This is a genomic window from Brevundimonas sp. GW821-FHT10E09 (assembly GCF_058809375.1).
In genome coordinates, this window is record NZ_JBXASO010000020.1 from 1 (window position 1) to 47,350 (window position 47,350).

Consider the following 47,350-nt stretch of genomic DNA (forward strand, 5'->3'; position numbering starts at 1 on the left):
AGACCTCAGGAATGAGGGGTCCTTATTCGACGCCGATCACACCGCTAACGGGGTCCCTTTTCCACGCCGATCCACAGAAAAACGCGTAGAAGCGTCGGCGACCAACGTCTACAGACCACCTGAAACCACACAAAATGTCGATAAATCAATCACGTCGGCTGTCCGTGGCCCCGATGATGGACTGGACCGACCGTCATTGCCGGGCCTTCCATCGCGTCCTGACGGCGCGCGCCCTGCTCTATACAGAAATGGTCACTGCGCCGGCCGTCCTGCATGGCGATCGGGATTATCTGCTGGGCTTCGATGCGGTCGAGCATCCGGTCGCCCTGCAACTGGGCGGTTCGAACCCGACGGAACTGGCCGAGGCGGCCAAGGTGGGCGAGGCCTATGGGTATGACGAGATCAATCTGAATGTCGGCTGTCCGTCGGATCGGGTCCAGTCCGGCAAGTTCGGCGCCTGCCTGATGCGCGAGCCGGAGCTGGTGGCCGACTGTATGGCGGCGATCCGATCGGCGGTGTCTATCCCGGCCACGGTCAAATGCCGGATCGGCGTCGATGATCAGGAGCCGGAGGTCAGCCTGTTCGCCACGGTGGACGCCTGCGCCGCCGTGGGGATCGAGGTCTTCATCGTCCATGCGCGCAAGGCCTGGCTGCAGGGTCTGTCGCCCAAGGAAAACCGGGACGTGCCGCCGCTGGATTATGATCTGGTGCGCCGGCTCAAGCGCGAACGGCCGCATCTGAACATCTCCATCAACGGCGGGATCGCCAATCTGGACGAGGCCGAGGCCCATCTGGCCGAGACGGACGGGGTGCGGCTGGACGGCGTCATGATGGGTCGCGCGGCCTATCACGAGCCGGCCATCCTGGGTCAGGCCGACCGCCGACTGTATGGCGCCGACACGGCGGATGTGGACGCCTTCGCGGCCCTCGACCGCTACCGGCCCTATATCGCCGCCCGGCTTGAGGAGGGAGTGCGCCTGCCCGCCATCACCCGGCATATGCTGGGCCTGATGCACGGCCGTCCCGGCGCGCGAGCCTTCCGCCGCATCCTGACGGTCGAGTCGATCCGGGCGGACGCGGGGCTTGAGGTGCTGGACAGGGCCGCAGAGGCGGTGCGCGAGGCCGAGGCGCGTCGCGAAGAGGCCGCCTGAAGGTCGATAAAAGGCGTCGTGTTTTCCTGTAGTTGGAGACTCGGCGGCGCGCTGGGGCGACCGCATGGAGCGCCGCGCCCCTTTCTAGCCACAAGTTAACGCGACAAACCCGGCGCCGGCGGCGTTGGGAGCCGGCGCTTCAATGAGCAAACCGGATGATCGGCGCTTCCGCTGCCTTCGCCATGATGTGGGCCGCCATGTCCTCGCTTTCGAGCGGACCGGTCCCTTACAATGTCGCTGTCGCGGCGGATGCAGCCAGGGTCGAAACCCCGGCGCCCGAGATCGGTTCCACCGACGCCTCGCCCGAAATCGCCTCTGATCTGGACGCTGCCCAGGCCGAGCTGATGGCCGGCGATCCGGACTGGCGCGCTTCGGCCCGCCTCTATCACGCAGGCGGCGGCGGGGCGACGGGCAATGACTCCCTGGGTTGCCGCCCCATCGCCATGCGCACCGTCGCGGTCGATCCCCGCGTCATTCCCCGCCGCACCAAGCTGTTCATCCGCGAGACGGTCGGCCTGCGTCTGGCCGATGGTTCGATCCATGACGGCTATTGGTACGCCTCCGACACCGGCGGCGCGATCAAGGGCCAGAAGATCGACCTCTACACCGGTCATGGCCGGGGCTCGATGGCCCAGGCCCGTCGCCTGAACATGCAGACCCTGACCATCGCCGACGCGGGCCGTTTCGACGGCTGCCCCCCGGCCTGGGAAAACGCCTCCAACTAAATCGCAGCCGCGATGAAAAACGCCGGCGCGCCTCGCGGCCGCCGGCGTCTTCGTGTCTGCGGTTCGGGCTGACCCTATTGCAGTTCGCTGACCTTCAGCGTCGACTGCACCATGTCGTCGCCATAGGTCCCGACCCAGACGTCGTAGCGTCCGGCCTGGGGATTGGTGATCAGGACCTTGGGGTTCACGCCGCCGCCGCTGTCGTCATCGCAATACCAGCGCCCGTTCGGCGTATTGATCAGAAGCGTGGTGTCCTCGGACGCCTCGACCAGGAAGGTCAGGTCCAGATCGCCGGGCTCGAAGAAGACCTGATAGTCCGCCGCCGCGCTGACCTTGCCCTCGCACCCCGACTTGGCCGCAGAGGCCGGGATCGACCCGCCCGCCAGGATCGCCTTCTCATGGGGATCGGGCGTAAAGCCCGAACGCAGCCTCACCGAGCCGAAATTGGGCTCCAGGTCCGCATCCGGCGCCCCTGCGGCGCTCGTCTCCGATCCGCCCAGTTCGCTGATCTCCAGCGTCGACTGGACCATCCCGTCGTTATAGGTGCCCAGCCAGATGTCGTACCGCCCGCTTTGCGGGTTCGAGATCAGCACCTTCGGATTCAGGTCGCCGCCGCTGTCGTCATCACACAGCCACTGTCCGCTGGGCGTATTGACCAGAAGCGTCGTGTCCTCGGACGCGACCGCGCGGACGGTCAGATCCAGATCGCCGGCCTCGAAGTTCAGTTGCAGATCCGGCGCGGCGCTGACCGACCCCTCGCATCCCGACTGGGCGGCCGAGGCGGGCACGGAGCCGCCGGCCAGAATGGACTTGGTCCAGGGATCCGGCGTGAAGCCGGTCTCCAGCGTGACCTCGCCGTAGTTCGGATCGAGGGTGAAGTCCGGCTTGGCGCCGCTCTTCTGTGCGAGGCTGACGCCGGGCGCGAACGCGAGCGCGGCGCCGGCGACGATGGCGATGATCTTCATGGGGTCGATGTCCCTGCCCTGCGGCCTCCCGCCGCGGAGCGAACATATCCGCTTCCCGGCCACGGCACAGCTTCAAATCTCAGGGATCGCTAGAAACGACGCCTGCCCGTGACCGTCTCGAAGAACAGGCGGAAGTCGCCCATCAGGCTCCACAGCGGATACTGGAAGGTCGCGGGGCGGTTCTTCTCGAAGAAGAAATGCCCGACCCAGGCGAAGCCGTAGCCGATCAGCGGCATGGCCAGCAGCCACCAGGGATTCAGCGTCAGCAGGAAGCCGACGAAGGCCAAGACCACCAGACCGGTGCCGACCACATGGATCCGCCGGCAGGTCCGGTTGGAATGTTCGTGGATGTAATAGGGATAGAAGGCCTCGAACGAGGCGTATCGACCCTGGGGTTCGGGCGGCGCGTTCATGGGCGGAGGGTGCGCCTCCGCCCATGATCAGGCAAGCCCTAGGCCTTGGGCTTGAATCCGGCCTTCTTGAAGCCCGGCTTGGCCTTGAACGGCTTCTTGGCGAACGGCTTGTCGCCGGCCGCGTTCGAGCGCGGGTTCTCGCCGCCGGCGTCGGCCTTGGGCGCCCAGGGTTTCTTCTTGAACGGCGGCCTGGCGTCGCCCTCGCCGCCGTCGGCGCGCTTGTAAGGCGTCTTCTTGAACGGGCGGTCGCCGTCTTCACGACGCGGCTTGCCGGCGCCGGCGAACTTGCCCGCCTTCATCGAGCCCGGGGTCGGGGCTTCCGAGGACGTGATCTTGACCTCGTCGTTCGAGGCGGCGACGGCCTCGCGGAAGGCCTTCTCGTGGGTCTTGGCGATCTCGAACCGCGTCTCTTCCGGGAAGGTGCGGATGGCGCCGATCTGGGGCTTGGAGATGCCGCCGATACGGCAGATCAGCGGGATCAGCCATTTGGGGTCGGCGTTCTTGTTTCGGCCCACGTCCAGGCGGAACCAGACCACGTCGTCCGCGCCCAAGCGGTCGCCCGGCCAGGGCTGGGCGGCCGTGCCGTCTTCGTTGCGCACGGTGCGCTCGCGCTTGACGGGGCTGCGATCCGAGCCCGGATCAGACAGTTCTTCCGGCGCAGGCTGCTCCTTGCGCAGCAGACGCACCAGGGCGGCGGCGATCTCGTCGGGCGTGCGTTCGGCGATCATCCGCTTGGCGACGATCATGTCCTCATCGGACACGTCGGCCTCAAAGAACTCGGGCGACAGCAGACGGCCTTCATCGGCCTTGCGGATCTCGTCGAAGGTCGGGGCGCCGGACCAGACGGCGTCAATGCCAGCCTCGTCCATCAGACGCTCGGCCTTGCGGCGGCGCGAGTGCGGCACCAGCATGACGGAGACGCCCTTCTTGCCGGCCCGGCCCGTCCGGCCCGAACGGTGCAGCAGGCCGGCGCGGTTCATCGGCAACTCGGCGTGGATGACCAGGCCGAGGTCGGGCAGGTCCAGACCGCGCGCGGCCACGTCGGTGGCGACGCAGACACGAGCCCGCCCGTCACGCAGCGCCTGAAGCGCGTCGGTGCGTTCGCGCTGGCCCATCTCGCCCGACAGGCTGACGGTCGAGAAGCCGCGCTCCAGCAGAGAGGCCTGGAGGTGGCGCACGGAATCCCGCGTCGAGCAGAACACCATGGCGCGCGGCGCCTCGTACCAGCGCAGGGTGTTGACCACTGCGTGTTCGATCTCGTTCGGGGCGATGCGATAGGCGCGGTATTCGATGTCGGCGTGCTGACGCGACTTGTCCGTCGCGTCGATGCGCACCGCGTCCTTCTGGTAGCGCTTGGCTAGGGTGACGATCTCGCGCGCGATGGTGGCCGAGAACAACAGGGTGCGGCGTTCGGCCGGCGCATGGTCCAGGATGAACTCCAGGTCCTCGCGGAAGCCCATGTCCAGCATCTCGTCGGCCTCGTCGAGGACGGCGACCTTCAGCTCGGACAGGTCCAGATTGCCCCGGTCGATATGGTCCTTCAGACGGCCCGGCGTGCCGACGACGATATGGACGCCGAAGCCCAGGGCGCGCGCTTCACGCCGCGCATCCATGCCGCCGACGCAGGTGGCGATCTTGGCGCCGGAGTCGGCGTACAGCCATTGCAGCTCGGCTGCGACCTGCATGGCCAGTTCCCGCGTCGGGGCGATGGCCAGGCACAGGGGGGCGCCGCCCGGACCGAAGATCGGCTTGTCGCCCAGCAGGGTCGGGGCCGCGGCCAGACCAAAGGCGACCGTCTTGCCCGAACCGGTCTGGGCCGAGACCAGCAGGTCGCGTTCGGCGTATTCGCCTTCCAGGACAGCGGCCTGAACCGGGGTCGGCTCGGCATAGCCCTTGTTGACGAGAGCGCGGTCGAGCGCGGGATGGACGGCGGGAAAGGGCATCGGCTACCTGGGACAACGGACAAGGCGGTCATCGAAACGACCGCGCCCGGCCGAGGACAGTCCTCAGGCCGGGCGAGTAATGCCGCTCTATACACGGATAAAGGCGCGAGCGGGGCGAAAAACGCCGTTCACCACGACGCCCCGCTCAAGAACGACCCCGGATCAGACCTTGAACGACAGGAAACCGTCGTCCACCGCCACCGTCGAGCCATTGATGGCCGAGGCCGCGTCGCTGAACAGGAAGGCCACCACGCTGGCGACCTTTTCGGGCTGAATCAGTCGATTGTGCATATGCTGGGCGGCCAGGGGGGCCTTGGCCGCCGGGTCGTCGCCCAGGATCGGGGTGTCGATGAAGCCCGGCGCCACGCCGACGACCCGGATGCCGTATTCGGCCAGTTCCAGCGCGCCTGATCGGCTCATCGACACCACGGCGGCCTTGGCGGCGTTATAGTTGAAGCTGCCGCGCGCGGCGATGGAGCCGTAGATCGAGGCCGTGTTCACGAAGGCGCCCTTGGCGCCTAGCGCGACCATCTTCCTGGCCCCGTAATACAGACCATAATAGACGCTGTGCTGATCGACCTCGATCACCTTCAGATAAGAGGCGGGGTCCATCTCAAGGAAAGGCTTCACCAGGCCGATGCCCGCATTGTTGAACATGCCGTTCAGCGTGCCCAGTTTCTCGACCGCGAACTCGACCAGGGCTTCGACCTCCTCCGCCTTGGAGACATCGACCTTGTAGGCGAAGGCCTTGCCGCCGCGGTCCTGTGTCAGGGCCCCGACCTCTTTCGCCACGGCCTCGGCGCCGTCCAGGTTGAAGTCGGCGACGATCAGGTTCGCCCCCTTCTCGGCCAGGGCCAGACAGGCCGCTCGCCCGATTCCGCTGGCTCCGCCCGTGACGATCAGGGCTTGATCCTTCAGTTCCATGGCGAGGGTCTCCTTCAATAGACAGGACACCGGATATGGAGGCGCCGGGCCGGGATGAAACCCGATCCGCGAGATTTCGTCGTTCACCCTGTTTGTTTCCCGGGCGTTGACGGAGAGCCTTCAGACTGCAGGGCTGAAGGAGACCGTGATGCAGGTTATGCCCATCGCCGCCGGCGGAATGATGAACGCCCAGTCCCGCTTCGTAGCCAGTGCGCGTCGCACCGCGACCGCGCCTCTCGACAACCTCGCCGTCGAGGCGGTCGAGCGTATTCAGGCCAAGACCGCCTTTGCCGCCAACGCCGCCGTGATCCGCACCGCCGACGATATGAGCGGAACCCTGCTGGACATGCTGGCCTAACGGTCGCCGGCGGCGGTCCCCCGGTCTAGAATTCTTCCCAGCCGTCCGCTGACGGCGCCGCCTGCGCCTTGGGCGCCGCGCCGCCGCGCCCAAGGGTCTTCAACGCCGCCGCCATATGGGGCGCCCGCGCTGGCGCTGAGGCCTGAGCCTGAGGCGGCGTCGATGCGCGCGCCGCCGGCGCGCCGACCTGGAATTGCGCCACCGACGCCTGCAGCGCCTCGGCGTCCTGGGCCAGAGACTGGCTGGCGGCGGTCGATTGCTCGACCATCGCCGCGTTCTGCTGGGTGACCTGGTCCATCTGGTTCACGGCCGTGTTGACCTCGGCCAGACCCAGGGCCTGCTCCTGAGCCGAGGCCGAGATTTCCGTGACCAGGGCGTCGATTTCGGCCACCCGATCCACGATCCGTTGCAGGGCCTCGCCGGTCTGACCGACCAGTCTGACGCCCGAGCCGACCTGATTGGTCGAGGTCGAGATCAGGGTCTTGATCTCCTTGGCTGCGTCGGCCGAACGCTGGGCCAGGGCCCGCACTTCGGAGGCCACGACGGCGAAGCCGCGACCGGCCTCGCCCGCGCGGGCCGCCTCGACCCCGGCGTTCAGGGCCAGCAGATTGGTCTGGAAGGCGATTTCGTCGATGACGCCGATGATCTGGCTGATCTGCTCGGAGGAGCCTTCGATCGCCTGCATGGCCGAAACCGCGTCGCGAACGATAACGCCCGAGGTTTCCGCATCGCCCTTGGCGGCCTGAACCACGTCCGAGGCCTGGCGGGCGCCCGAAGCCGTCTTCTTCACCGTGGCGGTGATCTCATCGAGGGCGGCGGCGGTTTCCTCCAGGCTGGCGGCTTGCTGTTCGGTGCGGCGCGACAGGTCGTCGGCGGCCTGCGAAATCTCGCCGGCGCCCGAGCGGATGCTGGCCACATTGCCGACCACGACCGACACGGCCTGCTGCAGCTGGGCGATGGCGGCGTTGAAATCCGACTTCAGCTGTTCGGCGCGCGGGGCGACCTCTGCGGTGAACCGGTGGGTCAGGTCGCCGTTGGACATGGCCGCAAGCCCCTGGCCCAGAGCCGTCAGGGCGACACGATCCTCTTCGGCGATGCGCGCCTTCTCGGCTTCGTTGGCGCGATGTTCGGCCTCGTTGATGGAACGCTGAGACTGGGTCTCGGCCTCCAGCCGAATCTTCTCGGCCGCATTGTCGCGGAAGGTGCCGACCGAGGCGGCCATGCGGCCGATCTCGTCGCCACGCCCCTGGGCGGGAATGACGACCTTCAGGTCGCCGGCGGCCAGTTGATCCATGGCGCGTGTCATGGCCACGATGGGCTGGCTGAGCGCCCGCACGAGCCACAGGGTCATGGCCGCCGCCACCAGCAGGGCCAGCACCCCGCCGATCACCAGGGCGGCGTAGCCGCTGTTGAAGGCCGTGCGCTTCTCGGCGTTCTTGCGGGTCAGCACGCCCTGCGTCTGATCGTCGATCGACTTCACGGCAGCGCGGACATCGGTCAGGCGGGCTGTTGTGGTCAGTTGCGACACCGCCTGCGACCGCTGGGCCGGATCGCGGGCCAGGTCCATCAGGGCCTGCGACTGCTGGTTGAAGGCGGCGGCCGCCGCCGTCATCGCATTGAACAGACCGGCGTCGACGCCGTCGGCGTCGCTTGTCTTCAGAGACTGGACAGCCTGATCGAAGGCCGTCTTCGATTCAGCGTATTTCGTCAGGGATTCCGCCTCGCCCGTCGCCACATAGGAGCGCATGGCGTTCTGCTGTTCCACGGCGGCGGCCAGGGTCCGGTCGGCGGCCCGGCTGATCTGGGTGGCCGATCGTTCGGCGTCGTCAGATCGCTGCAGGGAGACCAGGCTGAACAGGACCACCAGGGTGGCCACACCGCAGGCGCTCATCATGGCGCCCAGGGCGATCATGAGTTTGATGGAAATAGACAAGGACTTGAGCACGTCCGCCTCCAAAGCAACCTGAGAAGGCTGTGCTAAGGCTCAGGTGTTACCAAACCTTGCTAAGGCCACGCTTTCCGTCGCTTTTTCCGGGAGGTGGAAGAAGTCGATGAACCGCTCGAACACCCCCTGGTCTCCGTCAATCGTCATGTCCGCCGCCAGGGTCGAGAGCGGAGCCTTGCCGTAGACGGCGGCGGCGAGCAGCGGCGGCCGGGTCGTCACCGTCACGTCCGCGCCCGCGATCTGGCCGCGCTGCGCCTGAAGACGACCTTCGGACACCGTCACCTGGAAGCTCTCGTCGCCGAAGATGAAGCCGAGCGCCATGGCGGCCTTCCCGGCCCGGCCGGCGTCGAACATCGTCTTGAACGACAGCATGATCGAGACGGCGCTGATCGGCAGCGTCGGATCATGCGCCGGCGACCGTGCGGCCCAGCGGCCCAGAACCAAAAAGACCGGTTCGATCTCATACCCCCAGTCCGTCAGCTCATAGACCTGCACCGAGGCCGGCGGCGGCAGCTTGCGGCGACGCACCACGCCCGCCGCCTCCAGTCCCTCCAGCCGTTGCGTCAGCACATTGGCGGACAGGCCGCAGAGATCCTTTCTCAGATCACCGAACCGACGCGGACCCATCATCAGTTCACGCACCACCAGAAGCGCCCAACGCTCGCCCACCAGATCCAGCCCGTGCGCGGCGCCGCAGGCGTCGTGATACCGCCGACCCGACTTGGTAGTTACTTTTTCTAACTTCATGGTTGACTGTTCTAATCTCACACGGCACGGTTAGCAAACATAGGGAGAGGAGAGACGTATGACCCAGCTGATTTTCATCAATCTGCCCGTCGCCGACCTGAACCGGTCCATCGCCTTCTATGAAGCCGTCGGCGCCACGAAGAACCCGATGTTCAGCGACGATACCGCAGCCTGCATGGTCCTGTCGGACGTGATCCACGTCATGCTGCTGACCCACGACAAATGGCGCACTTTCACCGATCGGGCGATCCCCGACGCCCACGCCTCGGCCCAGATGCTGCTGTGCCTGTCGCGCGACAGCCGCGACGCGGTCGATGCGGTGGTGGCCCAGGCCGGGGCGGCCGGCGGAACGGCGGACCCCAACAAACCTCAGGACTATGGCTTCATGTATGGCCGCAGCTATGCGGACCCGGACGGCCACATCTGGGAGACCATGTGGATGGATCCCGCCGCCGTCGCCGCCGGCCCCGAAGCCTTCGCCGCCCATGAACTGACGCCCGTCTGACCGGAAGGCCGATATGTCCGACCGTTTCGAACTCAGCGTCACCCGCCTGATCCAGGCCTCGCCCGAAGCCGTGTGGAAGATCTATGTCGAGCGGACCGGGGAATGGTTCTGCCCCCGGCCCTGGACTACGCCCGTCGTTGATTGGGACCTTCGCCCCGGCGGCCGCGCCAATGTGGAGATGCGGTCGCCCGCGGGCGAGCGCCACGCCTATTCCGGCGTCTTCCTGGAGGTGGTCCCCGGCCGTCGGCTGGTCTCGACCGGCGCGCTGACCGAGGGCTGGCTTCCGCAGGCGGGCGAGATGAACTTCGTCCGGATCGACACCTTCGAACCCGAGGGCGAAGGCACACGCTATGCCGCCGTCGCCCGGCACTGGGATGAAAAGGCGATGCAGGCCCACCGCGCCATGGGCTTCGAACAGGGCTGGGGCGCCGTCGCCGACCAACTGGCCGAACTGGCCGAGAACAACAGCTGAGGAGGACGACCATGACCTATGTGACCGGCTTCGTGACCCCGGTGAAGACGGCGGACAAGGACGCCTATCTGAGGTGCGCCCAGGCCGCCGCGCCCATCTTCAAGGAGTTCGGCGCCCTGGCTGTCGTCGAGAACTGGGGCGCCGATATTCGCGACGGCAAGCACACCGACTTCAAGATGGCGGTGAAGCTTGAGCCCGACGAAACCGTGGTCCTGTCCTGGATCATCTGGCCGGACAAGGCGACCGGCGACGCCGCCGAGAAGAAGATGATGGAGGATCCGCGCTTCCACGAGATGGAGATGCCCTTCGACGGCAAGCGGATGGTCGTCGGCGGCTTCGAGACGATCTTCGAAGCCTGAGGTCGGTCGCCCTCCGCGACCGTCCGTTCACCCCGTTGCAATATCTTCGCGGCAGACTTGGTCTTCCACGGGGAAGCTGCCCATGCCGAGCGGTCAGACGACGGACATCGCCACATTCGATGTGGCGCAGTTCTGTCAGGCGGTCGAACATTCGCCCATCGGCACGGCCGTATTCGGGCTGGACGGCGTCTGGCTGAACGGCAACGCCGCCCTGCGTCGCTTCCTGGGGTACAGCAGCGACGAACTCAGGACGGTCAATTTCCGGGACGTGACCCATCCCGACGATCTGGACGCCGATCTCGTCCTGTTCGAACAACTGACCTCCGGCCGCATCCCGTCCTACGAGATCGAGAAACGCTATATCCGCAAGGATGGCGGCGTCGCCTGGGCGGCTCGCACCGTCTCCCTGGTTCGCAGCGCGGCGGGCGAGCCCCTGTTCTATATCTCTCACGTTCAGGACATCGCCGGCCGCAAGGCGGCGGAAGCCGAGCGGCTCAAGCTGGCCGACCGCGCCACCCTGGCCGCTCGCGCCGCCCATATCGGAATCTGGGAACTGGACCTGAACACCAACGCCCTGTCGTGGTCGCCGGAGATGTTCGACCTCTTCCTCACCCCGGCGCCGGACGTCCTGGACCTGGCATTCTTCACCAGTTTCGTTCTGGAGGATGATCGCGAAACGCTCCAAAGAGACACCGCCGCCGCCCTGAACGGCCTTCTGCTGGACACCGAGTTCCGCATACGCCGGACGGACGGAGAGATCCGGCACATCAAGGGATTCGGCAGCCTGGAGCGCGGCGTCGGCGGCGCGCCGGACAGGCTGGTCGGCGCCAACTGGGACGTCACGGAAATGCGGCGGCTCGCCGAACGGGCCGAGGCGGCCAGTCGCGCCAAGTCCCAGTTCCTCGCGGTGATGAGCCACGAAATCCGAACGCCCATGAACGGCATACTCGGCATGACCCAGGCCATGCAGGCCGATCCCCTGCCGGCCCTGCAACGCGAACGCCTGGACATCGTCGCCGAGTCCGGCGCCGCCTTGCTGACCATCCTCAACGACATCCTTGACCTGTCCAAGGTCGAGGCCGGCAAGATGGAGCTGGAAAGCGTGGCCTTCGATCTGGGGATACTGCTGGGCAATCTCCGCTCGACCTATGCGTCCACCGCCGACGATCAGGGCCTGATCCTGGCGCTGGATCTCGGCGACGCCGCCGGCCTTTATCGCGGGGATCCGACCCGCCTGCGGCAGATCCTGTCGAACCTGATCTCCAACAGCCTCAAGTTCACGGCTCGGGGCCGCATCGACATCGCGGCGCGCCGCGACGGCCAGACCCTGGTCCTGACCGTCGCCGACACAGGCGTGGGCATGACGACCGAGGTCATCGCGCGCATCTTCAATCCGTTCGCCCAGGCCGACGCCTCGACCACGCGCCAGTTCGGCGGCACGGGACTGGGCCTGTCGATCGTGCACGAATTGACCCGGCTGATGCAGGGCCGGATCGACGTCGACAGCCGGCCGGGCGAGGGGTCCCGTTTCACCGTCGTCCTCCCCCTGCCCTGGCTCGGCCCAGCGGTCGGAACGCCCGCCCCGTCCGCCTCCGACGTCAGACAGGGCGACGCCGGTCTGCGGGTTCTGGCCGCCGAGGACAACGCCATCAACCGCCTGGTCCTGCAAACCCTGCTGGGTCAATTCGGCATCGAGCCGACGATCGTCGAAAACGGCGCCCAGGCGGTCGAGGCCTGGCTGGGCGGCGATTGGGACATGGTCCTCATGGACGTGCAGATGCCGGTCCTGGACGGTTTCGGCGCCGCCCGCGCCATCCGCGAACGCGAGGCCGCCCAGGGTCTGCCCCGTACTCCGATCATCGCCCTGACCGCCAACGCCATGCCGCATCAGCGCGACGAGTGCCTGGCCCATGGCATGGACGCCGTCGTCGCCAAACCCATCGACGTCCGCGCCCTGATCTCGGCCCTGGAGACGGTGGGCCAAAAGGGCGCGCATCTGACGGAAAGCGGCCGCGCCACCGCCTGATCAGCCCCGGGCCGCCTTGAGGTTCCGGGTCAGCGTCTTGCGGCGCGCGCCATAGGCCTGTTCCAGATCCGCCCGCTTCGCCTTCAGTGCTTCAAGCTGATCGTCGAGGGACGACGAGGCGGCCTGATGGTCGGCGTCCAGCCGGTCCAGCTCGGCTTGCAGTCTTTCGAGCTTCGCACGCCGGGCTTTCGACGGTCCCGCAGCCTTCGGCCTGGTCGCCTTTCCGATCTTGCCGACATCGATCGCCAGGCCGCGCTCGATCACCTCGCCCGGCGCCGCCAGGGCGGCGTCATGGTCGGGGCCGCCGCTCAGTTGGCTGGCCAGGCCCGTGGCGAACAGGTCCTGCTTCGCCCCCCAGGCCTCCAGCGCCTTGGGGCGCGAGCTGGCGGCGACGGTGAAGGCGTGAAATCCGTCCGACCAGGTGAAGACCTTCAACCTCGGCGCCATACGACTGTCCCTCTGGCGACCGGATCGGCGCCTTAGCGGCAGAAACGCGTGTCGGTCGCTTCCAGATGCAGGTGGTCATAGTGGACTGCGTTGTAGTCGGGGCTCAGCACCGTGCCGAAGATGCGGCAGGCGTCGTCGCGGATACGGCGCAGGAACCTGGCCTCAGGCGCGTCGCCATTCCAGTCGGCGGTGACGCTAATCCGCCGCCCGTCCCTCAGCCGCACCCCTGCGAAATCCAGGGCCGCCGCCTGGGCGTGGGCGCTGACCCGGCTGGACCCCACACCGTTGTTCACATTGCGACAGGCGTAGGCCCCCATATGGTCGATCTGGACCACGTCCGACCCCAGAATCTGGCGCGCCGCCGGCTCCAGCGACTGCCGCCGCCAGATACTCAGGGCCAGGGCCGTCTGGCAGGTCATCTGCACATCCCCCGGCGCCATCCGCGCCACCGTGCCCATGTCGGGCCCCAACGCCCCGCCCTGTCTCAGGCCGCAGACGGCGCTGTTCTGACGGTCCTGCGCGGGGCTGAACGTCACGCGCGCGGCGCTCAGTTCGGCCAGGCATCGCCCCAGGTCCGCGCCCACGCGCACCACCGCCCCCTGGGTTCCCCCATCGACGGGCCGGTCGATCAGCCCCCCGACCAGGGGCGCAGGCGTCCGTCCCGGATAGGGCGACGGCCGCAGCGGCTCGGGCGCGCGCCGCACGCAGCCGCTCAGGATCAGCAGGACCGCCAGACCGACCGACACACGCATCATCAGGACATTGGAAGCCATCGCCCGAATCCTATCCGATTCCCGATGGCGCGTCGGTCACGAGGCGGAGAGCCGTCTATCGCCGTTCCGGGGCGGCTCCGGCGGCCCGACACCGATCCGAACAGAACCGCACCTGATCCCAGTCGCGCGCCCACTTCCTGCGCCACGCGAACGACAGGCCGCAGGCGACGCAGCGCTTTTGCGGCAGGTCGGCCTTGCCGGGCGCGCAGCCCAGATTGACGTGTTTTCGACCCATCAGACCCCAGACCAGCAATTCAGGACGACGGCAAGTCCGACCTATTCCTGCGCCCCTGGTGGCCGTTCCAGAGAAAGGTCGGGCCTGTTGCGACCACCCCGCAAACTGATATATGCGCCCCGTCGCCCAGGCGATCGTAAGCGTCTCACGTCAGGCAACGCATCCATCCCGGTTTTCGGCCGGGGCCGGACTTTCCGGCGGATGCCCATTGCCGAAGACCAAATTGAGAGACGCACACATGCACCCTCACCCTGCGATCATCCGCTTCCGCCGACTGCCCGCGCGCTATGCGCCGGTCATCATGCCCCTGATCCTGTCACTGTTCATGACTTTCGTGGTCTCGGCCATCGCCACGACGCGCAATCTGGGCTTCGTTCCGGCCTTCCCCTCCGCCTGGATGCAGGCTTGGGGCCTGTCTTGGCTGATCGCCTTCCCAGTGCTGCTGCTGATCCTGCCGCTGGTTCGGCGCATCGTCGGCTTGGTCGTCGAAACGCCCAGCTGACGGCAAAAGGGGCGGCCCTTTCGGCGCCGCCCCTGCTCGTCTTCAGCTGTCCAGGAAGGACCGCAGCTTCCGCGACCGGCTGGGGTGTTTCAGCTTGCGCAGCGCCTTGGCCTCGATCTGACGGATCCGCTCGCGCGTCACCGAGAACTGCTGGCCGACTTCCTCCAGCGTGTGGTCGGTGTTCATGCCGATGCCGAAGCGCATCCGCAGCACCCGTTCCTCGCGCGGCGTCAGGGACGCCAGCACGCGGGTTGTGGTCTCGCGCAGGTTCGACTGGATGGCGGCGTCGATGGGCAGGACGGCGTTCTTGTCCTCGATGAAGTCGCCCAGATGGCTGTCTTCCTCGTCCCCGATCGGGGTTTCCAGCGAGATCGGCTCCTTGGCGATCTTCAGGACCTTGCGCACCTTCTCCAGCGGCATGGCCAGCTTCTCGGCCAGCTCTTCCGGGGTCGGCTCGCGGCCGATCTCGTGCAGCATCTGGCGGCTGGTGCGGACGATCTTGTTGATCGTCTCGATCATGTGCACCGGGATGCGGATGGTCCGCGCCTGGTCGGCGATGGACCGAGTGATGGCCTGACGGATCCACCAGGTGGCGTAGGTCGAGAACTTGTAGCCGCGGCGGTACTCGAACTTGTCGACCGCCTTCATCAGACCGATGTTGCCCTCCTGGATCAGGTCCAGGAACTGCAGGCCGCGGTTGGTGTATTTCTTGGCGATGGAGATCACGAGGCGCAGGTTGGCCTCGACCATTTCCTTCTTGGCCTGACGGGCTTCGCGCTCGCCCTTCTGCACCGTCTGGACGATGCGGCGATAGTCGTCGATCGGCAGGCCGGCTTCCAGGGCCACAGCGGCGACGTCGGCGCGGATGGTGGCGATCTGGCTGGCTTCGTTGTCGCTGAACTTGGTCCAGCGCACGCCCTGTTCCTTGATCCGCTCGGTCCAGGTCGGGTCCAGTTCGGCGCCGAAATAGGCCTTCAGGAATTCGGGACGCGAGATGCCGTAGCTGTCGGCCAGGCGCAGCAGGCGCCCTTCCAGACCGATCAGGCGTTTGTTGATCGCATAAAGCTGCTCGACCAGGGCCTCGATACGGTTGTTGTTCAGCTTCATCGTCTTCAGACGATCCGAGATGGATTTCGTCAGCGTCTGATAGGCCTTGGAGTCCTTGGCGCTCAGCACCTCGCCCTTCAGGCGGGTCTGGACCAGCTTGTCCTGCAGCCCCCGGAACTCGCTGAAGTCGGCGGCGATGAGGTTCAGCACCTCCATCACCCCGTCGCGCAGCTCGGCTTCCAGCGCCGACACGGACATGCCGCCGCCGTCGTCGAAATCATCGTCATCGTCGTCGTCTGACTCGGGCTTTTCTTCAGCGGCCGGCTTTTCTTCAGCCTCTTCTTCCTCTTCCGCCTCGGGCTGGACGGCGCCGGGCAGGGACGAGGGGTTCAGCACGCCATAGGTGGCGTCCAGGTCGATGACTTCACGCAGAAGAATACGGTTGTTCTCAAGCTCGTCGCGCCACACCATGATGGCCTCGAAGGTCAGGGCGCTTTCGCACAGACCCGAGATCATGGCGTCGCGACCGGCCTCGATCCGCTTGGCGATGGCGATTTCGCCCTCGCGGCTCAGCAGTTCGACCGAGCCCATTTCGCGCAGATACATCCGCACCGGGTCGTCGGTGCGGTCATAGGCGGCCTTGGCGGGCGCCTCGGCGACGGCGGTTCCGGCGGCGGCGGCGACGTCGGTGGACTGCTGCTCCTGCGCGTCCTCCTCGGCCTCGACGACGTTGACGCCCATTTCGGACAGCATGGCCAGGGTGTCTTCAATGGCGTCCGGCGTGACTTCCTCGGACGGCAGGACCTTGTTCAGCTCCTCCATCGTCACATAGCCGCGCGCCTTGGCCTGTTTGATGAATTTCTTGACGCCGGCGTCAGTCAGATCGAGCAGGGGGCCGTCGGTCGTAACCTCGGCGTCCTGCGTCTCGGTCTGTGCGTTCATAGTCAGTTCGTCTCCGGCCGGAGGGGGTGATCAATCCACCCCGGCGAAAAATACAATGCCTGGCGAGGCGTAAGGTTACGCGCCCACTCTGTCTTCCCAAGTCGTTCCGGCTTTGATCGCATGGCGAAGCATGTTCCGCGCGGCCTTCCGCCGACGAAACGCTCCATCCTCGCCCGGGGCGCATCACGCGCCTGGGCTGAGGCGCCCGCCAACCCATCCAAACCAGGAGGTTGGAACGTCGAACGCCTGCGACCATCGGACCCTTGCCTCGGCGAGGGGCGCATTTGCGGCCAGGAATGGCGCGTCGGGCTTTGCCGCCGCCTTCTCGACCTCGCGCACTAAGGCATCATGATCCGATTGCGCCAGATGGCGTCGCGCGCCCGCAGAGTCAAGGCCGCCTAACCAGGACGCAGCCAGTTCTCAACCCGCAGTCCGGGCACACGCGAGAATTCACGTTCATTGTCGGTGACGAGGATACAGTCCAGCGCCAGGGCGTGAGCGGCGATCAGCAGATCGTTGGCGCCTATGAGTCGGCCTCGCCTCTGCAGGTCGGCGCGGATGTCGCCGTAGATGTAGTCGGCGGGCGCTTCCCACGCCCTGATGGACAGACCCGAAAGCACGGTCTCGAGTTGCGCGGCGATCCGGAGAGAACCGGACTTGGCGACGCCAAACCGCAACTCCGCAACGACGATCAGACTGATACAGACATCGCCCGTAGCGACCATCGCCATGCGCTGTCCGACCGGGCCGAGCGGATCGTACATCAGATCCGACACCGCATTGGTGTCCAGCATATAGCCGCTCAAAGATCGACCGGTTCTGGAGGGGGGTCATCGAAGGGAGCGAGCCGTTCGTCGATAGGCTCCATGGTCGCCAGAACAGCCAGAAGTTTTTCGACAGACCCCATCCGCGGCCCCGCCCGTTCGATGATCAGCCGCTCACCCTCCTGACGCACCACGGCGTCCGCCGGAACGGCGATGCCGCTCGGCAGGTGGACGACCTGATGATCGCCCTCGCGCGTGATCCTGACAGGCTGGGAACCATCCATGGCGCGAGACTACTCCAGATCGTGAAGCCCGCCAATCGGCGCGGATCAGATCAGGGTGGTCCAGAAGTCCGGCGCCGCGAACGAACGGGTGATGGCGTCGCGTTCGGCCTTCAGCCGCACCAGGGCGTCGATGCCCGTGCCCTGGCCCATGTCCTGTTTGGCGGTCTCGATGGCGCGCGACAGGGCGGCCAGATGGGTCATCAGGCCGAACACCTTCAACCAGTGAGCCCGCGATTCCGCCACGGTCAGATCCGACGACAGGAAGGAGGCGCCCGACTTGGACGCCGCCTTCTCGATTTCCTTCAGCAGAGGCTCGAAGCCGGAATCGCGCAGTCGACGCCGCACCACGGCCGCGTCCGACGGCTGTCCCGACAGCCGCAACCGCACCAGTTCCTGGGCCAGCCCCTCCAGCGCGGCGTCGCCGAAGCCCTGGACGCTGACCTCTTCCAGATGGTCGTCCAGCCGCTCGATATCGTCGATGGCGGCATAGGCCAGGGCGGCGGCCACCGGGCTGACGGCGCGGAACAGGGACTGCATCGCCTGCGCCCCCTCGACCGTCTGACCCAGTTTCGGCGGCGGCCCGAACCGACCCCGCCCCTGCCCCGGCGTCCAGGGCGCACGCTGGGGGGCGCGCGGAAACAGGGCGTCGAACCGGTCGAACAGATCGCGGCGGTACTGTTCGGCCAGGTCCTTATCCTGAATGGCCGAGGCGGCGGTCCGCAGCCGCGCCTTGAAGCCGGCCTTGCGCTCCGGCGTATCCAGCGGCTCGACGTCCTGCTCGCGGCGGAACAGCACCTCGGCGAAGCCGTGGGTGTCGGCCAAGGCCTGACGCAGGGCGGGCGCCCCCTTGTCGCGCAGGATGTCGTCGGGATCCTGTCCCCCGCTCAGCAGCGAGAAGCGGAACGACCGCCCCGCCTTCAGCAGCGGCAGCGACCGTTCGATGGCGCGATAGGCCGCCCGCAGCCCCGCCGCATCGCCGTCGAAACACAGCACCGGCTCATGGCTGACCCGCCACAGCCGCTCCATCTGCTCTTCCGTCAGGGCCGTGCCCATCGGCGCCACGGCCGGCAGGCCCGCGCGCTGGCAGGCGATGACGTCCATATAGCCTTCGACCACGATGATGGCCTGGTCGTTCCGGCTCTCCGCCCCCAGGATACGCCGCGCTTCGGGCAGGCCGTACAGCGTCGCCCCCTTGTGAAACAGCGGGCTCTCGGGACCGTTCAGATATTTGGCCCGGTCGTCGGGGTTCATGGCCCGGCCGCCGAAGCTGACGATCCGGCCGCGCGCGTCCAGGATGGGGAACATCAGCCGGTCGCGGAACCGGTCATAGGGCTGCCCTCCGCTTTCCGGCGAGATCAGCAAGCCGGCCTCGACCAGCTCGGCCGGTCGCGCCCCGCGCTGGACCAGGGCCTGTTTCAGCCCCTCGCGGTCATTGGGCGCATAGCCCAGGCCGAACCGCTCCCACTGATCCTCGGGCAGGCCGCGCTTCTCCAGATAGTCGCGCGCCGCCTTGCCCGGCGTGCGCCGCAGATTGGCGGCGAACCATTTCTGGGCCAGGTCCATCCAGTCCGACAGGCCCTGGCGCTTCTGCTCGCGCTCGGCCTCCTTGGGATCCTCGGCCGGCAGTTGCATGCCCGCCTCGCCGGCCAGCCGCTGCACCGCCTCGACGAAGCTGAGCCGCTCGGTCTCCTGCAGGAAGGAGATGATGTCGCCGTGTTTGCCGGACGAGAAGTCGTGGAAGAAGCCCTTGTCGTCATTGACGAAGAAGGACGGCGACTTCTCCTTCGAAAAGGGCGACAGGCCGACATATTCCCGCCCCTGCCGCTTGAGCTTCACCGTCCGTCCGATCACGTCGGACGGCCGAAGGCGGGCCTTCAGTTCATCGATGAATCTTTCGTCGAAACGCACCGGGCGATCCATAAGCCTTGCGGCGCTTCACGTCGATGATCGGGCACGTCGATGATCGGAGAACGATCAGGCGGTTCGTCCGGGCATCCCCCGAAGTCCGAACGAACCGCCGCATCGCAGAAGGCGTAAACCGCAGCGTCCCCCAACGCCTTGGCTTAACGAAGTCCTAACGCCTCGCGGACCTGCATCTGACGTGCAGACGCAGGACGTGTCGAGAGGGCGTCAGGCGCGGGCCGGCAGATCAAGGCGAGACTGTGTCTTTTGCGTCTCGGGCGGTTCGCCTCAGCCGCGACCGAAGGGCGCTACCTTGTTGGCGTCGTCGTGCCCGATATCGGCCGGCCCCAGGAATTCTATGCCGGATCTCAGGCACCAGTATCGAACAATCTCCTCCGGAGTCTGTCCGAAATCGGGATCGTTTGGCGTGACATCGGAAACACGTCCCAGGCGAATTCCGGCAACACGTCGGATCGACTCCTGCCCCGTCAAGTGAAACATCATCCGGTCGATCCGATAGGCGGCCTCCGACACCTCCTCCAGCATCAGGACGTGACCCGACAGGTCGGGCTCCAGCGCCGTGCCGACCAGCTGGTCCAGGATGGTCAGGTTGAAGGCGACGGCGGGGCGCGGATCGATCGCCAGCGAGGGTTCGATCCAGTCGGTGCGTCCGGTCGTCAGCCAGGCCAGGGCGCCGCGCGCCGCCTCGTCGCGGCGCACCGCATCCGAGGCCATCGGGCCGTGGGCCAGATGTTCGAACCCGGCCTTGTACATCCCGGCCAGCAGGCTGCCGGCGTCGGAATAGCCCATATAGCGCTTCTTTCGGGCCACGGCGTTCAGGCGCGGAATGACCGGCTCGGCGATGCGGCAGGATCCATAGCCGCCGCGCGCGAACCAGATCGCATCAATGCGCGGGTCATTGGCGAACTCGACGAAGGCGTCGGCCCGCGCCCGGTCGTCCCCGGCGAAATGGCCGTGTTTCAGGAAGCAGGCGGGGTGAAACACCACCGCCACGTCGCGATCCGGATGGTGCTGCGCCATCCAGGCCTCGACCGCATCGGCCCGCTCCTTGGAGAAGCGCGAACTGGCGCAGACGACGCCGATCTTGAAGCTGTTGCTGTTCACGTCCGTCTTCTTCGTCGAATATTGCGATCCTGCACTGGCGGACCGGCCCGATCCCCTGTTCTAAGGGGGCATGAACCAAGACGCCTCCTATTTCTTCTGCGGCATCGGCGGGTCGGGCATGCTGCCCCTGGCCCTGATCGTCCAGGCCCAGGGCCACCGTATCGAAGGTTCCGACCGCGCGCTGGACCAGGGCCGCACGCCCGAGAAGTTCGACTGGCTGCGCGCCCATGGCGTGACCCTGCATCCCCAGGACGGTTCGGGCGTGACCCGCGCCGCCCAGACCGTCGTGGCCACCGGTGCAATTGAAGAGACCGTGCCCGACATCGGCGCCGCCCGCCGCGTCGGCGCCGTCATCCAGACCCGGCCCCAGCTGCTGAGCCAGCTGTTCAACGCCGCCCCGACATCGGTCGGCGTCGCCGGGACCAGCGGCAAATCCACCATCACCGGCATGATCGCCTGGATCCTGGACCAGGCCGAGCGCAACCCCACCGTCGTCAACGGGGCGGTGATGAAGAATTTCGCCGACGCCGACCATCCGTTCGCCAGCGCCCTGGTCGGCGCCTCCGACCTGTTCGTCGCCGAGGTGGACGAGTCCGACGGCTCCATCGCCGGCTATGACCCCACCGTCGCCGTCGTCTCCAACATCTCGCTGGATCACAAGTCGATGGAGGAGCTGCGCGACCTGTTCGGCGGCTTCACCGGCCGCGCGGCCACGGCGGTGCTGAACCTCGACAATCCCGAGACCGCCGCCCTGGTCCAGACGCTTCCGGCCGGGAAAGCGATCACCTTCGCCCTGGGCGAGGAAAAGGCCGACCTGTCCGCCTACGACCTTCAGCCGACGCCCACGGGCATGAAGTTCCGCCTGATGGAGGGCTGGAGCGAATACGACGTCGTCCTGAACGTTCCCGGCGCCCACAATGTCGCCAATGCGCTTGCGGCCCTGGGTGCGGTCAAGGCGCTGGACGTGCCGACGGGCCAGGCGGTCAAGGCGCTGGAGACCTTCGCCGGCATCCGTCGCCGGATGGAGGTGGTCGGGACGGTGAACGACATCACCGTCATCGACGACTTCGCCCACAACCCGGACAAGATCGCCGCCACGCTCAAGACCCTGCACGCCTTCGACGGCCGCCTGCTGATCCTGTTCCAGCCCCACGGCTTCGGCCCGCTGAAGCTGATGCGGCAGGAATTCATCGACGGCTTCGCCGGCCTGATGCGCGAGACCGACGTCCTGCTGATGCCCGAGCCGGTCTATTACGGCGGCACCACAGACCGCAGCGTCGGCTCAGAAGACATCGCCACGGGTGTCCGCGCCGCCGGCCGTCAGGCGGAGGCCCTGCCGACCCGCGCCGACTGTGGCGACCGGATCGTGCAGATGGCGCAATCGGGCGACCGCATCATCGTCATGGGCGCCCGCGACGATACCCTGTCCAGCTTCGCGGTCGACCTGCTGGGCCGACTGGATCAGTCGGCCGGCTGATAGACCCGGACGTAGTCGACCTCCATCCGCTGCGGGAAGACGGCGTCGTCGACGCCCTCCTCGCCGCCCCAGGTTCCGCCCACGGCGACGTTCAGGATCAGATGGAACGGCTTGTCGAACGGCCAGGTCTCCACATCGCCCGTCTGATCGTTGGCGAAGCGGTGGAAGGGCTGGTCGTCGATCAGGAAGACGATCTCGTCCGGCGTCCAGCGCACCTGATAGCGGTGAAAGGCGTCGCAGGCGTCCGCGACCTGGCGCGTCGCCGTGCTCTGGGTGCCCTTCACATGGTTGTAGGCCTCGGTGTGGATCGAGCCGTGCACCACGCCGGGGCGATGGCCGACATGCTCCATGATGTCGATTTCGCCGCCGATGGGCCAGCCGACCGCCTTTTCGGGCAACATCCAGATGGCCGGCCAACTGCCGCGTCCGCAAGGGATCTTGGCGCGCGTCTCGATGAAACCGCGTGACCAGGCGGAGGTCGAGATCATCCGCGCCGAGGTGTAGGCCTGTCCGCCCCAGTCGGCCGGGGGCGGGTTGAGGGTCTCTCGCCGCGCCTCGATGATCAGGACGCCGTCCTCGATCCGGGCGTTCTCAGGCCGCGCGGCGGAATAGTACTGCAGCTCCTCGTTATACCAGCCGGTCTTGTTGGCCTGGGTGTCGTATCGCCACCTCGAGGCGTCGGGCAGGCCGTCGCCAGCGAATTCGTCGGACCAGGTCAGGGCGTATCCAGACGGAGCGGCGGACGTTTGCGGCAGGGTCGAAATCGCCGCCGCCAGCAGCATGGAAATCATCGGTTCCTCCCATTCATTGCGCCATTGATGGCAGGAAGGCCCGGCGGGCGGCAGCCCTAATAGACGTCGCGGCGGTAACGACCGGTTTCGAGCAGGTCCAGCAGAGCCTCGGCGCCCAAGGCGGTCTCCAGCGCCGCATGAACGCCTGCGGCCATGCCCTCCAGACTCCCGCAGACATGGATGGTGGCGCCGCGACCGATCCAGTCGCGCAGTTCGTCCGCCGCCCCGGCGACCAGATCCTGCACATAGCGGCCGTCGCCCGCATCGCGCGAGAATGCGCGGTCCAGCCGCCGCAGCACCCCAGACGCTAGCCAGGCCTCAAGCTCAGCGTCGAAGAAGGCGTCGTGCGCCCGCGTCCGCTCGCCGAACAACAGCCAGGCCCCGCCCCCGGCCGGGCTCCGGGCCTTCAAATGCGCCCGCAATCCCGCGATTCCCGTGCCATTGCCGATCAGGATCATCGGCGTCTCGTCCGCCGGCCCGTGAAAGCTGCGGTTGGTCCTCAGCCGCATGCCGATCTCGTCGCCGACCGCCAGATCCTGGGTCAGCCAGCCGGACGCTAGGCCCGGCGTTCCGTCGGGGTGACGCATCAGGCGGATCAGGCATTCGACCCGTCCGTCAGACGGCAGGGAGGCGATGGAATATTCGCGCGCGCCGGGCGTGACCCCGTCCCGCTCCGGAAGGCCCACTTCCGCGATATCGCCCGCCGCCCAGTCCGGCGCGGACCCGACTGGTTCGAACGCGAGGTGATAGGCCGCCCCGCCCGGACTGCCCGGATTAACCAGGGTCCGCTCGACCAGCCGCCACGGATAGAAGACCGCCGGCGCCCAGTCGGGCGCCGCGAGACGGCCGGTGATCTGGTTCAACTGGTGCTGCCAGCGGCGGATGGCCCCGGCCTCGCCGTTGTCGACCTCGACCAGGTCGAACAGGGGCTCGGCGCCCCACCGCCGCAGCCAGCCGTCCACCGCATGGCCGAAGCCGCAGAACTGGTCGTAGCTGCGGTCGCCCAGGGCCAGAAGGCCGAAGCGCAGGCCCGCCAGATCCGCCCCCTGCCCCATGGTCTTGCGCACGAACCGCGCCGCCGCGTCGGGCGGATCGCCTTCGCCCGTCGTGGACACGATCAGCAAGGCCCGGCCTGCGGCCTTCAGCGTCGCGCTGTCCAGATCGGCGAAGGACAAAACCCGCGCCCCCACCCCGCCGTCCTGCAGGGCCCTGGCCGTCATCCAGGCCAGTTGCTCGGCGAAACCCGTCTGGCTGACGAAGGCGACCAGCACGCTCTCGCCGACTCCGGCCATGGCGTCCGATTGGGCGCGCGCCGCCGCCTTCGCCCGGCGTTCGCGCCAGACGATGAAGCCGGTCAGGACCAACCACAGGACCGTCGCTCCGACGGCCCACAGCCAACGCGCCGGCTCGTGCGTCACCCCGGCCCCTCCAGGGCGGGGTCGTCCATCATGGCGGCGAAGACGGGCGTCATCCGTTCGACCAGGCCGCGCTCGGTCCGCTCGACGAAATGGGCGGCCAGGCCGACCGCCTCGGCATAGTCGGGCCCCTCGAACGGCCCCATGACCGTCAGGGCCGTGGCGTAGGCGTCGGCCTTCATGGCCGAGGCGTGCAGCACCGTCACCGACGCCAGGGCGTTGCTCACCGGCCGCCCGGTCGATCCGTCCAGCGTATGCGGATACAGGCGGCCGTTATGCTCGAAGGCGCGGCGATAGTCGCCGCTGGTCGCCATGGCCATGTCGTACAGGGCCGCCACGGTGCGCGGCGCCGGCGATCCTGCGACCCGCTCGATCTCGACCCACCAGGGCTGGGCGTCGGGCTTGACGCCGCGCCCCTTCAACTCGCCGCCGATCTCCACCAGGTGCGAGGTCGCCCCCATGGCCGTCAACCGGTCCGAGACCCGGTCCACCGCATGCCCCTTGGCGATGCCGGAGACGTCCAGCCTCATGCCGCCCAGCTGCATGACCGCGCGCGCCTCGCGGTTCAGCCGCAGCTTTTGCCAACCGGACAATTTCAGCGCCGCCTCGACCTCTTCGTCCGAGGGCACGGGCAGCAGGGGCGAACGCGGTCCGGGCGGGCCGAATCCCCACAGGTCGACCAGGGCGCCCAGGGTCGGATCGACCGCGCCGTTCGTCTCGTCGCCCAGGTCCATGGCGGCGTCCAGAAGGTCCCAGAAGGGCTGGGACACCGCCCACACTCCTTCGGGAGCGGCGTTGAAGCGGCTGATCTCGCTGGACGGCTCCCACGGGCTGAAGACGGCGATCACCGCCGCCAGTTCTTCCTCCACGGCCGCCTGGACCGCCGTCTCGCTCAGGCCCGGCGGGCCGATCACCCGCGCGCTCCAGGTCGTTCCCATGGTCGGGCCGCCCAGCGACAGGATGCGGTCGCCGGGCGGACGGGGCGGAACCCCGTCCATCGGCGGAATCAGCACCCGGTTGTCGGCCCGATCCGCAAGCGGAACCGGGTCGCCGAGCGTGACCGTGGGCGGGGCGGCGCGGGATCCGCGCGAGAAGGGAGTGTCGGACATGCCCGTGGCTTAGGGCAGGACTTCCATCACCGCCACATAGCTGGCGTTCGAGCCCAGCGCCTCGCCCTGGGCCGGCGCGCGGACCGAGGCGTTCAGCCAGTACATGCCGGCTTCCGGCCAGGTGACGGTGAAGGCGCCGTCGGCGCCGGTCTTGACCGTCATCTCCTCGGGATTGTCGCGATAGCGCAGGCCGCCACGCGCGATGGTCACGTCCAGATCGGCGGCCGGCTGACCGTCCTTGACCAGTTTGAAGGTCGCGGCCTCGCCGGCGACCAGGTCATTGGGATGGGTAACGGGGATCAGTTCCAGACCCTCGCCCGTCGTCTTGAACACGGTCTCGGTCGGGTTGTTCAGGGTGACGAAGGTTTCGATCCGGCTGGCGGTGCGGGTCGCCTGCACCTCGGTCGCGCCTGCGGGCAGAGCGGCCGGATATTCCGCCGCCGAACCGCGCCAGCGCTTCTGCTCGCCGTCCAGCTTGTAGCTGGCCATCACGCCGCCCATCACATTGGCGACCTTGTAGGTGCCGTTCTGCGTCAGATGGACGTCGAAGGTGGTGCGGTACTGGCCCTGCATCAGATGTTCGGGCTGAACGGTCGATCCGTCCGGCGCCGTCACCACCAGACCGCCCATCCGCATGGCGGCGTGGTCGGGGATGAAGACCCCGTTCGACATGCCGGCGTCGAATCCGACCCAGGCGTCATTGCCCGACAGGCTGGTCGAGGTCGGCGCCATCCAGGCGCGGTGGGCCTGGGCGGCCATCGGGGCCGCCAGGGCGGCGGCGAAGGCCAGAAGCGTGATCGTCTTTTTCATGGGTCTGTTCCTCAGCGAGAGACGGTGACGCGCACGGCGCCCAGTTCGGTGGAGCCGGAAGCATTGGCGGTATTGGCGCCGCCCCAGCGGAAGGGCACGCGCACGACCTCGCGGCCGCCCAGTTCGCGGGCCGCCTCGACAACGACGGTGTACTGGCCCGGCTGCAGGCCGCGCAGGCGGGCGGCGGGCACGGTGATGGTCTGGCGACCCGGCGCGCGGGTGGCGCCCGAGACGCCGTCGGCCGGCAGGCTCATGGCCCGGCCGCCCTTGCGCCACCAGGTGCGCAGATCCTTCAGCCAGTCCTTGCCGTCGCCCTCGTTGTTGCGGGTCTGCTGGTACCAGACCGCCAGGGTCTGGACCGCTGTCTGATCCGGCCGCTCGATCCACACCGCCACATAGGGCCGGTGATAGGAGGCGGTGTTCAGCCGCGGCACATCGACCGTGACCGACAGGTCCGCAGCCAGGGCGGGCGCGGCGGCGGCCAGGCCGACGGTGGTGACGACGATGGGGAGAAGGCGCATCCGGGACACTCTCAGCGAAGTTCAGCTCAATGAATGAAGATCAGGGCGATGACGACGGGCACGAGCAGCCCCAGGGCCGCCAGCGGCCAGGTGGAGGGCCGCCCCTTGGCGTGCAGCCACATCAGCCCCAGCCCCGTCAGGGCGAAGATCAGGCAGGCGACGGCGAAGACGTCGATGAACCAGAACCAGACCGCCCCGGCGTTGCGCCCCTTGTGCAGATCGTTGAGGTAGGCGATCCATCCCCGCGTCGTCTTCTCGTGCAGCACATCACCCGTTGAACGGTCGATGGTCACCCATCCGTCGCCGCCGGGCGTGGGCAGGGCCACATAGATTTCCTCGGCCGTGGTTTCGGTCGGCTTGCCGGCGATCTCGGCCTTCAGCGTCTGCGCCGACCAGCGGGCGACGGCATCAGGGACGGGATCGGTCGTCTCCTGAGGAAACTCCGCCAGCCGTTGCAGCAGGGGCGCGGGCAGGGTCGCGGTCTGCTCAACCGTCACCGGCTCGGCGGGGATCGAGGCCGCGTGGTTCAGGGTGACGCCGGTGATCGCGAACAGGATCAGTCCGACCAGACTGACCGCCGCCGAAATCCAGTGCCAGGAATGCAGCTGTTTCAGCCAGAAGGACCGCGCGCCGTTCAGCGCCGCCTTCGGCTTCTTCGAGTCCTTGGCGGGGAGCTCGGCCTGAGGGTGTGCGGCGCGTTCGGTCACAAGGTGGCTGTGCCACTGTTGCGAACCGTTTTCAATAGCAGTCCGTGCGACGAAATCGCCGCAGAGAGCGTCAGTAGCTGAATCTCACCCCGGCCCGCACCGTGCGCGGCGGGGCGTAGCCGGCGACGTCGGTCCCGGTCATCGACACCTCGACCTCTTCATCAAAGGCGTTGTCCAGGGCGGCCCAGACCATGACGCCTTCGCGCGCCGCCCACTCCGCCCGGGCGTCCAGGGTCACGGCGGGATCCAGGGTCCGGCTGTTCAGATCATCGTCGAACCGCGCCGATTCATACCGCGCAGCCAGCCCTAGGGTCAGGCGCTGCGTCGCCCGCCAGTCCAGGCCCGCTGTCGCGCTCCACTCCGGCGCCTGGGCCGGGCGCAGGCCGGTCAGCTGCGGCGCCGCCGTCCCGCCGTCCACCTCAGCGTCCGTCCAGGACAGGGCCGCGTTCAGCGACAGGGCCTCGGTCGCCTGGATGGACCCGTTCAGCTCGACGCCCCAGGCCTCGATGGTCCCGGCGTTCTGGCGCTGGCGCAGCACCCCGCCGGCGGGCACGAAGCCCGCGCGGGGGAAGGTCCCCGGCCCCTCGCCGATGGTGACGTTGACGATGGCGTCCTCGATCTCGTTCCAGAAGACCGTCGCCCCCCAGGCGATCCCGTCCCGGTCATAGGCCAGGCCCGTCTCGATCCCGCGCAGGGTCTCGGGCTCCAGCGCCGAATTGGCCTCGGTGATGTCGTTGCCCACCCGGAACGGCCGGTGCAGTTCATTCAGCGTCGCCGGCCGGAAACCGGAATAGGCCGCCGCCCGCCAGGCGTAGCCGGCGCCCAGCAGCCGGCTCAGATCGCGTCGCGCCGCCAGACGGGCGCTGAACACCTCGCCCGACCGATCCTCGTCCGTCTCGTCCAGGATCGGCGCGCCGGTCGCCAGGGTGTATTCGTAGCGGAAGCCCGCCTCGTTCTTCCAATGGTCGTAGCGCACCCCGCCCGCGACCAGCCAAGCCCCGCCGGTCCACGACCCGTCCACATAGGCCCCGGCCACCGACGTCTCGCCGCCCGCGCGCCGTCCCCGGGCAAAGCCCGCGCCGGTGGGATTGCTGAAGAACTCGTTGGTCTCGCCCTCGTTGAACCGGGCGTCGGCGCCGACCTCCCATTCCAGCCGCCCGCCCGCGATCTCGGCCACGCCGCGGCGCAGGGCCGCGTTCAGCCCCCAGCCCGTGGCGGGGGTCTTGTACTGACTATTGGCCGGCGTCGTCGTCGACCGGTCCGCCGCCACCGAGGCCGAACTGTTGGCGAAATTGCTCTCGATCCGCCAGGCCTGCAGCCGCCAGCCGTATCCGTCGACGGGCGGCGCCTTGGCCGCCGTGGCGCTCAGGCTGTGGCCGCTGGCGTTGGACCGGGCGTTCAGCAGGCCGGAGCCGCGATCCTCCTCCCAGGTCGCCGCCCGCAGCGACAGGTTCGCCCCTTCCAGGTTCAGTCCGTCCAGCGGCGCATCGACCCGCAGGGCGGCGCTGCGGCTGTCCAGATCCAGCGGCGTGTCCGCCGCCCCCGCCGCCGGCCCGCGCACCGGCGTATAGCCGTCGCTGGCCTCATACAGGCCCGACAGGGTCACGCCGACCGGCCCCAGCATGGTCGATCCCGACCCCGCCGCTCGCGCCCCGCCGCGCTCGGCGACCGAGAGGTCCAGCACCCCGCCGCTGTCCCGTTCCGTCAGGCCGATGACCCCGGTCAGGGCGCCGGCGCCATAGGGCCCCGCGCCCGCGCCGCGCACCACATCCACCCGATCCAGCGATTCCGGCGCGACCTGGGACCAGATGACCCAGCCCCCGAACGGATCGTTCAGCGGAACCCCGTCCAGCGTCACCAGGGTCCGCCCCGCGCCGGACGGCGCTATCGCCCGCAGCGAAATCCCCTGGGTCGTCGGATTGGCGGCCAGGCTGGAGGTGCGGCGGAACAGGGACACGGCCGGCACGGTTCGCAGGGCCTCGTCCAGCCGGACGGACCGCTCCAGCACCCGTTGGTCTAGCCGCACCACCGAAAAGGCGGCGTCGGCGGCGGCGGGCGGCAGACGGGCGGCCGTCACCGTGATTTCGGACAATTGGGCGGGCGGTGCGGGGGGCGCGTCTTGGAACATCCCGGTCACAATAGACCAGCTCCGCCTTGGTTCATCCCTGCGACCTTATAACCTCGATTGAGGCCTCGAGGTCACAGGTGAAGGCGGTGTCAAACCTCGGACCAGCGCCGCAGAAGGTTGTGATAGACCCCGGTCAGCTCGATCACCGCCTGATCCTTGGGCCCCTTCTCGCGCGCCACGCGTTGGGTCGCCACGTCCAGCCGGAACAGCATCTCGCGGTCGCCGTCGTCGCGGATCAGGCTCTGCATCCACATGAAGGACGAGACCCGCGCCCCGCGCGTCACCGGCATCACCTTGTGCAGGCTCTTGGACGGATATAGCACCAGATCCCCGGCCGGCAGTTTGACCGACTGGGGCCCGTACATCTCCTCGATGATCAGTTCCCCGCCGTCGTAATCCTCGGGTTCGGACAGGAAGAGGGTCGCCGACAGGTCGCTCCGTATACGGATAGCGCCCCCGCCCCGCTGCTGGCGGATGGCGTTGTCCACGTGCAGCCCGAACTCGCCGCCGCCCTCATAGCGGTTAAACAGCGGCGGAAAGATCGTGTGCGGCAGGGCTGCGGCCACGAACATCGGATTGGCGTTGAGCGCCTGGACGATCAGGGCCGAAACCTCCCTGGCCACGTCCGAGTCTTCCGGCAGTTGTTGGTTCCGCTTCGCCGTCGCCGACTGGTGGCCCGAAGTCATATTGCCGTCGGCCCAGGGGCCTGCGTCCAGCCGCTCGCGCAGGGCCTTCACTTCGGCCTTGGAAAAGACTTCGGGGATCTGGAGCAGCACGGTCGGGTCTCGCTCGAAAAGAAAAGACGGCCCCGCCGGAAGGACGGGGCCGCCAGATATAGGCCGGGGATCGTGGCCTTTAGAAGCGCAGGTTCAGCGCCAGGATCGCCTGCCGGCCCGGAGCGGGGTCGGCATGGTGAACCCCGTTGGTCCGCATGATGTATTCCTCATCCGTGGCGTTCTTGACGTTCAGCTGCAGGCTGGCGCGGTCTGTCACGTCATAGGAGGCGAACAGGTCCAGGCGGGTGTAGCTGGGCGCATAGACCGCCGCCGTACCGCCGCCGGCCCCGCCCTGGTTTCCGCCGAACCGGTCGTCCACATAATAGACCCCGCCGCCCAGGCTCAGCTTGGGCAGGACGCGATAGGTGGTGAACAGGCTGAAGCTGTTCTTGGGCGTATTGGCCAGCGGATCGCCTTCGAAGGCGCTCGGAACAGGCGCGCCGTTCACGATGGTGACGGCGCCCCGAACCAGCTCGGAGTCCATATAGGTATAGCCGCCGAACACGGTCCAGGCCGGCGTGACGCTGCCCGAGAAGCCGAGCTCCAGCCCTTCGACCTTGACCTCGCCGACCTGAGCGTACCGGTCGGTGTCGACCAGCACTTGCGCGTTCTTGCGCGTCGTCTGGAACAGGGCGCCGCTGAGGGTCAGCCGCTGGCCGAACAGTTCGGCCTTGGCGCCGATCTCATAGTTCTCGGTGTCTTCCGGATCGAGGAGCTGGCCCGACAGATTGCCGCTGCCCTCGCCGCCGCTCGCGCCGTTCTGGTCGCCGCCGGACACGGTGGGCGGCGTCGAGGAGGTGGCGTAGGACGCATAGACGCTGGTGTTGGAGGTGGGCTTGTACACCAGGCCGACCTGATAGTTGACGAAGTCCCATTCGCCCTCGTGGAAGGTCGGCGTGGCGGCGCCGCGGGCGATGGACGTGCCTTCGGTCTCGTAACGGTCGTAGCGCAGGCCCAGGTTCAGCAACCACTTCGGCCCAAAGGCGATGGAGTCGGCGCCATAGACGCCCCAGCTGGTGGTGTTGGAGTGGGTTTCGGCTCCGCGCGCGATCGAGCCGGTCCACGGATCGTTCGGATTGGGATCATAGACCGGCGTGCAGTCGAAGCCGCCGACAGCGGTCGGACAGGCCGAGCCGCTGGTGGTGGTGATGTTGTAGGAGGCGTTGCGGTTGATCTCGCGCGAATATTCCACGCCCAGGTCGAAATCATGCTTCAGCCCGCCCGTGGTGAAACTGCCGTACAGGTCGGTGACATTGGCGAAGGTCTCGGCCGGGTTCCAGCGCGACTTCAGACCCCGCTTCATCCACCAGGTGTCGCCGACCAGAACCGCCGTGCCGCCGTCGCCCGGATTGGTCAGCACATAGTCGTTCAGCGTCTCGGAATAGCGGGTCAGGTTGCGCAGGGTCAGGGTGTCGCTGAACTTGTGCTCCAGCTTGACCGTCACGCTGTCGACCTCGTTGCGCATGTAGTCGCGCGCCTTCAGGCCGTAGAAGGTGTCGTAGGGCACGTTCAGGATCCGGCTGTCCGTCGTCTTGATCGCCCAGTTGTTGTCCAGCTTTCGGTCCAGCGGAATCCCGTAGTCCGGCATCGAGTCGGCGGTCAGGTGGTAGTAGTTGATCGTGGCCGAGGTGTCGGTTCCCAGGCCGACGCCCAGGGCCATGGCCAGGCCGTACTTCTCGAAGTCCACCGCGTCCCGGCCCGGGACATCGCCCTCGGTCGCCATCAGGTTCAGACGGAAGGCGCTGGTGTCGTTCAGGCGCCAGTTGCCGTCCACGGTGGCGCGGTAATAGCTGTCCGTGCCGGCGCCGAGGCTGGCGCTGACGGCGTCGGCCAGGCGCGGCTGCTTGGAGCTGAGATTGATGCTGCCGCCGCCCGAGCCGCGACCCGAATAGACGGAATCGGCGCCCTTGATGACCTCGACCTGCTCCAGGTCGAAGACCTCGCGCTGCTGGCCGCCCGCGTCGCGCACGCCGTCGACGAAGATGTTGTTGCCCGACGACTGGCCCCGGATGAAGGGCCGGTCGGCCAGCGGCTGGCCGCCTTCGCCCGCGCCGAAGGTGATGCCGGGGGAGTTGCGCAGCAGGTCTTCCAGCGAGGTCGCCGCCGTCTGGGTGATGACCTGTTCCGGGATGATCGTCACCGAGCGGGGCGTGTCCAGCAGGGGCGCCACGAACTCGGGGCTTTCCGGCTGACGCTTCTTCAGTTGGCCGTTGACGTCGATCGTGCCGAGATTGGCCGGCTGCTGTTGCTGATCGGCGGTGATGATCACGCCGCCCTCGGACGTTACATCGGCGGCCAGGGCCGGCGCGGCGACCAGCATGCCGGCGGCGCTGGAGGCGAACAGAAGCGATCGGAGCACGGCGGCGCGGGACTCGGACATATTGAGGCGACCTTTTGGCCTGATTTTGCGATGCGGTCGCAATAGCCAGCTTAACAAGTTCGCACAAGAGGAATTGCGACTTAATCGCAGACGCACGGTTGCCTTGACGGGGGCGCGCTCTGGCGGTGGTCGTCTCACCCTCCGCGAGACGGCCTGAGACGGCGGCGGGGCCGCCCCTGGCTCAGATGACGATGCTCATGTTCCGCATCGGCGGCGACAGGTCCAGGTCCAGCCAGGTGGGATCGGGCATGGCCTTGTGGGCCGAGGCCAGGGCTTCCGACCAGCGCCGGCCCAGGTCGCGGAAATAGGGATCGTCCACGTCGATCCGGCGCTCCATCCCCGTCAGGTGGTCGCGGGGAATGACGATCAGATCCAGCGGCGGCCCCACGGCGATGTTCGAGCGAATCGTCGAATCGAACGAGATCAGCCCCAGTTTGACCGCCTCGGACAGGGGGGTGGAATTGTGCAGCGCGCGATCCAGGATCGGCTTGCCGTACTTCAGCTCACCGATCTGCAGATAGGGGGTGTCCGGCCCGCATTCGATGAAGTTGCCCTGCCCGTAGATCAGATACAGACCCATCTTTCCGCCGGCGATCTGGCCGCCCAGCAGCATGGAGGCGTTGACGTTCAGGGCGTCGGCGGTCGGCGAGGCGGGCGTGTTGATGGTGGCCCGCACCATGGCCAGGGCATGACCCAGGATCTGGGCGGCGCGGAACAGGGTCGGGGCGGTCTCCAGCGTCTCCAGCGCGGTCGAGTCGGGCAGTTTCACCCCCTCCGCCACCATGGCCAAGGCCGTCTGGGTGACCGACAGATTCCCGGCCGTCGCCACCGCCAGGATCCGCTCGCCGGTGGTCTTGAAGATATGCAGCTTGCGATAGGACGAGATGTTGTCCACGCCCGCATTGGTGCGGGTGTCGGCGATCATCGCCAACCCCTCGTCCACCAACATGCCCACGCAATAGGTCACTTCGCTCTATCCGCTCCCGGTTCCGCGAATCGTTCGACGCTAGCAGATTCCCCGGCCATGGCGATCAGGACCATCCCCTGGATTGATGTTGCTGCTGACTCTGTTGCACAGGCCGCACATGCAGGGCGACCGTCAGCGTCCCGATCCCGCCGCCGTAGCTGGTGCCCCGGATCGGCGTCGCGCCCAGGGCGTCCAGGCCCGTGGCGATGCGGACATAGTTGTCGGTCGGACAGATTCCGTTGGCCGCATCGAACCCGACCCAGCCCAGCCCCTCGATCCAGGCCTCGGCCCAGGCGTGGGCGGCGTCCTGGTCATGCTGTCCGTCCGAGCGGTTCAGATGGCCCGAGACATAGCGGGCCGGCACGCCCAGCGTCCGGGCGCAGGCGATGAAGATCTGCGCGTGGTCCTGGCAGACCCCGCGCCGGATGGCGAAGGCCTCCGCCGCCGTATGGGTCGCAGACGTGGCGCCGACCTCGAAGGCCACCCCGCCGTGGATGACCCCCATCAGCCGGTGCATCCGCTCCAGCGGCGCGCCCTCGCCGATCTCCCTGGCGAAATCGACCAGGGCCGCGTCCGCCTCGGTCAGGCGGGTGTCGCGCAGATAGACGCCGGGCTGCAGCCGCTCGTTCTGGCCCCGGATCACCCCGCCGGTGTCCATGGTCGAAACCTCGCCCGTCACCCGGATGGTCAGGGCGTCGGTCGGGCGCTCGGTATAGAGGCTGTGAACGATATTGCCGAAGGCGTCCTCGCTGCGTCGCAGCCGCGCATCCACGTCGGTCTCGATGCGCCATTCGCGCACCTGCTGGCTCTCGCAGGACCGGGGCGTCAGCCGCAGCATCTGCACGATGAACCGCGCCGGCCGGGCGTAGGCGTAGCGGGTGGAATGGTCGATCCGTATCCGCATGGTCAGACCAGATACTGTTCTTGGATGGCGGCGGCCAGGGCGTTGTTCTGGTTCAGGAAACCCTGGATGTATTCGTGCAGGCCCGACTGGAAGATGTCCTCGATCTTGGCCTCGTTGAACTGGGTCAGACGGTTGGACGCCAGCCGCTGCGCCGGTCCACGCCGGCCGTAATCGGTGGCCAGCTTCTCCAGATAGCTGACGATCATTCCCTGGCAGCTGGCCAGCGAGCGCGGCATCTGCCGGTTCAGCACCAGCAGGTCCGCCACCAGCCAGGGCCGCACGCTCTCGCGGTAAACCCAGCGATAGGCGGTCAGGGCCGAGACCTCGCGCAGCAGGGTGGTCCACTGGAAATAGTCCAGCTGTCCGCCCACCCGTTCGCCGGGCGGCAGGAGCAGGTGATACTTCACGTCCAGCAGGCGGGCGGTGTTGTCGGCCCGCTCGATCGCCATGCCCAGCCGCAGGAACCAGTAGGCGTCGTTGCGCAACATGGTCCGCGACGAGGCCCCTTCCACCGCCAGCGACGTCGACTTCACGAAGTCGAGGAAGTTGGTGAAATCATCCCGCTTGGTCGGCTCGCCCAGTTCGTTCAGCCCGTTCCAGGCGCCGTTGATCGCCTCCCACAGCTCGATGGTCAGGGCCGTCCGCACCGAACGGGCGTTGGTCCGCGCCTTGGTGATACAGGCCTTGATCGAGGTCGAGTTGTCGTAGCCGAAGGCCAGATATTCCCGGACCGACTTCTCCGAGATGGTCCGGCCCGAGGCGTCGAAGCCGCTCTTGACCCCCGACGAGGCGATGGCGCCGGCCCAGGCCGTAACCGTGGCCTGGTCCTTGGCCGGCAGGGCGGCCAGGCGGATCGCCGCCTCCAGAATGCGCGCGAGAAAGTCCGCCCGCTCCATATAGCGGCCGGTCCAGTACAGGCTGTCTGCGGTGCGTGAGAGCATCAGTTGTCCAGCACCCAGGTGTCCTTGGTTCCGCCGCCCTGGCTGGAGTTGACCACCAGCGACCCCTCCTTCAGCGCCACCCGCGTCAGCCCGCCGGGCGCGACCCGCACCCCCGCCGGACTGGACAGGACGAACGGCCGCAGATCGACGTGCCGCGGCGACAGGGCGCCGCCGTTCAGGGTCGGGGCGGTCGACAGGCTCAGCGTCGGCTGGGCGATGAAGTCGTCGGGATCGGCGATCAGCTTGGCCCGGAAGGCCTCGATCTCGGCCTTGGTCGAGGTCGGCCCCACCAGCATGCCGTAACCGCCCGAGCCGCCGACCTCCTTGACCACCAGTTCCGGCAGCTTCTCCAACACCTCCTTCAGCGCGTCCGCCTCGCGACAGCGCCAGGTCGGCACATTCTTCAGGATGGCGTCCTCGCCGGTGAAGAAGCGGATGATCTCGGGCATGTAGGTATAGACGGCCTTGTCGTCGGCCACCCCCGTCCCGACCGCATTGGCCAGGGTCACCCGCCCCGCGAAATAGGCCGACATCAGCCCCGGCACCCCGACCGCCGAATCCGGCATGAAGGTCAGGGGGTCGATGAAGTCGTCGTCGATGCGGCGATAGATGACGTCGACCCGCTTGGGCCCCTCGGTCGTGCGCATATAGACGGTGTCGTCATTGACGAAGAGATCCCCACCCTCGACCAGTTCGACCCCCAGTTTGTCGGCCAGGAAGCTGTGCTCGTAATAGGCCGAGTTGAACGGCCCGGGCGTCAGCACCACAATGGTCGGATCCTCGCCCGCCCCCGACGGCGCCGAGGCCTGCAACGAGCGCAGCAGCATGTCGGTATAGATCTCGACCGGCCGCACCGCATGTTCGGCGAACAGGTCGGGGAACAGCCGCATCATCATCTCGCGGTTCTCCAGCATATAGGAGACCCCGGACGGCGTGCGGACATTGTCCTCCAGCACATAGAAGCCGTCCTCGCCCGTGCGAACCAGATCGACCCCGGCGATATGGCACCAGACGTCGCCCGGCGGCCGGCGCCCCTGCATCTCGGGCCGATAGTGCGGATTGGTCAGGATCAGGTCGGCGGGCACGATCCCGGCGCGGATACAGTCCTGCGGCCCGTAGATGTCCTTCAGGAAGGCGTTGATGGCGGTGACCCGCTGCTTCAGCCCCTTCTCCAGCCCGCCCCATTCGTCGGCGCCGATGATGCGCGGGACGACATCGAACGGGATCAGCCGCTCGTTGGATTCCTCGTCGCCATAGACGGCGAAGGTCACGCCCATCCGGCGGAAGAACAGCTCGGCCTGGCGCGAGCGCGCCTGCAGCAGATCCGGCGGGGCGTTTTCCAGCCAGGCCGCCAGGGTCTTGTAGCTGTCGCGGATCGTCCCCGATCCGCCGCCGTTCATTTCGTCGAAAGCTCTCGTCATTCGCCCCCGCCGCGTTGAGTTCGCAGCTTGATCGCTACCCAACGAAAAGCGCAACAGTTTTGTTGCACTGCGGCGACGACGAAGCGGCGGGACGCCTCTCCCTCCCCCTGCGGGGGAGGGGGGCTGAGCCGAAGGCGAAGCCGGGTGGGGGCGGCAGTCTGAAATGAGCCTTCAACCCGTCCTTACGGACATCGGCCGCGACGCCCTGATCCAGGCCCAGATCGGTCAGGGCCAGGTGGTCATCTCCAAGGTCGCCTTCGGCAAGAAGTCGCGTCTGCCGACCGGCCACGAAACAGGCTTGGTCGAACAGTTCCTGGTCTGGCCCATCAGCACCTCGACCTTCCTGGAGAGCGGTCAGATCGACCTCGCCGTCCTGGTCGAGGGGTCCGAGACCGGGCTGACGGAAGATCAGCCGGTGCGTGAGATCGCCTTCCTGGACGCGAATGATCGCCCGATTTTCTACTGGTCCACCACGGGCGCCCTGGGAGCGATCACGCCCGCCACGGCCTATGCCTTGACCTTCTCGGTCGCCCTGGCCCCGGCCGACGCGGCGGTGATCCAGATCGTGGACGCCGGAGCGCCGTGGGAGGTGCTGTTCGGCGCCCGTGTGGCGGCGCTGGAGGCCAAGTTCACCTCTGCGACCTCGCCCCTGAACCTCGCGCTGAAGGGGCTGCAAGACGCGGCCTGGCGCAACCACTTCCTCTCGCAATCCTAATCGGAGACTAAGGAATGAAACTCGCAAGTGCGAGCCTGGCGGCCGGCGTCGTGACGGCGCTCTACACGGTCCCGGCCGGAAAACAGGCCATCGTGACAGTGGCCCTGTGCAATCGTGGGGCGGCCTCCGCCAAGATCAGGGTCGCCCTGACCAACGGCGCGGCCCCGACCGACGCCGACTGGATCGAGTACGACACGCCGCTTCCGGCGGCGGGCGGATCGGGCGGCTCGGTCCTGGAACGCACCGGCCTCTCCCTGGGGGCAGGCCAACAGATCCACGTCCACGCCACGACCGCCGCCGTCTCGGCGACCGTCCACGGCCTTGAACAGGCGGTGGCGTAATGGGTCGCATCATTTCGGGCGCCGCCGCATCGGTCGCCACCGTTCTAGCCAGCAACGGCTTGCCTCTAATGCCGGGGCAACTGCCCATGTTCGGCACGGGCCGGGCGCTCCTGTTCTACGCTACCCCCGAACTGGTCACCTTCAGGCCAACTGCCGTGCGGCACCGCATTCGCGTCCTGGGCGGCGGGGGCAGTTCGCTTCTGGACGGACAGTCGTCATCCTTCTCAAACCTGATTTCCGCCACGGGCGGCCGTAAGCCGAACGGCCTCGACGGGGGCTTGGGCGGGCAGGGCGTCGGCGGCGATTTCCAAGCCAGCGGCGGGGCGGGCGGCAAGGGCTTCATCAAGGAAGCGACGGGCGAAAAGGCCGGCGGCGGCGGCGGCGCGGCAGGCTCGCAACTGGGGATCGGCGGGGCGGGCGGCGACGCCAATGTCGGCGTCCAAAGCGGCGCCAGCGGCGGGGCCGGCGGCGCGATCGGTGGGCGAAAGGGCGGCGACGCCAGTCCGACATCCGGCGCCCTGCGGTATGGGCCTTCGCCGGCTTGGCTGGTTTCGCCGTTGCGGCCGGGGCCGTTGGTCACGCGGTTGTCGGCATCCTTGGCCCGCTCTTCATCGCTAAGACCCTGATGGGCGGCATGGGCGGCGCGGCGCTGAAGGCGGGGACCGCCCAGGTCATCGGGGCCTTCGCGCGGATGCGCATGGCCGCCATCGCCTTCAACCTGTCCATGCTGGCCAACCCCATCGTCCTGGGCGTCGTGGCGGCCGTTGCGGCCGTGGCCCTGATCGCGGTCGTGGTCCGCAAATATTGGCAGCCCATCAAGGCCTTCTTCGGCGGGGTGGGTCAGGCCCTGGGCGAGGCGTTCGGCCCGGCGTTGACTGCAATCGGCGGCGCGCTGCGTCCGCTGAAGCCCTTGTGGGACGCTGTCGCCGGGGCGGTCGGTGGCTTCTTCGGCTGGATCGGTCGCCTGATGCAGCCGATGCAGGCGACCAAGGGTCAACTCGACGGCGCCGCCAACGCCGGCCGCAACTTCGGCCGCATCTTCGTCACCATCTTCAACCTGTCCCCGATCGGTCTTTTCGCGCGGGGCCTGATGGGCGCCTTCCGCCTAATCCGTGGGGCGATGAACTGGCGCCCAATGGAGACCCTGCGAAACGCATGGTCGGGAGCTGGACGCGTGTTGCAAGGTGTGTGGTCGGCTCTTCGTACGACCGTTTCGGCTGGCGCGGCGGCGACGGTGGGGATTGTGGCTCGGTATCACCCGATTGCGATCCTGGTCCGCAACTGGGGGCCGATCACCGGCTGGGTTGGCGGTCTGTGGTCGCGTCTGACATCGACCGTTTCGAGGGGTGCGGCGTCTGCGGTTGGCGTCATAGTTCGCTATCACCCGCTGGCGATCCTGGCCCGCAACTGGAGTCCGATCACCGGCTGGCTGGGCGGGCTGTGGGCGCGCCTGACATCTACCGTTTCAGCGGGCGCTGCATCTGCGGTCGGGATCGTGGCCCGATATCATCCGCTGGCGATCCTCGTCCGCAACTGGGGGCCGATCACCGGCTGGCTAGGCGGCCTGTGGGCGCGCGCCCGAGGCGTCATCACCTCTGGCGTCCAGTCCGCATTCGCATCCCCCCTGGGCTTCCTTGCGGCCTTGCCCGCCCGCTTCCGAAACATGGGCGTCCAGATCATTCAGGGGTTGGCGCGCGGCATCACATCCGGCGCATCGGCCGTCGTCCAGGCCGCTGTGAACGCCGCGACCTCGGCGGCGCAGGGCGCCCGCCACGCATTGGGCATTCGTTCGCCCAGCCGTGTCTTCGCCCAAATCGGCGGCTTCACCATGGAAGGGCTTGCGATGGGTCTGAACCGCAACGCCCGCCAGCCGCTCGCGGCGCTGACGGCCTTGGCGTCAGCCATGGCCATGACGATACCGGCAGAGGCCGCCGTCGCTGTCCGCCCCGCCGCCGCAGCCCCGGCCGCGATCGACAGCGCAGCACGGACTTCATCGCCGGTCGAAACCCTGCGCATGGTTCTGGGTTCGCTGGAAATGGCGCGGCCGGCTTCGACCGCAGGTCAAGCAGCCTCGGGCGGGGCGTCTCGCGAAATCCACCATCACCATCGCTATGGCGACATCACGATTCAGATGCACGGCGCCAACGTGACCGCCCGCGACGTGGCGCGCGAACTTGGTCGTCAGCAGCAGGCCCAGCGCCGAGGCGCCATTCACGACGACGGTGCGGCATGAGCGATGTTCTGATGACCTTGGGCGGGGTGCGGTTTTCGGTTTCGGAAGGGGCCTATCGGACCTTGAACCGGACACTGGAAATGTCGGTCGCGAAGATCGCGCGCGCCAACCGGCCCGTCGCCCGCCAAGTCCTGGGCGAGGACGAGACCATAGAAATCTCCGGCGTTTGCTACCCGCTCCATCGCCATGGGACGGATCGCGTCGAGCGATTTCGGGAGCTGGCCAGGCGCTACCAGCCCGTGATGCTGACCGATGGGATGGGCTTCGTCTGGGGGCGTTTCCTCGTCGAACGGGTGGAAGAGCGGGGATCTGAGTTCACGCGCGAAGGCCAGGCCCAGCGGCAGGAGTTCACTATCGCCCTGGGCGCATTCGGCGAGGACGAACGCTGATGCGCACCATCGTGACCAAAGAGGGTGATGTCGTGGATCGTATCGCGCTGAAGGCCTATTCCCGCACGGCCGGCGCCACCGAAGCGATCCTGGCGGCGAACCCGGCATTGGCAGGTCTGGGCGCACAGCTTCCGGCCGGCCTTGTCATCCAACTGCCCGAAATCGAAACGGCGACGATCGCGCCAACGGTGCGCCTGTGGGACTGAAATCCGAACCGGCCTGCATGATCCGTTTGGGCGGCCGGGACATCACCGGCGCGATTCAGGATCGCCTCATCTCGATAACGATCACCGACAACTCTGGTGAGCAGAGCGACGAAGTCGAGATCGAGCTAGACGACCGGAACTATGCCGTCGCTGAACCGCGCAAAGGTGCGGAGCTGACCATCGCTCTCGGCTATGCCGGCGAGCCGCTTCAGCCTCTCGGCCGCTTCGTCGTTGACGAGGTGTGGCCCGAGGGACCGCCCGACATCCTGAAGATCAAAGGGAAGGCGGCGGACATGCGCACCGGCTTGAAGGCCGCCAAGACCCGCGCCTGGCGCGAGACCACCATCAACGACATCGTGTCCAAGATCGCGGGCGAACACGGCCTGACGCCGGCTGTGGGTGGGGGCCTGGGTGGTCAGGCGATCCAGCACCGCGATCAGTCCGCCGAAAGCGACCTTCACTTCCTGACCCGGCTGGGCCGTGACTACGGCGCTGTTGCTGCGCCAAAGGATGGCCGGTTGGTTTTCGCGCCGCCCGCCTCTGGCGTGTCGGCGTCAGGCCGCCCCTTGGCTGAAGTGGCGCTGGCGCGGGGCGACCTGACCGATTGGAAGGGCGTGTCGGCCGACCGAGACAGTTATGGGACCGTGAAGGCGCGTTACCGGCTGATGGACGAGGCCAGAACCGCCTATGCCATCGCCGGCAGCGGCGAGCCGGCGCGCACCCTTCGGACGACTTATCCCGACGAGGCCAGCGCCAAGGCCGCTGCCGAAGCCGAGCTGACGCGCCTGGGTCAGGCGACAGGCGGGGTCGAACTGACGATGCCGGGCCGGCCCGAGATCGCCGCCCAGTCTCCTATTCGTCTGTCGGGCATTCGTCCCAGCCTGTGCCGGCGTTGGATCGCCACCACCGTCACGCACCGCCTGGACTGGTCAACAGGCGGCTTCGTCACTACCGTCGCCGCGAACCTTACGGGCAAATCAGAGGGCGCTTAAACGACCCTCAACGGCCCCTTTAAGGCGTCGCTATTTTGCTCCAGAAACAAGTGTCCCGATTTCCAAAATCAAATGTCGCGCTACAGTCGCTCCGCGACCGCCCTCCCCCGCAGGGGGAGGGAGAAGGCCTGTGTCACACCCCCACGGCCTTCATCGACACCGCCTGATCCGCCAGCTTCGCCACATCCACCGGCGTCGCCTTGCCGATCAACTGCTTGCCCGCCATGAACTCCGGCGGCGCATTGACCGCCTCGACGCAGACCACCCGGTCGCCGCTCAGGTGAAACACGGCAAAGCCCCCCGCCGTCGGGTCGCCCCGCACCACCTGACTGTCCGCGTCGAACGGCAGGCCGGCGATCTGAAGCTTGAAGTCGTACTGATCGGACCAGAACCACGGAACCTCAGGCGCCGGTCCCGGCCGCCCGACGATGGCCGCCGCCGCCTGCTTCGCCTGTTCCAGCGCATTGGGCACGCTCTCCAGCCGGTGCGAGACCCCGCCGTGAACCGGGATCGGCCGCCGCGTCATGTCGCCGACGGCGAAGATGGCCGGGTCGCTGGTCCGCGCCTGATCGTCCACCACCACCCCGTCGTCGCAGCGCAGGCCCGCCGACCGCGCCAGGCTTTCGCAGGCCAGGGCGCCCACGCCGACCAGCACAGCATCCGCTTGCACCACCGATCCGTCCGCCAGGGTCACGCCATCATGGGCGACTGCGACCACCTCGGCCCCGGTCAGGATCTCGACCCCGTGCGCCCGATGCTGGGCGGTGAAGAAGGTCGACAGGGTCTCCGACGCCACCCGCGCCAGCACGCGCGGCGCCCGTTCGATCACCACCGCCTCGGCGCCCAGGGCCCGGGCCGAGGCCGCCGCCTCCAGCCCCACATAGCCGCCGCCGACCACCGCCAGCCGCTTGCCCGGTCCCAGCACGGCCTTCAGCCGCTCGGCGTCCTTCAGCGTCCTCAGCTCCAGCAGGTCGGGATGATCTCCGCCCGGCACAGGCAGTTTCCGCGCCGTCGATCCCGTCGCCAGCACCAGGACGTCATAGGTCTCGCTCGATCCGTCATGGAAGGCGACCGTCTTCGCCTCCGGATCCACCGACACGGCGACCGTCGACGGCCGGAACTCGATCCCCTGTTCTTCATAGAAGCTCAGCGGCCGCAGCAGCAGCGCCTCCAGATCCGCCTCGCCCTTCAGCCAGGCCTTGGACAGGGGCGGCCGCTGATAGGGCGGCGCATCTTCCTCGCCCACCAGCACGATGGGGCCTTCATGGCCGTATTGCCGCAGAAAGGCCGCGACGGAGCCGCCGGCGTGCCCGGCGCCGATGATCAGGATCTTGGTCATGGGCGGACAGATAGAGCGGCGCGCGGGCGGGCGTAAGTCGTGATTGGTGAATCGTGAATCGTGACTGAAGCCCGCGCGCCCAATCACGAGTCACCAGTCACGGCTCACGTCACCCCTTGACCGTTCCACCGTTACAGCATAGTGGAACGCAGATGACGACCCCGCCCGCCCGCGACGCCCTCCATGATGCCCTGCTGTCGATGCAGACGCGCGAGGAGATCGACGCCTTCCTCGCCGATCTCTGCACCCCGGCGGAACTGCGCGCCTTCGCCGAGCGCTGGCAGGTGGCGCGCCTGCTCGACGCCGGCGGCAAATCCTATCGCGAGATCGCGGCCGAGGCCCACGCCAGCCCCACCACCGTCGTCCGCGTCGCCCGCTATCTCAAAGACATGCCGCACCAGGGCTACCGCCTCGCCCTGGATCGCCTGAAGAACACGAACTGAGTATCCGAACATGAGCACCGCCCAGGGCCGGCTTCGCATCGCCGTCCAGAAATCCGGCCGTCTGGCCGACCGCAGCCTCGACCTGATCCGCGACGCGGGTCTGAAATGGGTCAAGGGCCACAACGATCTGCTCTATCGGGTCGAGAACTATCCGATCGACCTGCTGCGCGTCCGCGACGACGACATCCCCACCTTCGTGGCCGACGGCGTCTGCGACCTGGGGATCGTCGGCGAGAACGTGCTGGAGGAAGGCCGCAACGGCGGTCCCAACGCCTCGGTCGTCATGCCCCTGGGCTTCGGCCGCTGCACCCTGAAGATCGCCACCCCGCCGACCCTGGCCTATGACGGCCCGGCCTCTCTGGACGGGCTGCGCATCGCCACCTCCTATCCCAAGATCCTGCGCCGCTTCCTGGACGAGCGGGGCGTAAAGGCGGACATCGTCGTCATGCGCGGCGCCGTCGAAGTCGCCCCCCGACTGAAGCTGGCCGCCGCCATCTGCGACCTGGTCTCGACCGGCGCGACGCTGGAGGCCAACGGCCTGGGCGCCAAGGAGACGGTGCTGGAAAGCCAGGCCGTCCTGATCCAGTCGCCCGTCGCCCCCGAGCCCGGCCTGCAGCACCTGCTGGACAGCGTCATCGAGCGGATGTCCGGCGTGGTGTCCTCGCAAGGCGCGAAATACGTCATGCTGAACGCCCCGCGTTCGGCGCTGGATGAGATCACCGCCATCCTGCCCGGCGCCGGTTCGCCCACCGTCATGCCCCTGTCGGGTCGCGACGACGCGGTCGCCGTCCACGCCGTCTGCCAGGAGGCCGTCTTCTGGGAGACGCTGGAGAAGCTGAAGGCCGCCGGCGCCTCGGCCATCCTGGTCCTGCCCATCGAGAAGATGATGTGATGAAGCTGATCGACTGGTCTTCCCTCGACGCCGCCGGCAAGAAGGCGGCCCTCGCCCGCCCGGCCCAGCGCACCGCCGGCGACGTCACCGAGGTGGTCCGCGCCATCCTGGACGACGTGCGGATGCGCGGCGGCGCGGCGGTCGCCGACTGGTGCCTGAAGCTGGACAAGGCCCCGCCCCGCCGCATCGCCATCACGCCCGAAGCCGTGGCCGAGGCCCGCAACGCCCTTCCCCCCGGCGACGTGCGCGCCCTGCGCATGGCGGCCGAGAATGTGCGCGTCTTCCACCAGGCGACCAAGCCGGAGGACACCCCCTTCATCGAGACCACCCCCGGCGTGCGCTCCAAACTGGCCTGGCGTCCGATCGCCTCGGCTGGCCTCTACATCCCCGGCGGCACCGCCCCCCTGTTCTCGTCCCTGCTGATGCTGGCCATCCCGGCTGGCGTCGCGGGCGTTGGCGAACGGGTCGCCGTCACGCCGCCGAACAAGGACGGCGGAATCCACCCCGCCATGATCCTGGCCGCCGCCGAGGCGGAGCTGGACGCCCTCTGGCTGATGGGCGGGGCCCAGGCCATCGCCGCCCTGACCTTCGGCGTCGAACTAGAGGACGGGATCATCCCCGCCTGCGACAAGCTGTTCGGCCCCGGCAACGCCTATGTCGCCGAGGCCAAGAAACAGGCGTCTGCTCTTCCGGGCGGCCCCGCCGTCGACATGCCGGCCGGCCCGTCCGAACTGATGGTCATCGTCGACCGCGACGCCGCGCCCGAGATCGCCGCCGCCGACCTGCTGAGCCAGGCCGAACACGACGCCGACGCCCAGGTCATCCTGGTCTCCACCAGCCGCGCCACCATCGACTACATCCTGTCGGAGGTTGAGGTTCAGGTCGCTGCGCTGCCGCGCGAAGCCATCGCCCGCGCCTCGCTGAACGAAGCCCGCGCCATCCTGGTCCGCGACCTCGACGCCGCCGCAGAGGTCGCCAACCTGTATGGCCCCGAACACCTGGCGATCCAGATCGACGATCCCGAGCCCCTGGTGGATTCCATCAAGGCCGCCGGCGCCGTCTTCGTCGGCCGGTTCGCCGCCGAGACCCTGGGCGACTACGCGGCCGGCCCCAGCCACGTCCTGCCGACCGACGGCGGCGCCCGCACCCTGGGCGGCGTCACCACCGCCAGCTTCATGACCACCATGTCGGTCCAGCTGGTCAGCGAGGCCGGCGCCTGCGCGCTGGCCCCCATCGCCGCCCGCCTGGCCCGGATGGAGGGCCTCGAAGCCCACGCCCGCGCGGCGGATCTGAGGGCTGAAGGATGAACGCTTCCGCATCATTCCTCCCCCAACGGGGGAGGATTTCAAATGACCCTGCCCGCCCCCTATCCCCCGCTGGTCTCCGGCGGCGAAGGCCTGGACCGCTATCCCGGCGAGCCTGCCGCCCTCGCCGCCCGCATGGCCGCGATCTACGCCGTGCCCGCCGACCAGGTCCTGCCGGTCCGCGGCCTGACCCACGGGCTGGAGCTGGCCTATCGCCTCGCCGCCCGCGACGGCGGTTCGGTCGAGGCGCCCAAGGCCGAGCCCTATGACAGTCTGGCCGCCATCTATCCGGCCAAGGGTGAACCCGCAGTCGTCGTCATCCGCGCCCTCGGCTCGCCCGAGGCCGTCGCCGAAATGGCCGCCCGCGTCGCCCCCGCCCTGCTGGTGGTGGACGAGGGCCTGATCGAGTTCTCCGACAGCGTCTCGGCCGCCACCGTCGTCGCAGATCAGCCGAACCTGGTCGTGCTGCGCAGCCTGTCCCTGGCCTATGGCCTAGCCGGCGCCCGCGTCGGCGCCGCCATCGCCCAGGCCCCGACCCTGGCCCGCCTGGCCTCGGTGCTGGAGCCCTACGCCCTGCCCGAACCCCTGGTGCGGTTGGCGCAACAGGCGCTGGACCCGTCGCGGATGATCGAGACCGCCGAGCGCATCGCCTCGGTCCGCCGCGAGCGCGAGCGGATCGCCCGCGAACTGGGCCGCCAGATGCCGGTCGAGCCCGGCGTCGGCCCCATCGTCATGGCCCGGCCGGAAGACCCCGCCGCCGCCCTGGCCGCCCTGACGACCTATGGCGTCGCGGCCGATCTGTCCGGCGAGCGCCTGCGCCTGCCCGTCTCGATCAAGCCCGAGGTCAACGACCGGCTGCTGGCCGCCTTCGGCCTGACGCCCGCCAAGCGCCGCCCGGCCCGCGTCGGCCAGGCCGTGCGCGATACGAAGGAGACCCGTATCGTCTGCGCCGTCGATCTGGACGCCACCGGCCCCATCAAGATCGAGACCGGCGTCGGCTTCTTCGACCATATGCTGGAGCAGATCGCGGCCCACGGCGGCTTCTCCCTGCGGCTCCAGTGCGAGGGCGACCTGCACACCGACCCGCACCACACGATCGAGGACAGCGCCATCGCCCTGGGCCAGGCGCTGAAACAGGCGCTGGGCGAGCGCAAGGGCATCGCCCGCTACGGCTTCGTCCTGCCGATGGACGAGGCCAACGCCACCGTCTCCATCGACCTGTCCGGCCGTCCCTATCCGTTGTTCGAGGGCGCGTTCGACACCCCGTTCATCGGCGACTACCGCACCGACCTGACCGCCCACGTCTTCCGCTCATTGGCGGAAGCGATGGGCGCCGCCGTCCACATCAAGGTCACGGGCCAGGACGACCACCACAAGACCGAAGCCGTCTACAAGGCCTTCGGCCGCGCCCTGCGCCAGGCCATCCGGGTCGAGGGCGACGCGGTGCCGTCCACCAAGGGGGTGTTGTGATGAAATCCTCCCCCGTCGGGGGAGGGGGACCGCGAAGCGGTGGAGGGGGCCGGCCCGCCGGGATAGCCGAGGCCCAGCGCCTTGGCGATCTTGTCGAAGGCCTCGCCGGCCGCGTCGTCGATAGT

General features: G+C 68.0%; 48 protein-coding genes and 1 pseudogene. 20 read left to right on the forward strand and 29 right to left on the reverse strand.

The genetic code is table 11. The features are described from left to right. Window positions 1–134: 134 nt before the first annotated feature. Together dusA and AC1RSI_RS15355 are read left to right on the forward strand one after the other, a co-directional pair. Window positions 135–1,151, forward strand: a complete 1,017-nt coding sequence (gene dusA / locus AC1RSI_RS15350) for a tRNA dihydrouridine(20/20a) synthase DusA (RefSeq protein WP_154725649.1) — start codon at window positions 135–137, stop codon at window positions 1,149–1,151. Window positions 1,152–1,306: 155 nt separating this feature from the next. Continuing rightward, complete coding sequence (locus AC1RSI_RS15355; protein ID WP_154725648.1) at window positions 1,307–1,876, forward strand: 3D domain-containing protein; 570 nt, start codon at window positions 1,307–1,309, stop codon at window positions 1,874–1,876. 74 nt (window positions 1,877–1,950) lie between these two features. On the opposite strand, the gene AC1RSI_RS15360 is transcribed toward AC1RSI_RS15355, so the two are convergent. From AC1RSI_RS15360 to AC1RSI_RS15375, 4 genes are all read right to left on the reverse strand, one after another. Then, window positions 1,951–2,841, reverse strand: a complete 891-nt coding sequence (locus tag AC1RSI_RS15360) for a hypothetical protein (RefSeq protein ID WP_154725647.1) — start codon at window positions 2,839–2,841, stop codon at window positions 1,951–1,953. Between the two features lie 89 nt (window positions 2,842–2,930). Continuing rightward, on the reverse strand, window positions 2,931–3,254 hold the full coding sequence (locus AC1RSI_RS15365) for an Mpo1-like protein (RefSeq protein ID WP_035306808.1): 324 nt from the start codon (window positions 3,252–3,254) through the stop codon (window positions 2,931–2,933). A 38-nt stretch (window positions 3,255–3,292) separates the two neighbouring features. Next, window positions 3,293–5,197, reverse strand: a complete 1,905-nt coding sequence (locus AC1RSI_RS15370) for a DEAD/DEAH box helicase (protein WP_008260808.1) — start codon at window positions 5,195–5,197, stop codon at window positions 3,293–3,295. A gap of 162 nt (window positions 5,198–5,359) precedes the next feature. Continuing rightward, on the reverse strand, window positions 5,360–6,121 hold the full coding sequence (locus AC1RSI_RS15375) for an SDR family NAD(P)-dependent oxidoreductase (RefSeq protein ID WP_154725646.1): 762 nt from the start codon (window positions 6,119–6,121) through the stop codon (window positions 5,360–5,362). Window positions 6,122–6,269: 148 nt separating this feature from the next. Between AC1RSI_RS15375 and AC1RSI_RS15380 the strand changes: the two genes are divergently transcribed. Beyond that, window positions 6,270–6,479, forward strand: coding sequence for a flagellar basal body rod C-terminal domain-containing protein (locus tag AC1RSI_RS15380; protein ID WP_196066337.1), 210 nt, complete (start codon window positions 6,270–6,272; stop codon window positions 6,477–6,479). A 25-nt stretch (window positions 6,480–6,504) separates the two neighbouring features. Here AC1RSI_RS15380 and AC1RSI_RS15385 read toward each other — a convergent pair whose 3' ends face one another. Both AC1RSI_RS15385 and AC1RSI_RS15390 read right to left on the reverse strand, forming a co-directional pair. Further along, window positions 6,505–8,391: a methyl-accepting chemotaxis protein gene (locus AC1RSI_RS15385; RefSeq protein ID WP_230307551.1), complete on the reverse strand. Its 1,887-nt coding sequence runs from the start codon at window positions 8,389–8,391 to the stop codon at window positions 6,505–6,507. A 72-nt stretch (window positions 8,392–8,463) separates the two neighbouring features. Then, complete coding sequence (locus AC1RSI_RS15390) at window positions 8,464–9,171, reverse strand: winged helix-turn-helix transcriptional regulator (RefSeq protein WP_154725644.1); 708 nt, start codon at window positions 9,169–9,171, stop codon at window positions 8,464–8,466. A gap of 58 nt (window positions 9,172–9,229) precedes the next feature. Between AC1RSI_RS15390 and AC1RSI_RS15395 the strand changes: the two genes are divergently transcribed. From AC1RSI_RS15395 to AC1RSI_RS15410, 4 genes are all read left to right on the forward strand, one after another. Further along, a complete protein-coding gene (locus AC1RSI_RS15395; protein ID WP_154725643.1) occupies window positions 9,230–9,676 on the forward strand; it encodes a VOC family protein in 447 nt (148 codons plus the stop codon). Window positions 9,677–9,689: 13 nt separating this feature from the next. After that, the gene (locus tag AC1RSI_RS15400) at window positions 9,690–10,148 is read left to right on the forward strand and encodes an SRPBCC family protein (protein ID WP_154725642.1); all 459 of its coding nucleotides are present in this window, start codon (window positions 9,690–9,692) and stop codon (window positions 10,146–10,148) included. A gap of 11 nt (window positions 10,149–10,159) precedes the next feature. Continuing rightward, entirely contained in the window at window positions 10,160–10,507 is a 348-nt protein-coding gene (locus tag AC1RSI_RS15405) for a DUF1428 domain-containing protein (RefSeq protein WP_008261111.1), read from the forward strand. 82 nt (window positions 10,508–10,589) lie between these two features. After that, the gene (locus AC1RSI_RS15410) at window positions 10,590–12,533 is read left to right on the forward strand and encodes an ATP-binding protein (protein ID WP_008259951.1); all 1,944 of its coding nucleotides are present in this window, start codon (window positions 10,590–10,592) and stop codon (window positions 12,531–12,533) included. On the opposite strand, the gene AC1RSI_RS15415 is transcribed toward AC1RSI_RS15410, so the two are convergent. From AC1RSI_RS15415 to AC1RSI_RS15425, 3 genes are read right to left on the reverse strand one after another with little or no spacing between them, the layout of a single operon-like run. After that, window positions 12,534–12,980: a hypothetical protein gene (locus AC1RSI_RS15415; RefSeq protein ID WP_040349226.1), complete on the reverse strand. Its 447-nt coding sequence runs from the start codon at window positions 12,978–12,980 to the stop codon at window positions 12,534–12,536. A gap of 32 nt (window positions 12,981–13,012) precedes the next feature. Continuing rightward, window positions 13,013–13,753, reverse strand: a complete 741-nt coding sequence (locus AC1RSI_RS15420) for an extensin-like domain-containing protein (RefSeq protein ID WP_008260616.1) — start codon at window positions 13,751–13,753, stop codon at window positions 13,013–13,015. A 55-nt stretch (window positions 13,754–13,808) separates the two neighbouring features. Continuing rightward, window positions 13,809–13,988 carry a DUF2256 domain-containing protein gene (locus AC1RSI_RS15425; protein WP_035307813.1) on the reverse strand — a complete coding sequence of 60 codons (180 nt, stop codon included), beginning with the start codon at window positions 13,986–13,988 and terminating at the stop codon, window positions 13,809–13,811. Window positions 13,989–14,226: 238 nt separating this feature from the next. Between AC1RSI_RS15425 and AC1RSI_RS15430 the strand changes: the two genes are divergently transcribed. After that, the gene (locus tag AC1RSI_RS15430) at window positions 14,227–14,490 is read left to right on the forward strand and encodes a DUF2798 domain-containing protein (protein ID WP_008259051.1); all 264 of its coding nucleotides are present in this window, start codon (window positions 14,227–14,229) and stop codon (window positions 14,488–14,490) included. A 42-nt stretch (window positions 14,491–14,532) separates the two neighbouring features. Here AC1RSI_RS15430 and rpoD read toward each other — a convergent pair whose 3' ends face one another. From rpoD to AC1RSI_RS15455, 5 genes are all read right to left on the reverse strand, one after another. Then, window positions 14,533–16,479: an RNA polymerase sigma factor RpoD gene (rpoD, locus tag AC1RSI_RS15435; protein WP_008262412.1), complete on the reverse strand. Its 1,947-nt coding sequence runs from the start codon at window positions 16,477–16,479 to the stop codon at window positions 14,533–14,535. A gap of 398 nt (window positions 16,480–16,877) precedes the next feature. After that, window positions 16,878–17,273, reverse strand: a complete 396-nt coding sequence (locus AC1RSI_RS15440) for a type II toxin-antitoxin system VapC family toxin (protein ID WP_197019741.1) — start codon at window positions 17,271–17,273, stop codon at window positions 16,878–16,880. 8 nt (window positions 17,274–17,281) lie between these two features. Next, window positions 17,282–17,527 (reverse strand): hypothetical protein, encoded by a 246-nt coding sequence (locus AC1RSI_RS15445; protein WP_008260809.1) that lies wholly within the window; start codon window positions 17,525–17,527, stop codon window positions 17,282–17,284. Between the two features lie 45 nt (window positions 17,528–17,572). Beyond that, window positions 17,573–19,435, reverse strand: coding sequence for a DNA primase (gene dnaG / locus AC1RSI_RS15450; protein WP_291753459.1), 1,863 nt, complete (start codon window positions 19,433–19,435; stop codon window positions 17,573–17,575). Between the two features lie 282 nt (window positions 19,436–19,717). Then, window positions 19,718–20,554 carry an LD-carboxypeptidase gene (locus AC1RSI_RS15455; RefSeq protein ID WP_154725640.1) on the reverse strand — a complete coding sequence of 279 codons (837 nt, stop codon included), beginning with the start codon at window positions 20,552–20,554 and terminating at the stop codon, window positions 19,718–19,720. A 70-nt stretch (window positions 20,555–20,624) separates the two neighbouring features. Between AC1RSI_RS15455 and AC1RSI_RS15460 the strand changes: the two genes are divergently transcribed. Beyond that, window positions 20,625–22,031, forward strand: a complete 1,407-nt coding sequence (locus AC1RSI_RS15460) for a UDP-N-acetylmuramate--L-alanine ligase (protein WP_154725639.1) — start codon at window positions 20,625–20,627, stop codon at window positions 22,029–22,031. Here AC1RSI_RS15460 and AC1RSI_RS15465 read toward each other — a convergent pair. The 13 genes from AC1RSI_RS15465 to AC1RSI_RS15525 form a co-directional block, all read right to left on the reverse strand. Further along, the gene (locus AC1RSI_RS15465; protein WP_154725638.1) at window positions 22,016–22,822 is read right to left on the reverse strand and encodes a glycoside hydrolase family 16 protein; all 807 of its coding nucleotides are present in this window, start codon (window positions 22,820–22,822) and stop codon (window positions 22,016–22,018) included. The genes AC1RSI_RS15460 and AC1RSI_RS15465 overlap by 16 nt on opposite strands. A 56-nt stretch (window positions 22,823–22,878) precedes the next feature. Next, complete coding sequence (locus AC1RSI_RS15470; RefSeq protein ID WP_154725637.1) at window positions 22,879–24,240, reverse strand: sulfite reductase subunit alpha; 1,362 nt, start codon at window positions 24,238–24,240, stop codon at window positions 22,879–22,881. Then, window positions 24,237–25,346: an FAD:protein FMN transferase gene (locus AC1RSI_RS15475; RefSeq protein ID WP_154725636.1), complete on the reverse strand. Its 1,110-nt coding sequence runs from the start codon at window positions 25,344–25,346 to the stop codon at window positions 24,237–24,239. The genes AC1RSI_RS15470 and AC1RSI_RS15475 overlap by 4 nt, the downstream gene beginning before the upstream one ends. A 9-nt stretch (window positions 25,347–25,355) precedes the next feature. Then, window positions 25,356–26,156, reverse strand: coding sequence for a DUF4198 domain-containing protein (locus AC1RSI_RS15480; protein ID WP_154725635.1), 801 nt, complete (start codon window positions 26,154–26,156; stop codon window positions 25,356–25,358). A gap of 11 nt (window positions 26,157–26,167) precedes the next feature. Continuing rightward, window positions 26,168–26,677: a DUF2271 domain-containing protein gene (locus AC1RSI_RS15485; RefSeq protein ID WP_008262166.1), complete on the reverse strand. Its 510-nt coding sequence runs from the start codon at window positions 26,675–26,677 to the stop codon at window positions 26,168–26,170. A 26-nt stretch (window positions 26,678–26,703) separates the two neighbouring features. Beyond that, complete coding sequence (locus AC1RSI_RS15490) at window positions 26,704–27,384, reverse strand: PepSY-associated TM helix domain-containing protein (RefSeq protein WP_230307547.1); 681 nt, start codon at window positions 27,382–27,384, stop codon at window positions 26,704–26,706. Window positions 27,385–27,454: 70 nt separating this feature from the next. Beyond that, window positions 27,455–29,512: a TonB-dependent receptor gene (locus AC1RSI_RS15495; RefSeq protein ID WP_154725634.1), complete on the reverse strand. Its 2,058-nt coding sequence runs from the start codon at window positions 29,510–29,512 to the stop codon at window positions 27,455–27,457. Between the two features lie 89 nt (window positions 29,513–29,601). Beyond that, on the reverse strand, window positions 29,602–30,288 hold the full coding sequence (locus AC1RSI_RS15500; RefSeq protein ID WP_008264290.1) for a Fe2+-dependent dioxygenase: 687 nt from the start codon (window positions 30,286–30,288) through the stop codon (window positions 29,602–29,604). A gap of 79 nt (window positions 30,289–30,367) precedes the next feature. Further along, entirely contained in the window at window positions 30,368–32,668 is a 2,301-nt protein-coding gene (locus tag AC1RSI_RS15505) for a TonB-dependent receptor (RefSeq protein ID WP_154725633.1), read from the reverse strand. Between the two features lie 181 nt (window positions 32,669–32,849). Then, window positions 32,850–33,635 carry a proteasome-type protease gene (locus AC1RSI_RS15510; RefSeq protein ID WP_154725632.1) on the reverse strand — a complete coding sequence of 262 codons (786 nt, stop codon included), beginning with the start codon at window positions 33,633–33,635 and terminating at the stop codon, window positions 32,850–32,852. Between the two features lie 64 nt (window positions 33,636–33,699). Then, entirely contained in the window at window positions 33,700–34,539 is an 840-nt protein-coding gene (locus AC1RSI_RS15515) for a transglutaminase family protein (RefSeq protein ID WP_154725631.1), read from the reverse strand. A gap of 2 nt (window positions 34,540–34,541) precedes the next feature. After that, window positions 34,542–35,480: an alpha-E domain-containing protein gene (locus tag AC1RSI_RS15520; protein ID WP_008258825.1), complete on the reverse strand. Its 939-nt coding sequence runs from the start codon at window positions 35,478–35,480 to the stop codon at window positions 34,542–34,544. After that, entirely contained in the window at window positions 35,480–36,901 is a 1,422-nt protein-coding gene (locus AC1RSI_RS15525; RefSeq protein ID WP_291754445.1) for a circularly permuted type 2 ATP-grasp protein, read from the reverse strand. The genes AC1RSI_RS15520 and AC1RSI_RS15525 overlap by 1 nt, the downstream gene beginning before the upstream one ends. Before the next feature lie 163 nt (window positions 36,902–37,064). Here AC1RSI_RS15525 and AC1RSI_RS15530 point away from each other — a divergent pair, with 163 nt between their 5' ends. From AC1RSI_RS15530 to AC1RSI_RS15560, 7 genes are read left to right on the forward strand one after another with little or no spacing between them, the layout of a single operon-like run. After that, window positions 37,065–37,616: a hypothetical protein gene (locus AC1RSI_RS15530; RefSeq protein WP_291754014.1), complete on the forward strand. Its 552-nt coding sequence runs from the start codon at window positions 37,065–37,067 to the stop codon at window positions 37,614–37,616. Window positions 37,617–37,630: 14 nt separating this feature from the next. Beyond that, the gene (locus AC1RSI_RS15535; protein ID WP_291754012.1) at window positions 37,631–37,957 is read left to right on the forward strand and encodes a hypothetical protein; all 327 of its coding nucleotides are present in this window, start codon (window positions 37,631–37,633) and stop codon (window positions 37,955–37,957) included. Next, window positions 37,957–38,583, forward strand: coding sequence for a hypothetical protein (locus AC1RSI_RS15540; protein WP_447941190.1), 627 nt, complete (start codon window positions 37,957–37,959; stop codon window positions 38,581–38,583). The genes AC1RSI_RS15535 and AC1RSI_RS15540 overlap by 1 nt, the downstream gene beginning before the upstream one ends. Then, window positions 38,583–40,190: a phage tail protein gene (locus AC1RSI_RS15545; protein ID WP_447941191.1), complete on the forward strand. Its 1,608-nt coding sequence runs from the start codon at window positions 38,583–38,585 to the stop codon at window positions 40,188–40,190. Before AC1RSI_RS15540 ends, AC1RSI_RS15545 begins: the two co-directional genes overlap by 1 nt. Beyond that, window positions 40,187–40,579 carry a phage tail protein gene (locus AC1RSI_RS15550; RefSeq protein WP_291753984.1) on the forward strand — a complete coding sequence of 131 codons (393 nt, stop codon included), beginning with the start codon at window positions 40,187–40,189 and terminating at the stop codon, window positions 40,577–40,579. The genes AC1RSI_RS15545 and AC1RSI_RS15550 overlap by 4 nt, the downstream gene beginning before the upstream one ends. After that, window positions 40,579–40,785: a tail protein X gene (locus tag AC1RSI_RS15555; RefSeq protein ID WP_291753981.1), complete on the forward strand. Its 207-nt coding sequence runs from the start codon at window positions 40,579–40,581 to the stop codon at window positions 40,783–40,785. The genes AC1RSI_RS15550 and AC1RSI_RS15555 overlap by 1 nt, the downstream gene beginning before the upstream one ends. A gap of 17 nt (window positions 40,786–40,802) precedes the next feature. Next, window positions 40,803–41,777 carry a contractile injection system protein, VgrG/Pvc8 family gene (locus tag AC1RSI_RS15560; RefSeq protein ID WP_291753978.1) on the forward strand — a complete coding sequence of 325 codons (975 nt, stop codon included), beginning with the start codon at window positions 40,803–40,805 and terminating at the stop codon, window positions 41,775–41,777. 133 nt (window positions 41,778–41,910) lie between these two features. Here AC1RSI_RS15560 and AC1RSI_RS15565 read toward each other — a convergent pair whose 3' ends face one another. Beyond that, window positions 41,911–43,116 (reverse strand): NAD(P)/FAD-dependent oxidoreductase, encoded by a 1,206-nt coding sequence (locus AC1RSI_RS15565; protein ID WP_154727055.1) that lies wholly within the window; start codon window positions 43,114–43,116, stop codon window positions 41,911–41,913. A gap of 152 nt (window positions 43,117–43,268) precedes the next feature. Between AC1RSI_RS15565 and AC1RSI_RS15570 the strand changes: the two genes are divergently transcribed. The 4 genes from AC1RSI_RS15570 to hisB are packed head-to-tail and all read left to right on the forward strand — an operon-like array spanning window position 43,269 to window position 47,225. Next, on the forward strand, window positions 43,269–43,559 hold the full coding sequence (locus tag AC1RSI_RS15570) for a YerC/YecD family TrpR-related protein (protein ID WP_154727054.1): 291 nt from the start codon (window positions 43,269–43,271) through the stop codon (window positions 43,557–43,559). A gap of 10 nt (window positions 43,560–43,569) precedes the next feature. After that, window positions 43,570–44,451 carry an ATP phosphoribosyltransferase gene (gene hisG / locus AC1RSI_RS15575; RefSeq protein WP_008262146.1) on the forward strand — a complete coding sequence of 294 codons (882 nt, stop codon included), beginning with the start codon at window positions 43,570–43,572 and terminating at the stop codon, window positions 44,449–44,451. After that, the gene (hisD, locus tag AC1RSI_RS15580) at window positions 44,451–45,758 is read left to right on the forward strand and encodes a histidinol dehydrogenase (RefSeq protein ID WP_154727053.1); all 1,308 of its coding nucleotides are present in this window, start codon (window positions 44,451–44,453) and stop codon (window positions 45,756–45,758) included. The genes hisG and hisD overlap by 1 nt, the downstream gene beginning before the upstream one ends. Window positions 45,759–45,800: 42 nt before the next feature. Next, window positions 45,801–47,225 (forward strand): imidazoleglycerol-phosphate dehydratase HisB, encoded by a 1,425-nt coding sequence (hisB, locus tag AC1RSI_RS15585; protein WP_447941193.1) that lies wholly within the window; start codon window positions 45,801–45,803, stop codon window positions 47,223–47,225. A gap of 38 nt (window positions 47,226–47,263) precedes the next feature. On the opposite strand, the pseudogene AC1RSI_RS15590 reads toward hisB, so the two are convergent. Then, a pseudogene (locus AC1RSI_RS15590) lies at window positions 47,264–47,350 on the reverse strand (hypothetical protein); the annotation flags it as partial.

Coding starts and splice junctions, on each gene's coding strand:
- AC1RSI_RS15530 (WP_291754014.1), top strand. CDS start 37,065: ATGAGCCTTCAACCCGTCCTTACGGACATCGGCCGCGACGCCCTGATC.
- AC1RSI_RS15400 (WP_154725642.1), top strand. CDS start 9,690: ATGTCCGACCGTTTCGAACTCAGCGTCACCCGCCTGATCCAGGCCTCG.
- AC1RSI_RS15465 (WP_154725638.1), bottom strand. CDS start 22,822: ATGATTTCCATGCTGCTGGCGGCGGCGATTTCGACCCTGCCGCAAACG.
- AC1RSI_RS15380 (WP_196066337.1), top strand. CDS start 6,270: ATGCAGGTTATGCCCATCGCCGCCGGCGGAATGATGAACGCCCAGTCC.
- AC1RSI_RS15535 (WP_291754012.1), top strand. CDS start 37,631: ATGAAACTCGCAAGTGCGAGCCTGGCGGCCGGCGTCGTGACGGCGCTC.
- AC1RSI_RS15545 (WP_447941191.1), top strand. CDS start 38,583: ATGGGCGGCATGGGCGGCGCGGCGCTGAAGGCGGGGACCGCCCAGGTC.
- AC1RSI_RS15410 (WP_008259951.1), top strand. CDS start 10,590: ATGCCGAGCGGTCAGACGACGGACATCGCCACATTCGATGTGGCGCAG.
- AC1RSI_RS15360 (WP_154725647.1), bottom strand. CDS start 2,841: ATGAAGATCATCGCCATCGTCGCCGGCGCCGCGCTCGCGTTCGCGCCC.
- AC1RSI_RS15550 (WP_291753984.1), top strand. CDS start 40,187: ATGAGCGATGTTCTGATGACCTTGGGCGGGGTGCGGTTTTCGGTTTCG.
- AC1RSI_RS15555 (WP_291753981.1), top strand. CDS start 40,579: ATGCGCACCATCGTGACCAAAGAGGGTGATGTCGTGGATCGTATCGCG.
- AC1RSI_RS15430 (WP_008259051.1), top strand. CDS start 14,227: ATGCACCCTCACCCTGCGATCATCCGCTTCCGCCGACTGCCCGCGCGC.
- rpoD (WP_008262412.1), bottom strand. CDS start 16,479: ATGAACGCACAGACCGAGACGCAGGACGCCGAGGTTACGACCGACGGC.
- hisG (WP_008262146.1), top strand. CDS start 43,570: ATGAGCACCGCCCAGGGCCGGCTTCGCATCGCCGTCCAGAAATCCGGC.
- AC1RSI_RS15480 (WP_154725635.1), bottom strand. CDS start 26,156: ATGAAAAAGACGATCACGCTTCTGGCCTTCGCCGCCGCCCTGGCGGCC.
- AC1RSI_RS15395 (WP_154725643.1), top strand. CDS start 9,230: ATGACCCAGCTGATTTTCATCAATCTGCCCGTCGCCGACCTGAACCGG.
- AC1RSI_RS15365 (WP_035306808.1), bottom strand. CDS start 3,254: ATGAACGCGCCGCCCGAACCCCAGGGTCGATACGCCTCGTTCGAGGCC.
- AC1RSI_RS15505 (WP_154725633.1), bottom strand. CDS start 32,668: ATGTCCGAGTCCCGCGCCGCCGTGCTCCGATCGCTTCTGTTCGCCTCC.
- AC1RSI_RS15570 (WP_154727054.1), top strand. CDS start 43,269: ATGACGACCCCGCCCGCCCGCGACGCCCTCCATGATGCCCTGCTGTCG.
- AC1RSI_RS15560 (WP_291753978.1), top strand. CDS start 40,803: ATGATCCGTTTGGGCGGCCGGGACATCACCGGCGCGATTCAGGATCGC.
- AC1RSI_RS15440 (WP_197019741.1), bottom strand. CDS start 17,273: ATGCTGGACACCAATGCGGTGTCGGATCTGATGTACGATCCGCTCGGC.
- AC1RSI_RS15475 (WP_154725636.1), bottom strand. CDS start 25,346: ATGTCCGACACTCCCTTCTCGCGCGGATCCCGCGCCGCCCCGCCCACG.
- AC1RSI_RS15405 (WP_008261111.1), top strand. CDS start 10,160: ATGACCTATGTGACCGGCTTCGTGACCCCGGTGAAGACGGCGGACAAG.
- AC1RSI_RS15485 (WP_008262166.1), bottom strand. CDS start 26,677: ATGCGCCTTCTCCCCATCGTCGTCACCACCGTCGGCCTGGCCGCCGCC.
- dusA (WP_154725649.1), top strand. CDS start 135: ATGTCGATAAATCAATCACGTCGGCTGTCCGTGGCCCCGATGATGGAC.
- AC1RSI_RS15540 (WP_447941190.1), top strand. CDS start 37,957: ATGGGTCGCATCATTTCGGGCGCCGCCGCATCGGTCGCCACCGTTCTA.
- AC1RSI_RS15425 (WP_035307813.1), bottom strand. CDS start 13,988: ATGGGTCGAAAACACGTCAATCTGGGCTGCGCGCCCGGCAAGGCCGAC.
- AC1RSI_RS15355 (WP_154725648.1), top strand. CDS start 1,307: ATGATCGGCGCTTCCGCTGCCTTCGCCATGATGTGGGCCGCCATGTCC.
- AC1RSI_RS15460 (WP_154725639.1), top strand. CDS start 20,625: ATGAACCAAGACGCCTCCTATTTCTTCTGCGGCATCGGCGGGTCGGGC.
- AC1RSI_RS15390 (WP_154725644.1), bottom strand. CDS start 9,171: ATGAAGTTAGAAAAAGTAACTACCAAGTCGGGTCGGCGGTATCACGAC.
- AC1RSI_RS15420 (WP_008260616.1), bottom strand. CDS start 13,753: ATGGCTTCCAATGTCCTGATGATGCGTGTGTCGGTCGGTCTGGCGGTC.
- AC1RSI_RS15495 (WP_154725634.1), bottom strand. CDS start 29,512: ATGTTCCAAGACGCGCCCCCCGCACCGCCCGCCCAATTGTCCGAAATC.
- hisB (WP_447941193.1), top strand. CDS start 45,801: ATGACCCTGCCCGCCCCCTATCCCCCGCTGGTCTCCGGCGGCGAAGGC.
- AC1RSI_RS15565 (WP_154727055.1), bottom strand. CDS start 43,116: ATGACCAAGATCCTGATCATCGGCGCCGGGCACGCCGGCGGCTCCGTC.
- AC1RSI_RS15520 (WP_008258825.1), bottom strand. CDS start 35,480: ATGCTCTCACGCACCGCAGACAGCCTGTACTGGACCGGCCGCTATATG.
- AC1RSI_RS15375 (WP_154725646.1), bottom strand. CDS start 6,121: ATGGAACTGAAGGATCAAGCCCTGATCGTCACGGGCGGAGCCAGCGGA.
- AC1RSI_RS15385 (WP_230307551.1), bottom strand. CDS start 8,391: ATGATCGCCCTGGGCGCCATGATGAGCGCCTGCGGTGTGGCCACCCTG.
- AC1RSI_RS15370 (WP_008260808.1), bottom strand. CDS start 5,197: ATGCCCTTTCCCGCCGTCCATCCCGCGCTCGACCGCGCTCTCGTCAAC.
- AC1RSI_RS15525 (WP_291754445.1), bottom strand. CDS start 36,901: ATGACGAGAGCTTTCGACGAAATGAACGGCGGCGGATCGGGGACGATC.
- AC1RSI_RS15415 (WP_040349226.1), bottom strand. CDS start 12,980: ATGGCGCCGAGGTTGAAGGTCTTCACCTGGTCGGACGGATTTCACGCC.
- hisD (WP_154727053.1), top strand. CDS start 44,451: ATGAAGCTGATCGACTGGTCTTCCCTCGACGCCGCCGGCAAGAAGGCG.
- AC1RSI_RS15445 (WP_008260809.1), bottom strand. CDS start 17,527: ATGGATGGTTCCCAGCCTGTCAGGATCACGCGCGAGGGCGATCATCAG.
- AC1RSI_RS15515 (WP_154725631.1), bottom strand. CDS start 34,539: ATGCGGATACGGATCGACCATTCCACCCGCTACGCCTACGCCCGGCCG.